The organism is Shuttleworthella satelles DSM 14600 (genome assembly GCF_000160115.1).
GTDB classification, from domain to species: Bacteria; Bacillota; Clostridia; order Lachnospirales; family Lachnospiraceae; genus Shuttleworthia; species Shuttleworthia satelles.
Genome location: NZ_GG665867.1, coordinates 530,739 through 588,148, shown reverse-complemented (window position 1 = coordinate 588,148; position 57,410 = coordinate 530,739). Strand labels below are relative to the sequence as shown.

The following is a 57,410-nucleotide window of genomic DNA, read 5'->3' as shown; positions in this document are numbered from 1 at the left end:
TTCCAGCCTTGTCATTCGTCCTTCCGGCACCGAGCCCAAGATCAAGAACTACTTCACCACCAGGGGCAAAGATCTGGCTGAGGCTCAGGCCAAGAAGGATCTTCTTGCCTCCGCCATCCGCCCCCTGATGAAATAGGATTGGCTTCCCGCAAGTCCTGTCAATAAAACTAAATTAAAACCCCCGCGAAGCTTAATCATCAATCAGGCTTCGCGGGGGTTTTTCTTAATTCATGACCAACGCATGATCACAGAGCTCTCGCACGGTGCGTATTCCATCACGTATTGCAATTGAATATTCGCCGGGCATACCTTCCACCGTCCATAACAACGGAGTATTCTCAATTCGCGTATTCAATCATCGCCCGGCGACTGGCCTTAATCCTTGTAATCAAAGTCGGGAACCGCATGCCAGCGGTCACGGAAGAAATGGGCCGCCAGTTTGGGCTTGCGGTCTCTGGTGAAGAGCCCCTTCTTATTGCCCTGGATACGAAGTATGCTCTGAGAAGTCGCAAAATCCGCGAAATTCCAGACCTGCTCTCCAGTGACACAGGGGTAGTCATCCATAACAGCCAGGTTCATCTTGTAGTAGTCCAGCTGATATTCCTCCGTGTACATGACAGGCGTTGTATCATGCATGCCCATCACCGTATCAGCGCCAAACTCCGTGAAGACAAGCGGCTTTCCCAGCTTCTCCCACTGATCCATCTCCGCTCTCATCTGCTGTGCCGACCATTCCAGATCAGGCGCCCCGAAATACCAGCCATAGTAGCGGTTGAGACAGATGACATCGGACAATTGAGCCGAGACATCCGTATCAGGGCCTCCGGCCATCTGCACAGATACCAGGGTGACAGGCCGCTTCTGAGGATCCAGTTCCCGTGCCAGATCAAAGAGAGGCTTGAAGTATTCATACGCACCCTGACCGGATGAATCCGGTTCATTGGCAATCGACCATAGGACAACGCAGGCGTGGTTTTTGTCACGGGCAATCAAATCGCGAATGACCTCCCTGTGATGCTCCTGGGTCTTCACTCCATGCTCCGGGTCGAAGGTTCCCACCTTCTTGCCTCCGAAATTGGCTCCGCCGCCAAAGAGGTAATTGATTCCGACTGCCGTAGTCTCATCGATGACGACAATTCCCTCCCGGTCGCACTGACGCATCATCTCCTCGGAATAGGGATAGTGGGAGGTGCGGAAGGAATTGGCCCCCTGCCATTTCATGATCGAGATATCCCTGGTATTCATTGCCAGGTTGATCCCGCGGCCGTGGGGGAAGGTATCCTCATGCTTGCCGTAACCCTTGAAGTAAAATTTGCGGCCATTGATCAGAAAACGGTTGCCAACCACCTTGACCGTGCGGATTCCATAAGGAAGTTCATAGATATCTTCTCCATAGCTGACCCGGATCCTGTAGAGATAGGCGTTCAGAGGCCTCCACAGCCTGGCCTGCTCAATGGTAAGCTGACCGGACAGGCCATTTGCCTCGGCGACCTTGTTTCCCTCTTCGTCATAGACCTCCACATGCGCATCACGGGCCAGGGCCGGATCCTCCTGACCGCCAACGGCAACCGTATAATTCAGAAGCGCTTTTTTCCCATCCGCAATCGGCCTTGTTCCATCTTCCCCGTCGATCTGACTGGTCACAGTCAGATCTGCAATATACTGTCCGGGCGTCGTGTAGATGCGAACGGTTCGGTTAAGACCCGCGTAATTGAAGAAGTCAAAGTTGGGTCCCGGATGCTTGGGCTCTGGAGAAGCTCCCAGATTGCCGCCCAGCATATTGCCTATCATCCCGACCGGCAGGGTTGTATTGTCAATAAAATTATTGATTGCCACGGTCAGAAGGTTATCCTCTCCCTCCCTCAGATCATCCGTAATTTCCACTTCAAAGGGAAGAAATCCTCCCTGATGCTCTGCGATCAACCGCCCGTTCAAATAGACATTGGCATGATGGGTCGCCGCGTCAAAACGCAGCATGACTCTCTGCTTTGCCATGAAGGCCGGAAGTGAGATCCTGCGCTGATAGAAGACCCAGCCATGGTAATCGCGGAAGTCGCTTCCATCCTTGAGATCATTAAAGGATGCAGGTACCGGCATCGTCATGGGGTCTTTCAGCGGTTTTTCATACCATTTCTCAGCAAATCCCCTCTCCTCGGGGTCTAACTGAAAGTCCCAGATTCCGGCCAGATCTTCAACCAGACGGGATGGAGTCATGATAGGATACAACATAGTTACCTCTTTTCTTTCCTGATTTTCTCAATTTTCGTTCATATCATTCTTTGTCTTCTGGATGACGGATTCTTGGCCATCGCCGGGGAAGAACCCGCGCTAGACCAGAATACAGCCTTCTTCGTCCGTCTGCTTGGGCAGGGCCTCCATCCAGTCCACCAGGCCAAAAGCCAGCGGCAGTCCGGTCCAGCATAGGGAGAGATAGACCAGGCCCCGCACCGGATGGCGTGCATAAAACTGATGGACGCCAAAGACAGATAAGAGACAGAGCCAGAGATAGGTCCTGCGCCGTACCGGATTCCTGCTGACATGCCTGTCTTTGAAGGTATAATAACGGGCTGTCCAGCGCTCAATCAGTCCTTGCTTGTCCTGGATGCCATGCTCTTTCTTCAGAGCTGCCAGCTCCTGCTCTAAGCATACCAGTTCTCCGACCTCAGCCTGGGTCAATCTTCTCTTAGCCACTGCCTTCTCCTCTCTGTCCGCCTCTATTTCAGCCTTCGTGTCCGAGAATGACACCAAGGCTATCGGCCCTTACAGACATCTGAACCAGCAAATGCGATTCTGCCTTTCTCCCTGATATCGGTCATGAGTCCACCTGAACCGTTTTCTTCTCCTCCTTGATCTGGGCGATCTGCCTGCGTACCTCCTCCATTTTCTCCGCCGTCAGTGGATAGAACTTCATGGCAATCAGGTTGCAGATCAGTCCGAAGACAATCAATCCGTACATGAGGAATACGCCGACCACCTTCAGTTTCAGACTGTAGGGTGTATCTACATCCGGCATCACATCCTTAAATCCAATCGACGCCAGGCAGATGGAAGCAATAAAGGGCGCAAAAGACGATACCAGCTTGTCCACAAAGGAAAAGAGCGTTCCCATCAATCCGGGTACATATTTCCCAGTCCGATAGGTCTCGAAATCCGCGCAGTCTGCCGTCATGGGAATGACAATCGATCCTGCCACATTCTGAAAGCCGCCGGTGAAAATGGTCAGAACCAGAAGTGCAACCGTGAAGAAACTGAATCCGACAAATCCCTTATTTCCAGGCAGATTCAGAGTTCTGGGATCCCCCAGCATCCAGAGAGCAATCAGGGCGATATTCCCGAAGAGCGCCAGCCAGCTGGAGGTGACCATTGCCCTGCGCTGCCCAAACTTCGTCGCGATATAGCCCAGACCGAGGAAGATAAAGATAATGTTTCCGATCGCCGTGTAGAGAGTAAATGTCCCTGACAGAGCGTAATTGCCGGCCACCACACCAAACATAATGGTCGTCACGGCAGCAGTCTTGGCTGTCGCCCCCAGTTTGTCCGTGGATGCAGCCAGAACCAGCATCTGGATGGCCCGGTTGTGCCGGATCGTCTCAAAATAGTCACGAAAAGTGACCCGAATGGCCTGACCCGTCCCATAGTACTTCTCCTGATCTTTGGGCCAGATGGAGATGACCGCGATTACCGTAAAGACAGCGGAAACAGATGCCACAATCATCCAAAGCTCCTTATAGAGCATAATATCCTTGGTGAAGCCCCCGTACTTCTTGGCCAGACCTGCTATGAACATCTGTCCCCCCGAGAAGAGAATCAGGTTATAAATCGCATCAAAAACCGAGAACAGAGGTCTTTGCTTTGGATCATTGGTCAGGCAGGTCTGCGCGGCTTTGGTGACAACACACTGGCAGGTATAGCCCAGATAGTAGATGCAGTTGACTGCGATAAACCAGCCTACCCGCAGGGCTCCTGCGGGAATCACAGGCGTCACAAAGATCATCAGAAAGGCGCAGAAGGCCAGGACGATATTGCCAATCACCATAAAGGGACGATTTTTCCCCAGCCTGCCGTTGGTTTTATCCAGCAGATAGCCCACAAAAGGATCCGTGACCCCGTCCCAGATACGCATAATCATGGAAAAAGATCCGGCCAGAACAACTCCCAGGCCAACCCATCCGTTAATGTAATAGGCAATAAATGACATGAGCAGCAACCAGATATTGGTCGCCGTATTATTGAGGGCAAAACCACCGATCCTCCAAATCGGCACACGGTGGATTCCTCCCTCGCGATCATACTTGCTGTTTCCCATACTTTTCTCTCCTTTTCCATATGCGGTTCTAAATGCGACGCAGATCTGCAGGATTTCTTCCCCCTCAGCAGACCCGACTTCCTTTCCTATTATTGAAAATATCGGTTCCAATAATCTATAACTAAATTTTTCTTTTTGCTATTTTTTGTAAATATCCTTATATTTAAATCAGGCTGTTGGAGGGTTTAAGTCTTGAAGATGCTTGAAGCATTTGAAATCTTTAGTGAAAAGCTAAGTTGAAGTCCTATCTATAGCTTTATCCTTAGACTGGATTCTCCAGACTTCATCTTGAGTCTTGTTCTGAGACCTTATCCTGGGAATTCATCCTGAACCTGTCTTGAGACCTGTCTCTGGCTTTATCTCAATTCCCGGATTTCCCTGATCGGAGGTAGAAGCAGCGATGTTTGAAACAAATCTTCTCAATCTCTTCTTTGACTTTTTAGACCGGCTGGAAATTCGCCGCCGCATTCTGCATGCCCCTTACCAATGGGATGACAGCTACGACTTCTCCTTCCGCCAGAATCTGGGCCTGGCCATGAAGGACTTCGACCGCTTCTTCTCCTGTCCTGACCAGCTCTGCATCATCACGGATGAGCTCAACTGCCACTATCTGGTTCTCCCTCTCCCCCGAAGCCGCCATCTACTGGCAGGGCCATATCTGACCCAGTCCCCGGACTTTCTTCATATGCAGCAGCTGGCCACCCGACTTGGAATCAAGGATGACAGGAAGATGGACCTCTCCTCCTTCTATATCCATTTTCCCAGGGTTCTGGAGCGAGGGGAGTTCGAGTCCTTCCTGCACGCCTTTTCAAAGTCCTATCTTGGTCGGGATGATTTTGCGCAAATTCGCCTTCCGCTGAGTCTTCCCCGGCCAACCGATCTCCTCTCCGTTCAGGGACGCAAGACAGAACAGGCTGCTTTCTCCCTGCTGGAAGACCGGTATGCCAAAGAGGCGGAAGGCCTGCGCTATATTACAGAAGGCAATGCTTCAGCTGCCGAAGCGGCATTTACCGACCACGTCTTTGACAGTCTGGAGAATCGCGCCCCCTCCAGCTTGCGCAGCAACAAGAACTATCTGATCGTATGCAACACGCTCTTTCGCAAGGCTACAGAAGCCGCCGGCGTTCACCCCTACTATCTGAATGAGATCTCCCGCAAATTTGCTATCCGTATTGAGAACATGCAGGAGCTCCCTCAAAACTATTCCTTTCGACGAGACATGATTCACCAGTACTGCAACCTGGTACAGAGCCATCGGAGCGGCGACCAGTCTGAGCTGATCAGCCGGGTCAACAATTATATCGACGCAAACCTGGACGGAGATCTGTCTCTGCAGTTCATCGCCAACTACTACTCTGTGAACAAGTCCTATCTGTCAACCCGTTTCAAAAAGGAGATGGGGCAGACCTTAAGCTCTTATATCCTTGACCGCAGGCTCGATCGGGCTATCTACCTGCTCAACATCGATGCCGGCAGTATTCAGGAGATCGCTGTCGCATGCGGCATCCCGGACCTGTCCTACTTCACCAAGCTCTTCCACCGTGAGAAGAAAATGACTCCAAGCCAGTACCGAAAGATCATCCGGTCATCCTGAATTCCCTGTGTTCTGAGGCTCTGCCTGTGTTCCACTACCTGAGACCGCGTCAATGTCCTTCCAGCCTTCCTTTCCCGCTGGCAAAGTGCTATGATATGTGCTAATTATTTGCAAAAACATCTGACAATCCCCTTGTGTTTTATCACATGGGATTTGATATCCTGTCATTCAAAAGAATTGGAAAAGAGGTTATGAACATGAACAATCAACGCTCCAATTTTTCCGGCAAACTGGGCTTTGTCCTGGCCGCCGCCGGTTCCGCCGTCGGCCTTGGAAACATCTGGCGCTTCCCCTATCTGGCGGCCAAGTATGGCGGCGGCATTTTCCTGCTGATTTACCTGATCCTGGTGGCCACCTTCGGATATGCCATGATTGTCTCCGAGTCCGCCATCGGACGCATGACCCAGAAATCCCCCGTCGGCGCCTTCAATATCCTGGGCAAGGGCAAGGGGCATGGCTTCTTCTGCTTCGGCGGCTGGCTCAACGCCATCATCCCGATCATCATTGTTCCCTACTACTCCGTGATCGGCGGCTGGGTCTTCAAATACCTCTGGGAATATCTGACCGGCGGCGTACACCGCGTCGCAGACGACAGCTTCTTTAGCGATTTCATCTCTAACTCTGCCTCGGCTGAATTCTGGTTCATCCTCTTTACTCTGGTGACCATCGGAATTATCTTTGCCGGCGTAGAAAACGGCATTGAGCGCGTCTCCCGTATTATGATGCCCCTACTGGTGCTTCTGGCGGTGATCGTCTCCATCTACTCTGTTACCAGGCCCGGAGCTATGGAGGGCGTCAAATATTTCCTGATCCCTGATTTCGCCCACTTCTCTTGGATGACGATCGTAACTGCCATGGGGCAGATGTTCTACTCCCTCTCCATCGCCATGGGAATCCTGATCACCTTCGGCTCTTATATGAAGAAGGAGGTCTCCATTGAGGGTTCCACCTCTAATGTTGAGATCTTCGATACGGCGATCGCGATTCTGGCAGGCCTGATGATCATCCCTGCTGTTTTCGCCTTCTCCGGCGCGGACGCAGCCGCAAATCTCAAGGCCGGTCCCTCCCTCATGTTCATCATGATTCCCAAGGTCTTTGATTCCATGGGACTGGGCCAGTTCGGCGGCATCGTCTTCTTCCTCCTGGTTCTTCTGGCCGCAATCACTTCATCCATTGCCCTGGCAGAGTCCGCCGCTTCTACCTTCCAGGATGAGCTGGGCTGGGGGCGCCGCAAGGCGACTATTGTTGTCGCTGTCATCATGCTGGCCCTCGGCAGCCTCTCCTCTCTTGGCTTCGGTGTCCTGGGCAACATCAAGATCATCGGCATGGACTTCCTTGACTTCTTCGACTTCCTGTCCAACTCCGTCATGATGCCCATCGCCGCCTTCGCCATCTGCATCCTGGTTGTCTATAAGGTTGGCGTTGACCGGATTGCGGAGGAGGTTACAGTCTCCGGCAAGTTCCGAAGACGTAAACTCTACAATTTCGTCATCAGATATGCCGCTCCCCTCTTTATCATTATCATCCTGATCTCATCGATCCTGAACGCCTTCGGCATCGTCAAGATGTAAGCGTAGCTACGAGCAGGGTAGACACAACAATAAAAAAGCACCGCCGACCAAGCTTGCTTGGGGAGGCGGTGTTTTTTTATTGTTGTAAGTTATCCGGCGACAGCCGGATAACGAAAGATTGCGAAGCAATCTTGAGTCTACCCGTGGATAAAAGCTGTCTCCCGACCGAGCTTGCTCGGGAAGACGGTATTTTTTATTTAAAACTCCTTGTCCTTCATAATTTTAACACTTACTCTCATGGATATCAGAAACAGAATCCAGGCTACAACCATCGCAAGAGCGGCCAGCCCGCCTATACTCATCCTGGAGAGACTGTACTTCACATTTGCCACAAGCATGGGAACCGCTTTTGCAGCCACAATCCATATCGCGGAAAGGGCCCCAAATGCCCCGATCAGAGCAATCCTTCCCATCTCACCGCCAAATTTCAGCTGAAATGGTATGGAAGCCGCCTGTATGACAATCACGGCAGAAAGAATGATCAAGGCAGCCGGCATAACATCAGAAATGTTCACTGTCCCCTTCCATATGCTGACACAAATGCCAAAGACAATTGCAAGAAGCCAGGCACCACCGCAAATTAAGAATGTGAGCAAATATTTTTCAGTGACATAATTTGCGCGGCTGACAGGTAATGTGAACAGAAAGGCGTTCCCATTGTCCAGCGCGTCATAGCTTATCGTGCTCAGTACAAACAGGGACGAAATAAAGGACATAAAACCAATCGCAAATGTCGTGTTTCCGTAGAAAACTACATTGACGACAGAAATCGTAATCATGATGATAAAAAAGAGCTTTTTCTCTTTCATCATCTTAAAATCTTTTATCAAGAGTCCCATCATAATTTCTCCCCTCTTATCATCATCAAAATCACTTCATCTATTGTTCCCTGATCAATCGCCACTTCCGGATAGTTTTCAATATAATACTGCTTCTGTCTGGTCAGACAGCTGTATCCATAGGCTTCCTTTTTAAAACGCAGAATATATTGTTTATCTATTTGGGAAAATTGTTCCTCTGTCACCTTCAGCAGGGCATAATCACTCAGCAAAACATCCGTATCTTCATGCAAAATCACTTTCCCCTCGTGAATCATATAAATATCGTCACACAGGGTCTCCAGGTCGCTTGAAATGTGCGAGCTGATGAGAATAGACCGCTCCTCATTCTCTTCCATAAATTTCCGCAGCATTTCCAATAATTCATCTCTGGCGATGACATCAAGCCCCAAGGTCGGCTCATCCAAAATCAACAATCTCGCATCGTGGGAAATTGCTATCAGCACCTTCAGCTTAGCCTTCATCCCCGTTGAAAAGTCATTGATTTTTTTATCCGTCGGCAATTGGAATCTACGCGCCTGGTCCATGAAGGAGGAATCGTCAAAGCTCTTGTACAGGCTTTTCATAATCGGGATCAGGTCCTTTATCGTTAAATATCCGCCGAATCCGGAATCTGAGAGGACAACACCCAGACTTTCTTTATCCTCAGCTGTAAACTCCCGCAGATCCTTTCCGAGAATATTGATCTTCCCGCCATCCGCAGAGATCAATCCCAAAACAGCCTTAAATGTAGTGCTTTTCCCCGCTCCATTTTGCCCGATCAAACCGGTGATATAACCTCTTTTGACTTCCAAGGAACAATCCAGAGAAAAGTTCCCATATTGCTTTTTGAGATGTTCTATTTTCAGCATCGCCATCACTCCTTTAAGATCAATTCAAAAAGATCTCTGATATCCTCATCACAAATCCCACAGGATCTTCCCTTTTGCACTGCACGCTCTAAATCTCTTTCCAGTTCTTTTTTCTGCTCCTCCAGCAAAAGCTCTGTATTAATTGCCGCAACATAGGTTCCCTTCCCGTGAATTGTTATGGTAAATCCTTCCCTTTCCAGGTTGTCATATGCTTTTTTTACGGTCAGAGCGCTGATTTTTAATTCCCTAGAAAGCGCCCTTACTGACGGAAGATTGTCATTCTCCTTTAATTCTCCATTTCGTATCAGTACCTTGATCTGATCTTTAATCTGCTCGTAAAACGGCACCATCGATGATGCATTTATGATGATCTTCATTGTCCTCCTTTCTTGTTCGCAAACAGTATATAACAGTATAAAACTGTTTGCAAGAAAAATCAGATGACAGCTACCTCCGGGTGCGCTAAAAAACGCCTGCAACGCAGCAGAGCTTGCTGCAATACAGACGCGTCGTTATCTTCTTTCATGTCAATGGAGCGCACCGCGAATGACAACGGAATCACATGTCCTTTTTCCCCACGGCAGAAAAGAAGAGCTGCCGCATCTCTTCCCTCCTGTCCGCACGGCACTTGAAATCACGGCTGATTTCACCATCGGAGAGAACAAGCATGCGGCTGCATGTCCTGCATAAAAATTCATAGTCGTGCGTGACAACAAATATGATTTTTCCCTGTTTGGAAAGGCTGCGGATAATTTCAGCGACCCTTGTCATGCTTTCATAATCCAGCCCGCTGGTAGGCTCGTCAAAGACGATCAGTTCTTTTTGGCAGACCTGCCCCACGGCGACGGCCACCCTCTGCTTTTGTCCGCCGGAAAGCGTGCCGGGATGTTGTTCGGCAAAGGGTGTCAGTTCCAACGCGTCCATCGTTTCCGCGACTAAGTCCGCGTCCGGGTTCTTTATTCCGAAGGAGCATTCCGCTTCTACGCTCTCCGCAAAGAGCTCATAATTCACATCCTGCATGACCATATAGGAAATTTTCTGCCGCTTCTTTGGGGAGATACCCCTGCCATCCCATAAATAATCCCCTTTGATCCCTTTGTGCAAACCGCAAAAGGCCCGTGAAAATGTTGTTTTGCCCGCGCCGTTTTTCCCGACAAGAGCAATCACCTCGCCTTGTGAAATCTTTACATTGATATTTTCTATCACAGGCGTTTTCCTGTAGAAGAGGGAAACACCCTTCATCTCCAGCCTCGTTTCCCCCTCTTTCCCCGCGATCACGTCGGGAGTCTCCTTTTGCAGATCCGTCGCTCGAAGGCCCATGGCCCGGCGTTCTTCATCCGTCAAGGTCAAAAACTCACCGGCGGAGTAAATCTTTTTTATCTGTCCCTCATCAAATACAATGATCCGGTCAGCGATACCCATCAGATAATACAGCCGGTGTTCGACGATCAAAATGGTCTTTCCCTGGGACTTAAGCATTTTGAGATGAGCCCTTAAAGCGTCTATCGTCTCCATGTCCAGATTAGAGGACGGTTCATCCAGCAGATAGACGCGAGGGTTCATAGCGTATACGGACGCAAAAGCAATCTTCTGCTTTTCTCCTCCAGAAAGAGAAAAAATATTTCTTCCGCGAAGGTTTTCAATTTCCAGGTCCTTTGCGGAGGCAGCCACCCTGTCCTCAATCTGCTCTCCTGGCAATGCCTGGTTTTCCACGCCGAAAGCGATCTCACTGTCTGTATCCACATTGAAAAACTGCGTCCTGGGGTTCTGGAATACCGAACCGACAAGAGACGCCGTTTCATACATTGGCATTTCCGGAACACTTCGCCCGTCGAGCAGAACTTCCCCCGTCAGCTTGCCGGGATAAAAATTGGGGACAAGCCCATTGACAAGACGCGTCATCGTGGTCTTGCCGCATCCGCTTTTCCCACAGAGAAGGACGCATTCCCCCTCAGCTACTGTCAAATTAATGTCACGCAGATCATCCCTTCCATGGATCCCCTCCTGCTCCCTGCGCGAGTCATACGAAAAGGATACATGCTTAAACTCAATCATACCCTACACGATCCTTCCCCAACAAAAGCCCAAAATAAGCACGCAGGCCGCAAGGACTACGGCAATCCAATCCCTTCCCCGGAACCGAATCTGAAGAAGGCTGGTACGCGGCTTTGGATTCTCTATCCCACGCGTGACTGCGGCGGCAGAAAGCTCATCGGCCGCATTGGAAGCCGTCATCAGCAAGGGGACATAAAGACATTCCACCGTCATAGCCGGATTTCTCAGAAAACCCAAAAAGGAAGGAGTCACATCCCTGAGCCGCATGGCGTCTTTGATATAAGCCCAGTCTTCACGGACTGAGGGAATATATCGAAGCATGACTGCCAAAGGAATAACCACATGATTGGGAATATGCGCCTTATTCATCGCGGTCAAAAATTCATTTACCCTCGTCGTGGAAAGAATCACACTCGCCAAAAAAGCGCAGGGGTAGACAGCGTAAAACAGGCCGAGCCATGATGTAAACACGGTATAAAACGCCCCCTTTTCAAGCGACATGACAAAGAGGGTCAGCATATAGAAGGCGCCATAAAAAGCCGCGCAAAAAAGCGACCTGCGAACTTTTCCGCTTGCGCATCCGAACAGGGCAATCGCAAGAACAAGCAGGCTCTCATACAAAAGGGAGGAGGCAATGGTTGCTGAAATCACGCACAGAATCAGTATGATGATTTTTGCGCGGGGATCAAATTGCAGACCGAAGCTCTTTTGGACACTTGCATCCCGGCTCATGCGGTTATTCCCGCCTTTTCAAATTGCTTCCTCAATAACCTGCTGCCGACAAAACCGCTGAAGAGGGCGACAAGAACCGTGCCTGCCAGCATGGTCACCAAAACCCACTGGTTGACTGATGCCGCCATGGTATCCAGATACTCCCGCGGCGTCCCTTTCTCTAGCATTCGGCTCACCCATGCCTGCGGATTGATAAAATAGGCGAGATAGGACCCGGTTTCCCCGAGGCAGAAAACAATATAAGAGACAATGTTGATTTTTATATTCTTATAGCGTCTACTCCATGCCACCAGCTCCGCCAGCACACTGCCAACCAGATACCCGATGGTCATGGCAATATGCATGCCAGTCACATAGCAGAAGATCGCCATCAAAAGTCCGGCAGTAAAGATCGGTCCGGTTTTCGGCACCTTCGCGATCAGTAAAAGATATACCGGTCCGGCAAGAAGTGATGCGCCCACCGGAAAATAGAAGGTCAGAGTCGGCACCATCGCGAATGGCCCTCCGCTCAATGTGATACAGATAAAAATGATCGCGGAAAAAACGCCAACCGTAATAAGATCTTTGACTGTAAGTTTCTGTTTCCTGCTGTTTGTTTCGCTTGCCATAACAAATATCCTTCCTTATACGCGTACCGATTGAAATTTAGAAATCCAAGATACGCCGATAGAGACGCTGTGATAATATATTGTTAGAAGCCACTAACTATAGGTATCGTATAAAGACAGGGAAAGCGAAACAATATCGTTAAGCGTTCTTCGTCCGATATGTATGATTTTATGTCTGATATGTATGATTTTGGAGTAATGACATGGAAATCAGCGAATTTTACAGGGAATGGCTTACCCGCAGCGGATTTGTTGAAAGTAAGCCTTCTCCTGACTTTGGCCCTTCCGGAAAATTGTATCTCGCTCCAGAGGACGCAGCCTGTGGATATTACTGGGTCTATGGAGAAAAAAATTTATTTGATATTAAAATTCATGATTTCTATTTCTTCGAAGACAGCTTCATATCTCTTGACACGCCGGAATGTTTGAGCATTACCTACTATGATTCTGTGTCGGGGGAGGAGTTGACTCCCTACCGCCGATTAACTGCGGGATGTGTCAAAACCTTTCACGGAGGACACGAGACCTATAAAGCTATGATTCACAGGAATATTCCGATCCGTTCCGTTGGGATAGAGGTTTTTCCCGCATATTATGAAACATATCTGAGGGAAAGCTATCCTGATGACTACCTCCCTCCGCATGAGGCTTTCAGCCGCATCGGGCAGACGCTCGACTTCCCGGAGATGTCTCAGCTTTTGCGACAGGTATGGGCTTATAAGGGAGAGGGCATATCGGCAAAGTTGTTCTATGAAGCCAAGGTCGCGGAAGCCGTTTCTCTTGTCTATGAGCGCGGAAAAAAATGCAAAAAAGATCCTCATGCCAGAATATCCGGTCAGGACATGGATGCCTTGAGCAGCGTCACTGCCTATATCAACGATCATTTTAATACAGAGCTCCCCCTTGCTACGCTTGCGCGAATCGCCTGTATGGGCACAACAAAGCTGAAGACCTCTTTTAAGCGCATCTATCACTGCACCATTTCCGAGTACATCCAACAGCGTCGTATGAGCCACGCGGAAATGCTCCTGACATCTACAGAGCTTGCCATTGATCAGGTTGCTTCGGCTGTCGGCTACTCCAACGCGGGAAGATTTGCGGCAAGCTTTAAAAACAATACCGGGCTGTTTCCGGCGGAATATCGCAAAATGTCGCGCAGGACAGGCGGATGATCCCATTTCAATCTTACATTTGCGGTATAATATCCCTGTCAAGCGATGGAATACCTGCTCCGCATGTATTCCATTGTCATAAACAAGGAGGCAATTCATGCAGGAAACAAGACCCTTGCGCAGCGTGGCCTACTCCCAGGTGGAGAACATGCACGTGCTGCGCCATGAAAATATCAATGGCACCGGCAGGCTCTATGGGGGGCAACTGCTCTCCTGGATTGATGAGACCTCCGCCACAGTGGCCCAGCGCCATTCCGGCAGAATCATCACCACAGCCTCCATTGACCATCTGGAGTTCAAGCGGGGAGCCTATCTCAATGACCTGGTCGTCCTGGTAGCACGCCTGACCTATGTGGGCAACGCCTCCATGGAAGTAGAGGTCGACTCCTATGTCGAGGACCATCAGGGCTTTCGCCACATGATTAACCGTGCCTTTCTCACCTATGTCTCTATTGACGAGAATGGAAAACCTGTTCCCATCCCCTATGGACTTGAAATTAAGACAGAGGCCGAACGGGCCCGCTATCAGGCCGCTCTGGCCCGCAAAGAGCACCGAATTCTCCGCAGGAGTCAGGGCTTCTGATCCGTCCGCAACGATAGATGGAAGGCTGCAAACATTGGCCTCAAAAAGAGCATCCGCAGGAATTTGCAAATGCTTTGCAATTATATCTTGACAGAAAGCTTATCTTTCAGCGTGAAATACCTGTGGGATAACTCTTGCCTTTCAGCTCGCAGCTTTTCCCGTCGTGTATATCGCTCTAAAAATCCTGCCGTGTGCAGCGAAATTACATAGAGAAGAATCCAAAGCTCTTAAACTTAAGTTCACCATCTCCGTTAAAGTGAAGATAAAGAGCTGACTTCCCCGGCTGAACCGCAATCGGGATCAGATAATTCTGCCAGTCCGGATTCCTGACCTCAAGATCAATCTCCCCCAAAACCTTCTTCCCGCTTTCATCCGCTGTAACCAGAATGTCCCCCGCGTACTTACCTGACAGTTCCAGATAAAGCAGATCCTGGTCTGTAAATTCAAAGGAAGGGTAACCAAGGACGCTACCCTTCCTGACATGCGCAAGCCAATTCTGTGCCGGCTCCTCTTCCAGGATCGCCGCCGGATATGTTCCGTCTCCGGTAAGGGTCTCCTTCTTTGCCACACGCTCCCTGAGCGCCCCATAAATATTGTAAAATTCTCCCATCATTTTCTCCTTGTTATGTCACGAAAAGACTTACCCGTCAACCTGACTCGGATCCATCCCGTGAAGTCACCATTCCGATTATAACCGACAGATAGCCGGATACGTTAATTATGCCATATCCTATTTCCTTGTACACGTCTCTTACGGCAGCTTTCAAAGAACACGTAAACCGTCCTTCTGATCAGCAACCAACATTCCCATTCCAAATCCACGGATCAAAGTCGCATGTCACCGGGAGTGCCACACAAAAAGAGACCATGCCCTGGCACAGCCTCTCATCGCAAACCTATAAATTTACCAACAGGGTGAATTACCTTCACAATCGATTCTTACAGTGCCGAAATCATACTTGCGGCATTTACATCAAGCTGCAAAGAGCTCGCTTACTCCTTCTCGATAACCAGGGCCATGATAAAGCGACTGTCGCCGGTGGAGAGCAAATGCTTGCCGCCCTTATCGAACTTAAACTGATCGCCGGCCTTCAGCACATAGTCCCTGCCCTCGTAGCTAAGATTGGCCTGCCCTTCCAGGGCGAAAATCATAGCATCGCCCGGCGCCGGATGCTCAGGCAGTACAGAATTCTTATCAAATGCCAGAATCGCGAATCTCATGTGATCGCTCTCGACGATTTTTAAGAAATTAACCTCTCCCTCTTTAAATGAAACCAACTTTGCCAACTGAAGGACCTGACCTGCGTCAACACCATGCATCATATAGATCTCCTTTCCGGGCGAATTGACGTCCAAAAACAGAATCTGTGTTCCGCGCAGATTCTGTTGTAAATCAAATCTGTAAAGGATCTTTTCTCTCCCTTACAGATACAATCATAGTTCATCAGAAAATCAATTCTGTTGGAATTCAAACATTTTTGGATATTTTTCATTTCTCTCTTGCCTTCTTTTGTTTACGGTGTTAACATTATGGCGCCGGTAAAGTTAACGATGTAAACTTGTTAGTGAAAGAAGGAATCATGAATGATACAAAAACGATGTCCCCTCTTGTGGACCTGCAAGGTGTGAGCAAGGCCTTCGGAGAACACCATGTTCTCAAAGGCATCGACCTTCAGGTACATGCGGGCCAGGTACTGGGCTTGCTCGGAAAAAACGGAGCAGGTAAGTCCACGCTCATCAACATCATGTGCGGCATGCTCCCGGCGGATGCAGGCCGTGTACTTATTGGCTCCCGCAGCCTTTCCGGCGGTACAGACCATCATTCAATCCTTCTTTCATGAGAAGACCTGGGGAATGTGGCCAAGACTAAAGATGTCCGCGGCATCAAAAGGAGCTCTTCTGGGCGGTAAGGCCTTCGTCGCCCATCTCGCGTTTCTCGCCGGCCTATTGGGCTCTTGACGCCGTACATGCGGTAAGCCTGGACGGCGCCTCGATCGCGGACATCCTTCCGCAGGTCGGCATGCTTGCCGTCTTTCTTATCGTCATCATTGGTGCTATCATACTAAACTATATGGTAAGAAGCGTTATGTCAGCACAAAAGTAGGAGCTACTATGTCAAAAGGCGAAAGGGCGGGTACTCGTATGCATATGCTCACACGAGACGATATCATCTCTGCCTCTCTGAAACTGGTGGATGAAGAGGGTCTGAATGCCCTGTCCTTTCGCGCCCTTGGCAAGCGTCTGGGCGTGTCCCAGACGGCATTTTACCGCCATATCCCCGACAAAGCTGCCCTTCTGGACGGTGTCTCAGAGAGGATCTGGCGCCAGACTCTCGAGAGGCTTCTCGCTACGACCGCTCCAGGCGCCGAGACCAGAAGCTCCGCCGAAAGCTGGCACTCTGTCATGCTTTCCTATGCGCGTACGCTCCGCCGCACACTCCTTGCCCATCCCAACGCCGTGGAACTCGTCCTGACACACCCCATCGCCACTGCAAGATCGTTCTCGCTGATTGCACAGGTACTCGTTGCGTTTGATGCCGCGGGCTTTCAGCATCCAGACCATATGCTAGCGCTCTTCACCTCGGTAACTGTGTACACAACAGGCTTTGCGGCCGCTGAGGCGGCTCCTCCTGCCGGTGGTGAGGTCACTAGCCCCTTGGCGGGTTTCAATGAGGCCCTATCCTCGATGTCTCCTGCAGACAGACAGGCCCTTGAGGGTCTGGTCGGTCAGGTGATGACCGGCAGCTGGGATTTTTCCTCACAGTTCGAGGTCGGTTTGCAGGCTCTCTTGCGCGGCTGGGACACTGAAAACAGAGATATGTCCTGACCTTTTCCCTATCCGCAATATTATGAAGATGCTCTCTGACCCAGATTCTGTCATGAATAGGAGCTTGAGACACTTTTTATCAACCCATTTCGTTCTATAGCTCTGTTTTGTCCACCTTCAAAGTTCCCTAGAAAAAGATTGAATCCCCTCAATCCCTTGTAAATAAAGGGATCAAGGGGGTTTCTATCAACACATTTTGTCCTGTAACTCCCGAAAGAAGATGAATCCCCGCAGCCTTTCATTCAAAAGGGCCGCGGGGATTTTCACCAACACTTTTTGTCCTATATCTCTATATCTCTAGTAGTGCAGCATCTGGATCAGGAAAATCCAGGCCAGACTGTAGTAAGTCACAACGGCCACCAGGTCATTGACTGTAGTGATCAGGGGGCCGGATGCGGCCGCCGGATCAATATGAGCCTTCTTGAAGACGATGGGGATAATGGTCCCCACCAGGCTGGAAATGGCCATCGCGATCAAGAGCGCCGCACCGACGCAGCCGGAGATGGCGAAAGCATAGAGCCAGGGCTCTGCCTTGGCAAAGTGCAGATAGAGACCGATTGCCGGGATCGAGAAGGAGGCCAGAAGAATTCCATTGCCCGAGCCGACGCGGAACTCCTTCCAGATCAGGCGCATCTTCTGACCCAGGGTCAGATTCTCGTCCATAAGCACACGGATGGTTACCGCCAGAGACTGGGTCCCGACATTGCCGGCCATGTCCAGAATCAGCGACTGAAAGAGCATGGCCACAGTGACTTCCGCCACAACCTTCTCAAACATGCCTACAACTGTAGATACAAACAGTCCCAGGAAGAGCAGGATAATCAGCCAGGGCATGCGCTTCTTAATAGAGGTTGGCACTGTCTCTGACAGATCCTCCTCCGCTGTCAGACCGGCCAGCTTGGCGTAGTCCTCTCCTAATTCCTCATCGATCACCTTGACCAGATCCTGCGAGGTGATGACCCCAAGGACGCGATTCTCTTCATCCAGGGCCGGGATGGAGTCCTCGGAGTAGTCCTTAATCCACTCAATACAGTTGTCAATGGACTCCTTGGCGTAGACATAGGGGTAAGAGGTAATAATCAAATCTTCCAGGCGGTCTGTCTGCCGGGCGATAATCAGATCCTTCAGGTTGATCGCCCCGTAGAAGACCTCGTTCTCATCCACGACATAAATGGTTGAAATATTGTCATTTTCCGCCGCCTGCTCGATCAGACTCTTCATGGCCCCGCGCACATCCAGATTCCGCTTGATCTCGATGAAATTGGTGGTCATGCGGCTTCCGATCTGCTCCTCGCTGAAGGACGCGACCATGGCCATTTCCCGGCGCAGATCCTTATCCATAAGGCCGACCAGAATCTCCCGCCTCTCCTGAGAGAGTAGGCGCAAGAGGTCTACCGCCTTGTCGGTATCCATATTGGAGATCATGGATATCTGCTTGCGGATATCCATCTCCATCAGATATTTGGCGGCCCGGTCCTCATCCACATACTCGAAGATATCCGACAGATCCTCAATATCCAGGATCCGATAGAGACGCTTACGCTCGGTCTCATTCATCACATCGAGGGAATCCGCGATATCCGAGCTGTGGTAGTCCATGATCCGCTCTTCCATCACCTTGGGAGAAATATTTCCTCGAATGATGGAGGCGATTTCTTCTTCGTAATTGGGCTTCTCGATATCCTCATCCTCATTGGACTCAGCCCCGTTCTCCATGCGGTTCTGAGGCTCCATATCCTCCGGAAAGACCTTCTCTTCTCCGGCAGAAGCCTCTTCCGCCGGCTGCGTTTGAATCAGCTCCTCCTGTGTGGGATCCAACTGCTTCTTCTCCATTCCAGGCTCCTTTCTCGGGCAAGAGCGGCCGGAATACGCGAGAAGAAAACTCCCTTCAATGCTCCAGAGGAGAGTGTGTCTGCTTTCGCATTCGGCGCCAGTCTCGTATGCTGCCCGCTGCTATGTCTGCATTGCAACTTCGGACATAACCGTCATCGCTCATGAGCTCACTCTCCTTTCCATACGACAAAATGCTGCTTCCTGGAATATGCATCCTCATTGATCATCCTATGACCGCTTCCCAGGCATTGCACCATCATGAAAATCCAATCTATACGTCTAACCGAGTATAACACTGTCAGTCCCAAAGAACATCGTCTATCCGACAATTTATTCGAATTTCTCCGGTATGGGAACTGCAAGCATCACTTGTTTCTCTTCCGGCTCATAGAGACATAGAGATCGTAGAGGGCGGACCCCGTCTTGCCCTCCGGCGGGTGATCCTCATCCCCCACTTCCAGCTCATAACACTCATAGGCGTTAATGATTCTGGTCCCGACCTCGTGCACGTGGAAGCGGTCTCCCCCATAGCTCAGATGGACATGGCCGTGGAGCATATACTTGGGCTTCCACCTGCGGATCAGATCATTGAAGCACGCAAAGCCCCAGTGGGGCAGGTCTTCCATGTCTCCATAGCCCTTGGCCGGGGCATGGGTCACCAGCATGTCAATCCCCCCGCGCAGGGCGATTGCGTTGTTGACCCGACGGATTCTCCTGCTCATCTCCTCTTCTGTGTACTGGAAAATGCCCTGGTTATAGCGGACCGAGCCGCCCAGTCCCAGAATCCGCAGGCCGTGAAAATCATAGACCCTGTCTTCAATGCAGGTACAGCCCTGGGGCGATTTTCTCCTGTAATCCTGATCGTGGTTGCCGTGTACATAGAGCAGGGGCTTGTTGGTCATGCTCACCAGAAAATCCAGATAGGAGGCCTTTAAATCTCCGCAGGAGATAATCAGATCTACATCGGCAAATCGGCTCTTGTCGAAGTAATCCCAGAAGGCTCTCTTCTCCTCATCGGCAATGGCCATAATCTTCATCGCGCGTCCTCTTTCTCCGTCACGGTATCGATGCCGCTGACGGCCACCAGTTCTCTAGCCTCATCCGTCAGCTCCTCCAGACTGGGAATGGAGCCTATGACATTGTCATTGAGCCAGTCCATACTGATGATCTCCCGGCTGGAGAAGCGAGGCGCCTTGGGTCCCTTGATCATCCCCTCCTGAGAGTGAATCTCCCCGTCAAAGGGATTGATATAACCCGACATAATGGCATCGACCAGACGTTCCGCGGTCTTACGGGAGTAGAAGGGAATGTGCTTGGAGAAAATCAACTCCACCGCTCCCGTCGCCATCCCCCAGTAGAAGTTGAGCGAGCGATTCTCCTGCCGATCCTTCAGAGATGCCGTCCCCCTGACAATCGGACGAAGCAGACGCTCATAGAATTTACCCCAGTTATTAAGCGGGGCGCAGAGATTATGCACCATTCCGTTCTCATCCCTGCAATAGAGACCATATTCGCGGGAAGCCTGCCTGGGGCGGATCATTTCCAGACCGGAAATCACCCGGATATCCTCTCTCTCAAGCAGCTCTTCCCAGCTGGAATTCCTGGATCCGGACCAGTCCAGGTATATCTTCACCCTGGGGTCGACCATAGCCGCCCCGATCGCGAAGGCATTGATGTCCGCCACCGCGCCGAAGATGGGGAAGTTGGCCCGATAGCCGATCTTGTGATTGTCGCTGGTCATTGCCGCCAGCGCCCCCATGATAAATTTGGCGTCATAGGACCGGGTGTAATAAGTCATTACCTCACTCGAAACCAAATTGACAGAACAATTTAAGAAGCGAACCTCCGGATAAAAGATCGCCGCCCGCTGGGTGATCGGCATCATAGCTAAAGAGGTCGTAAAGACCATCTGGCAGCCCGCCTCCATTGCCTGGTCAATGGCATTCGAGATCTTCTGTTCATCTCCGCAGTCGTCAAAGGCCATGGTCTTCACCGCCCCTTCGAATTCAGACTCTAAGGCGAGTCTTCCCAGCTCGTGCGCGTAAGACCAGGAGGACTCTTCCTTGCTCTTCTCGTAGAGGAAGGCCACAGATAAGGGGCGTTTTTGCGTATAGGCATCCCCCCTCTGCAGGAAGGAAAAAATTTTTCTGCTTCCCCGCTCCGTCTCTTCTGCGTCCGCAGTCTCAACCAAAGCGACATCTCCCTGCCCGCCGGCCAGAGTAATCTCACTCCAGATCCGATCCACCTGGCTATCCAAATATGCCTTGCTCTCGTTCGCCAGGGTCTCTATCGGATAGATCGCCAGATAGATCAGCATGGCGTCCGCCGCCGTCATATCCAACTGGTCGCCGCCGTGTTCCGTGAAAATGCGCTCAAACATGCCGTAGGCGCTCTTTAAGTCCTTAATGGCCTCTTCTGACCAGCCATGCTCCAAATCCTGTCCGCATGCCTCTGCCAGCTTGGCATAGTCCCCCTCGTGCGAGAACTCAATGGAATAGAGCGGACACACCTCATAGAAGTCCACAAACTCCTGATAACGGCGTAACTCTGCAGCTTCTTCTTCATCTCTGGGCCGTCCGAAGGGCATGATGCGGATCACATTGGCCAGAATATCCTTCACACCGGCATAGGCGCTGACAGAAACTCTCTTATTGCCCTCCTGCACATAGAAACGCCACATATACTCATAGGCCAGGATCGGCTCGCGGATCCCCTCTTCCATCTGGGAGTCATAAAGGGTGGACCATTTCTCCGCGAACTCCGTCGACGCGCCCAGAAGGGGCATGAAGTTAGAGGCAAAGGAATTCTGCCTTCCCTTGGTCATTGTACCGACAATCTTCTTAATGGGGATTTCAACCAGTCCCAGATTGCGAACCCCTCCCTGCAGAGCTCCCGGCACAAGATCCTCCAGAGACGTCAGATAAGGATACTGGCCGGAAGCCATAGCCTCTCTGACACGGCGTTTCCCCGCCTGTCTGGCATTATCATAATCATCAAGCATACGCACACCTCCTCATCTCCTCCTGCGGCTTGTCCCTGGTACGGACTTCCTGATCCTCCTCACAGACGCGATGCAAAATCAACTGATATCTGCTGTGCGGAGTGGTACCTGCTTCAGCCCCGGTCACTCCTGATTTCTGACAGACCGGCTCTGCCTTTTGCTCGAATTTACTCCTATAGAATCGACTCTGTCAACTTGAGAACCGCCTTCGCCAGCTCCTCGACTCTGCTTTTGGCAGCCGCCTCTTCTCTCTTTCTCGTGTAGAAATAGAACTTGAGCTTGGGCTCTGTACCGGAGGGCCGCATGGCAAACCAGGACCCGTCCTCCATGACATACTTGAGCACATTCGCGGGCGGAATATCCTCATATCCATCCCGGTAGTCGATCGTCTGCGCCAGGGGCAGGCCCCCGAAGCTCTCGAAGGCATTTGCCCGAAAATACGCCATGATCCGGGCGATTCTTGCCGATCCCTCCTCTCCCTTTAAGACCAGGGAGACGGGGTGGTCCACGAAATAGCCATAGGTCTGATAGAGCTCCTCCAAGACCTGTCCCAGGCTCTTGCCGCATCCGGCATAATAAGCCGCCATCTCAGCGACCAGCATGGCTGCCGCCACCCCGTCCTTGTCCCGGACAAAGGAGCCGGGCGCGCAGCCGATGCTCTCCTCATAGCCAAAGAAATAGGAGATCCCCCTCTTCTCAAGCTCAGGAATGCGGCCGCAGATATTCTTAAAGCCGGTCAGTGCCTCGTAGACTTCAATCCCATGCGCCCGGCAGATGGCCGCCCCGAAGTCAGAGGTAACAATGGACTTGATCATGGCATAAGAGCCTCTTGACCCGTTTCCCGCATCTGACGGATTCTCCCGCTCTGCAAGCATCTCGTCTATGTCCCTGCCACTGGCTCTCGTATCTGATGAGATCTCTCCTGAGCCTTCCTGCGCCTTGGGGCAGCGGTCCTCCTCAGACCGCAGGCCTTGGGCCAGATAATGGATCAGAAGGGCTCCGGTCTGATTGCCGTTTAAGAAGCGGTAACCTCCCTGTCCGTCCTGAATTTCAATTGCCATTCGGTCCGCATCCGGATCCGTGGCAATGAGAACAGCCGCCCCTTTTCTCTTCCCCAGTTCCTCCGCGTAGGAAAAAGCCTTTGGGTCCTCCGGATTGGGATAGACTACAGTAGTGAACTCCGGATCCGGATCTGCCTGCTCTTTTACCATATAAAATCCGGTAAAACCACGCTCTTTAGCCAGGGTCTCCACGGGAATTCGGCCGGCCCCGTTGAGCGGGGTATAGACCATGAGCAGATCCAGCTTCAGCTTCTCCTTCCCATGACAATAGAGCGAGGTTACATAGGAGAGGTAATCCCGATCCATCTCCTCTCCCAGCATGACAATTTCTTTTCTCTTGACCACCGGATCATCCGGCCTGGTAAAGTTCTCAAAGAAGTCATGCCTTTCAATGGACGCCTGCATGCCCTCGGAGACCTGTCCCGAGATCTGCGCCCCGTCCAGCCAGTAGGCCTTATAGCCATTATATTCCCTGGGATTATGGCTGGCGGTCAGGTTGATCCCTGCCACACAGCCCAGCCTGCGAATGGCGAAGGACAGCTCTGGCGTTGGACGAAGAGAGGGGAAATTGTAGGCCCGGATTCCGTTGGCGGCAAAGATCTCCGCAGCCAGATTGGCAAATTCCTTTGAGTGATAGCGGCAGTCATAGGCGATGGCAACGCCCCGATCGCAGACCTTGTCTTCGGGATGCTGTCTGTCATAGGACAGAATATAATCCGCGATTCCCCGGGTCGCCCTCCCCACCGTGAGGACATTCATGCGATTCGTTCCTGCTCCGCAGATCCCCCGAAGTCCCGCTGTCCCGAAGCTGATCGTCTGATAGAAGCGGTCCCTGATCTGATCCTCTTTCCCCCGGATCTGCTCCAGTTCCCGGCGAAGCGGGTCTTTGGCCGGCAGCTGATTCAGCCAGCGCTCATATTCTTCACGTGCGTTCATATTGATTTCCTCCCCTGCCGGACGAATCCTCCTCTGCTTGCTCCCCCGCTCCCAGCCGCCCAAGCGAAGGCGATCCGCATGTTCAAAAGCGGTCTGCGCAAATGGATATCCCGTTCAGCTCTAATGACTGCGCCAGGTCTGCAGCTGATCTCTCAGCCAGTTCTCCCAGGCCTCCATGCCCTCCCCGGTCTTTGCCGAGACAGGAAAGGCGCGGATCTTCGGATTCAGCTTCCTGACCCGGTCCATGCAGGCCCTGAGGTCAAAGTCAAAATAGGACAGGGTATCTGTCTTGGTAATCACAAGAGCATGGGCCCTGGAGAACATGAGCGGATACTTCAGGGGCTTGTCGTCTCCCTCCGGCACAGAAAGAATCATGACATCCAGGCCTGCCCCCGTGTCAAATTCCGCCGGGCAGATCAGGTTCCCGACATTTTCCAGGAAGATCAGTTCCTCCCCTTTGGCGCCTTCCTGCAATTTCCCGCCAGACTCCGCGGCCAGAGCCTCCAGGCTTCTTCTTGTCATGCCCGCGTCCATATGACACATGCCATCCGTATGCGCCTGAATGCTCCTTGCTCCCAGAGCCTCTATGCGCAGGGCATCCACGTCCGAGGCGATATCCGCCTCCAGGACGGCGATGCTGACATCTGTCATATCCTGAATGGTCCGGGTCAAAAGAGAGGTCTTGCCGGATCCCGGAGATGACATGAGATTGATCAAAAGCTGGCCGGTCGTCCGCATCTGCCCGCGCAGAAGGTCGGCATCCCGGTCGTTGGACGCGGTCACTGACTTGTGCAATTCAATGGTTCTCATCTGCGTCCTCCCTGATCGGCCTTTGTTCTGTCTCCTCCCCAAAAGAAGCAGCTTTGGCAAACGTATTGTCCTCCCCGGCCCGGGCAGAAGCGGCATTCCCTCTGCTTCGGCCGCGGAAGGCTTCTACCTGCCCAATCAGCCAGTCAAGCCAGGCCCCCATTCCCTCCCCCGTCTTCGCGGAGAGAGGATAGACGGCGATCTGCGGATTCAGATCAAGAACCCGCTTGCGGCAGCGCGCGAAGTCAAAGTCAAAGACCGGACTGACATCTGTCTTGTTGATCAGCAGACAATCGCTGACCGAGAACATGAGAGGATACTTCAGAGGCTTGTCGTCCCCCTCCGGCACCGACAGAATCATGACCCTGGCCCCAGCTCCGACGTCAAATTCCGCCGGACAGACCAGGTTGCCGACATTCTCCAGGAAGATCAGATCCAGATCTTCGATGCCAAGCCCGCTCAGTCCCCGCCTGGTCATATCCGCGTCCATGTGACAGGAGCCCCCGGTGTGAAGCTGGATAACCCTGGCCCCGGCCTCTGACACGGTTCTCGCGTCGACATCCGAGTCCACATCCGCTTCCATGACGCCGATCCGATAGTCATTCCTCAGAGCCTCTATTGTCTTCACCAGGAGGCTGGTCTTGCCGGCCCCCGGAGAGGCCATCAGATTTACCAGAAAGACCCCTCTCTGTTTCAGTTCTTCTCTCACCCGAGCCGCGACAGCGTTATTATCAGCGATCACCCCCTCTTTGGTCTCCAGAATTTCAAATGCCCGACTGATCATTTCCATTCGCTGTTTCCTCTTTCACCGCCCCGGCCGTTGGCCATTTCCTCTATCACTTTCCCGGCCTTCAACTATTTCCCCTGTTCTCTCAGCTGCTGTCCCTTATTCTACCCTAAGTCCCTCTCTCAGAAAACTTCCTGCGGGAGGAAATCAAGGTATCTGCGGCGGGATCCGGAGCCGCGACCCACTCTCACAGAAGACTCCTCCCAGAGGAAACCAAGGCATCCATGGCGGGATCCGGAGCCGCATTCCCCTCTCCCGGAAAGCTCCTCCCTGGAGGAAATCAAGGCGTCCACAGCAAGCGCCAGAACCGCGACCCACTCTCACAGAAGCCTTCTCCCGAGAGGAAATTAAGCCATCCACAGCAAGCGCCAGAATCGTCAAAAAACCGCCCACTCGGGACGGCTGCCATATTTTCTATGATTTTTCTTTGACCGACTATTCTTCTCTGGCCGACAGGAAAAAATCTCCGGCCCTGATCACAAGCTCCGCCTGGTCCAGTGTATGACAGTTCATGTGATAGCTCTCTTCCATGGGGATCCATCGGCTCTGAAAATTGCGCAGACCCTCCGGCCCGTTTCTCTTCTCAATCCTCGCAAGCTGCAGGAGGGGATCAATATCGTAGAAGATCTTCAGATCCGCGTAGTCCCCGTAGTAAGGGTGAAAGCTGTAGGCCCCCTCCACGAGTCGGATCCTCCCGGCCCTGACAGAAACCGCAGGCCCGTAGTCCATGATCTTACAATCGAAGCGGGTATAAGAGAAAGCGTCCTCCTCCGACAGCCTGGGAAGAACTTCGGCGGCGAAACGCTCAAAGTGAACATTTCCTCCGGGCGCGCCCAGACGCTCTTTTGTTCGAAGCTCCTGGGGCAGAAAGAAATCGTCCATATGGACAGGGTCAAGCCCCATCTCCGCTCCCAGAGCGGCTGCAAGCGTTGATTTGCCGGCCGCGGATCTCCCGTCGATCGCGACAATATAGCTTTTGTCCGCCTTTTTTCTCGCCTCTTCTTGAATCAGCGCAGTCAACTGCGCCAGATCTCTTATCACCCCTCATTCCCCACGGCCAGACCGGCCCTGGTCAGCGCGATGACAATGCTTGGAATGATCAGCAATTGGAGGACAATGGCCGGAAAGCTGCTGATGAAATAAGAGGTCACCCACATCTTCAGACTGTATCCCTGGCCCGCGGAAAAGAGGAGGCCGTGCACCAGTCCCGCAACGACGCGTCCGACCAGCATCGCCACAACCAGGCTGATGTAGAGATTCCGGTAGTTGCGCTTATTTCTGAAGGGTCCATTGATCATACGGCCGGTCACAAAGCCATAAACCGCCAACTCTACCATCATGCCGGGCAGAACCGGAGTCGGCGGCATACTGGTGACGACGGACGAGAGCAGGGGGCCGATGATCCCGGTGATGAGACCCGCCGGCCAGCCAAAGGTCAGCCCCGCAATCAGAACCGGAATGTGCATGGGACTGAACATGACGCCACCGTTTGGAATGATTCGCACCAGCATGGGCAGAATCAGACAGAATGCAATGCTGACTGCCGTCATGACCAGATTTCTTGTAGACAACAAAGACTTGTTCATCGATAGACTCCTTCATTCGAAAAGGGGCTGTGAACCCTCTCACAGTCCCTCCATGCTTCCGATTCTGTCGGTAGACGTCAAAATGCCTCCAATTATGCCTCTGCAATGACCTCAATCTCACAGAGCACGCCCAAGGGCAGATCCTTGACCGCAACGCAGCTTCTGGCGGGTTTAGAGGTAAAATAGCGGCTGTAAACCTCATTAAAAGCGGCGAAATCGGCAATATCAGCCAGGAAACAGGTGGTCTTAATCACCTTATCGTAGCTGCTGCCGGCCGCCGCGAGCACCTGCCCCACATTCCTGCACACCTGCTCGGCCTGCTCGCTGATTCCTCCCTCGATCACCTTTCCCTGCTCGGGAACAATGGGGATCTGTCCGGAAGCAAAGACAAATCCATTGGATACGTAGGCCTGTGAATAGGGGCCGACTGCCGCGGGTGCCTTGTCTGTCGCTACAAGTTTCATTCTGCTACCTCCCTCGTGATTTTGTTCATTTGAAACCAATGTTTATTTTAGCACAATTTCTCAGCAGTAAGACGCACGCCGTTCAAGCATTCCACTGTGATAAACAACAGGATACCGGCTGGCGCCGCGCATCATTTTCCCAACGGAGATGGAGGGATTTGAACCCCCGCGCCGGCAGAACCGACCTACCGGATTTCGAATCCGGACCCTTCAGCCACTTGGGTACATCTCCATATCATATAGCATCGGCCTTCCAAGGAGCCCGATGCGGGTGCTGCCATCCGGCTTCCCCCGGATGATCTCACACCCATAGATCATACCAGTCCCTGAGGCCTCCGGTCAATTCCCCTTCCACCTGTCACAAAAGTCCCACAGGCCCCGGTCAGGCCTCCGTGATCCGGTAATCCATTTGAGCCAGATCCGCTCTCAGACAGATCTTGGCCCCATCCCTCTCATGACTGAGGGTCAGGATATGGCCTTCAGAGCGCACTTTAAAATGATTTCCCTCTTCAAAGGCGGGATGCTCATTTCGCAGCCTCAGCAGACGCAGCTGCTCTTTGACCAGGGGAAGCTCCATGCGATGTCTGGCTTCCCGGGCTGTCAGGTTGCTGCGGTTAATCTCCTTGTGTCCTCCCTCTCCGGCCCGCTTCATGGCCTCATAGTCGTTGGCTCCGCCCAGGAGGTCCAAGTACCAGACCTGGGGCTTGCCCGGCATAAAGATCTGAAGTGCGCGCGCCATGAGCATTTTTCTGTCATCCTCGCCCAGGGCGGAATAATAGCTTGTATTGACCTGATAATAGATGTTCCTAGCCCCGTGCAGGTTCTTGACATAGCCTCCCCTCTTTACCATGAGGTCGATCAGATCCTGTATGCGCCTCTCCGGGAGGAGTCCCTTTAAGTCCAGCATGGGAATCCCATCGTGGCAGCCCAGCATATTGACCAGGGAAATTCCCCTCTCTGTCACTTCTTCGGCCCAGGCAGCCAGGCGGCCTCCGTCGCCGGACTCGATCGCGTCGATGACCAGGCCGGGCAGGAAGAAATCATAGACCATGTAGCCCCGCTCACCGATCTTTCGGTAGATCCCCTCCTCATAGGAGGCGTGGATCTCCGGCAGAAGCCTGAGGTCCCTCCTCTTAGCCAGGCCATGAACCCGCTCGAGCAGGTCCCAGGTTTCCGGCTCATTTAAGAAGTTCTTCTTGCCCACAGCCTTTGGGGCGTAGGCGAAGGCGTCCAGGCGGAGAATCGACGCTCCATAGGAGGCGATCTTATCCAGGACCTCCTCATAGAAGTCCCAGACCTTGGGCGAGCGGATGTTCAGATCCATCTGTCCCTGATAGCGTTTCTTGCCATTCTCCTCCCAGACCTTCTGATAGAAGGTGTTCCAGTAGGGGTGCATGCTCTGGTCGGGGAACTGAACCATGAGAATGGGCAGGCCGGGCTTGCGGAAGAACATATCCCTGATGTACTTGTCCTCGGGCTGGATATAGCCCTCCTTTGTCATAGAACCGCAGCCCTTCCAGAACTCGTTCCAGTCGATGAAGAAATCCCTGTACTCGGACTCCCTCCCCCTGGCCAGAAGATCCTGGAATTGGGGAGACATGGCAGAGGCGTGATTTAAGATGAAATCCAGCTTGAGATCCAGGCCCATATCCCGCATTCTGCGAAGGTCCGACCGGCTGGCCAGATCCTCGTTGATGTCGTAGTCCACAACACAAAAGCCCCGGTCCAGGTCCGAGTGATAGAGGCTTGGAAGCAGGTAAAAGGACTTAAAGGCCCCCTTCCACTCCTCTTCCAAAAGACTTACCGTCTCTTCCAGACAGGAGCCGATACTGTCAGGATAAGCGTTGAGCATAGGGCCGTTCTGATTCATGCAATCTCTCCTTCCGCCTGCGCCTCCCGCGTCCGCAGTCGAACGCGAACTCAGCAACTCTTACAGCAAGTCCCTCATCAGGCTCTGAAATTCCTCATGGGTCAAAAACTCTCCCTGCCTCGATACGATCAGCTTGGCCCTATGGGCCTGGGCCGCCAGCTTCTTCTGCTCCAGCCCCAGCACCATGGAGACAAAGGGGGAGTCCACATGCCCGTCTCTTGCCCTGGCCCTGCGAAATTCCAGCGTCTCCTGGGGCGTGCTGTTGAGCAGAACCGGGAAATCAACGCCCCGGATATCATCCGAGTTGGCATGGGTCCACTCCAAAATCAGGACATCAATGTCAGAAAAATCCACCTTTTCGTAAGAGACTTCTCCCGGCTTTCGCCCCATCCGCTTCATGGGAATCAGCCTGTCTCCCCTATGGAAGGCCTTCAGAATCACGTTGACCGTGTCAAAATCCTGCTCATCATCACTGCCCAGATAACGGTCTAAGGCCTCTTTGCCGCCCTCGGCATAGACCCGTTCTCTCTTGGCGTCATTGAAAGCGGGAATCCGGTGGGGATAATTATCCCCGGACATGGTATAGGCCCCGATTCCGTCCTCGTTCAGACGGGCTCTGACGATGGCCGCCACTGTGGACTTGCCCACACCGGAGCCCCCGCAGAAGGCAATCACCGTCTTCGCCTGTCCGACCTCTCTTCGGCCGGCAATATAGTCTTTGACCACAGTATAGATCCTGTCGGCAATGGGGATAATGCCCTCTGTCACAGAGATCTTCTCTCCCGGCAAATCCCCGCCCCGTATCTTCTGGTAATCCATCGCCGCCTTCCTCTCTTAGAAAAACCTCCTCACAGGCAGGTATGCAGCCTCTCTTTTGCCGCTCGCTGCACTTTTCTCAAAAGGTACAGGCAATGCGTTTTAAGAGATGTGCCGATAAAACATCCCTCCCCGCTGCTCCTCTCAGAGGCCAAGGAGCCTGGAATAGGCCGTAAGAACCCCCTGGGTCTGGCCGGATAAAACCTTCCTTGCCAGGGTCTTGCCCAGCTGTACCCCCTCCTGATCGAAGGAGTTTAAGTTCCAGACAAAGCCCTGGAACATGATCTTATTCTCGAAATGAGCCAGAAGAGCGCCCAGGGCCTCCGGGGTCAGCTCTTCACCCACAATGATGGAAGAGGGACGTCCTCCCTTGAAGTTCTTATTTCGATTCTCGTCCTCCTTGCCGCAGGCAAAGGCCACAATCTGGGCTGCCACATTGGCGTCCAGCTTCTGCTGGCTGCTGGAGCCCTCAATCGTGACGTCATTGGCCCTCTGACTCCTCTTAAAGCCGACGAACTGCAGGGGGATAATATCGGTTCCCTGGTGCAGAAGCTGATAGAAGGAATGCTGGCCGTTGGTGCCGGGCTCTCCGAAGATCACGGGGCCTGTCGGATAATCCACCGGCTGGCCATCGCGGTTGACCGACTTGCCATTGGACTCCATGTCCAGCTGCTGTAGGTGGGCCGGGAACCGGGACAGGGCCTGTGAATAGGGGAGAACCGCCGTGCTCGGATAGCCGAGGATATTGCGCTCATAGACACCGATCAAAGCGTCCAGCATATCCGGATTCTTCATGGGATCCGTCTCTTTGGCCAAAAGATCCTCCGCGTGCGCCCCCTGAAGGAAGCGATCGAAGATTTCCGGTCCGAAGGCCAGAGAAAGAACCGCTCCGCCGACGCCGGAAGTGGAGGAGTAGCGGCCTCCGATGAAGTCATCCATATAAAAGGCCGTCAAAAAATCATCGCTGTGCGCCAGAGGGCTGGTCTCTGAGGTGACCGCGATCATGTGTCTGGCAGGCTCCAGGCCCTCCTTCCTGAGCGCGTCCATGACAAATGCCTGGTTGGTCAAAGTCTCTAAGGTCGTCCCAGACTTGGACACCAGGATAAAGATCGCGTGAGCCACATCGATCCCGGAGAGAACCGCCGTCGCGTCGTCCGGGTCCACATTGGAGATAAAGTGGGCGTCCATCTGAAAACTCTGATTCGTCTTAGCCCAGCCCTCCAAGGCCAGGTACATGGCGCGGGGTCCCAGGTCAGAGCCCCCGATCCCGATCTGCACGACGCTGGTGAACTTCTCACCCTTCTCATTGCTGATCTGACCCCGGTGCACCTGGTTGGCGAAGTCCGCGATCCTCTCCTGCTCCTTGCGGTAGAAGTCTCTCTTGTTGACTCCGTCGACAACCACATCATCGCCCAGCTGCCCGCGGGTCAGCTGATGCAGAACCAGACGCTGCTCCCCCGTATTCATCATGGCTCCATTGTAGAGGGCCCGATACTTGTCGGCCAGCTGAGCCTCCTCAGCCAGCTTGACCAAAGCGAGGAGGATCTTCTGATCCACTGCCTTTGCCGCGTAGTTATAGTCAAGCCCTGCTGCCATCGGCACATGACAGGTCTCCACCCTCGTTGCTCCCGCGGCAGAGTCCAGGGTCTCCTTTAAATCCATCGGCTTCGTCTCCGCGAAAAGCCGCAGACTCTCTAACTGATCAAAATTCTTCCACTCCATGAATTCTCCTCCTGACGCACCTATGGCGGCTAAATCTTCCGGTTCCGATCATACACCTTCTCCCCGGTCGGAACAATGACTCGGGACGATGACATCGTAGCGAATCGCCTTTCCCCGGATCCGGTAAGAGGGCCTTTGTCCTCCCAGGTCCGGCCCCTTTAAGGGCCGTTTGATCACAATCTTTTTCGGTCTGGCTGAAAGAGCCGCCTGCAGCAGCTCCTGCTCGTCGGTAGCCGGGCGCTCCAGATAGTGGAGAAGCTGAAACTTCTTCTTGACCAGAGCAGACTTCTTCCGCTCCGGGAACATGGGATCCAGATAGATCAGATCCCAATAGCCCGGCTGAGCCGCGCGCATCCATGGAATCGAGTTTCCCTCGAGCAGACGCATACCCGACACCATCTGACGCAGATAGATTTCCTCTCCCTCCCTGGCTCTTGTGATGCTGTCCTCCAGGAGCAGATGAATGATGGGATCTTGCTCGGCAAGTTCGACTGTAAATCCGGCCGCGGCGAGAATCAGGGCATCCTCCCCCATTCCGGCTGTGGCGTCTAAGGCGCGCAGACCGTTGGGCCGCGGCCTTTCTTTGTCTTTTCCCGGACTCTCCGAAAGAGGCTCCGCGGTCTGCTCTTTCTTTCGGAAACGCGCCGCCTTGATCAGCATTTCGCGCTCCCAGCAGCCCGGACGAAGACGGCCCAAAAAACGCTCGAAATCCCCCTGGTTGCGCATCCCATCCGCCAGCAGAGCGACTCCCTCTTCTGAGAATTCCACAATCAACTCATCGGGACGGGCAGGGCGCTGAGCTGTCAATGTCACCAGGGGAGCGCCCCAAATTCCGGCATAGAATTCGGCCCGCTCTCGCGCGGCGAAATATGCTTCCTCTTTCTCCCGGCTGTCCTCTTCCTCTGCCCTCCCGCCGCAAAGAAAATCCCGGCGGACGGCAACCGTCAACTTCTTGTGTCCACACAGACCGGACATCACATAATCCTCAGTCTGGACAGGATCTGATCCACCCGGAGGATGGCCTCCTCCACCTGCTCTCTCGCCCGGCTGATCTTACTCTGTACCATCCAGTCGACAATGAAACCGTCAAAGAAATAGTCGGCAAAGCTCAGAAAATCACCCATGTTGATCCCGATCTCCTGAAACTCATCCACATCGGCCAGTTCCCGGCTGAAGCTGCGCAGCTCCGCCTTCGCGTCCTCAATCAGGCGCTGGGCATCGCCCATCTTGCCGTGCTTGATCATCGTCGTGAAGAAGCCGCCTCCGAACAGGTCGACAAGGCCCCAGTTTCCAGCGCTTCTCAGCTGGTCTCTCGCCAGCTCCAGCTTGTATTTGGCCCTCTGGCCCGCCTCGATCGCCTCCTGGATTTCTCTCTGTCTGTCGTAGGCCATTTCCCTTCCTCTCTGTCCGCAGGCAATGACGAAATATCTCTCTGACGAGGTCTTTTCGCGGACATTTGCTTGCCATGCATCAAAGCCGGCAGCTTATCACTGAGCTTAGTACTGATAGAAACCCTCTCCAGCATTGACCCCGGTCTTTCCGGCGTCGATCTTCTCCTTGAGGATGGCTGCGATTTTGCCCTGGGTACTGGTCGGATCCTTGGCGGCGGGATGCATGATTACAATATTATAGGCCGTTGTCAGGCCCACGATATCGAGGATCTGGAAGGGGCCATAGGGGGCTCCTGTCCCCAGCTTCCAGGTCTTGTCGATGGTCTCGAAATCCCCGACCCCGTTGGCCAGCAGACCCTCCGCTGCGGTCAAAAAGGGAACCAGCATGGAATTCAGGATGTATCCGGGCTGCTCCTTTAGAACCTTGAGGGGGATCATGTTGATCTGTTCGGCGAATTCTACCACCTGATCATAGTAGACCTGCTTGGTGCCGGCGTGCCCCATCACCTCTGCCGTATTGCTCCGGTAGATATTATTGGCGAAATGCAGGGCTAAAAACTTGTCCGGGCGGCCGGTAAACTGTGCGAAGGAACTGGGCAGAAGGGTAGAGGAATTGGTTGCAATCACCGTTCTCTCCGGCAGGTACTTGGCCAGCTCTGTGTAGAAGGCTTCCTTCTCCTCAATATTCTCGGCAATCGCCTCAATCACCAGGTCTGCGTCCTTAGCCGCCTCCTCGTAAGAGGTTGTCAGCTCGATGCTCCTGTAAGCCTTCTCAACCCGCCCCTTCAGCTCCTCAATCTCCGCCTCGGACAGATTCTGCTTCTTGGACAAACCGCGGGCATAGGCCGCGGGATTGTGCTTCATCTCCTCGAGAATTCCCAAATAGATCTTGTACAGGCGGTCTAGCTTGGGCTGACAGCGGCCGATGGAGGCCTGGCTGCGCAGCCAGATCTTCACATGAAAGCCGGTGTAGGCCGCCTGAAAGGCGATCTGGCTCCCCAGGACGCCGCCGCCCGCAACAGTAATGTTATGAAAGCTCATAGATTCTCCTCCTTAAATAAAAATATTCAATCCGATCCCTAATGAATCAATTCGATCCACTCCACGAAGCATGGACACATATTCCGCGAATTCCCCCTGTCATGGATCTTCCCTCACAGGAAGTATAACAAAGAATACCACCCGGGAGCCAGACTCTCAGGTGGTATTTCCAACAAACTCTTGAATTGCAGCCGCTTTAATTGTTAATGTGTCCGTGGTGGGCAGGGAAACTGTGCTCTGTCATGGGCAGGAAGGTGTAACCGTTCTGCAGAGCCCAGGAAATAAAGCCGTCCATGGAATTAACCGTAAAATCCTTAATATCGTGGCAGAGGATGACGGATACGCGGTTGTTCGATACGCCTCTGACGCAGTTGTCATAGACCGCCTGTGAGGTCCGGACCTCTCCTCCGTCACCGGAACTGACATTCCAATCGGCATAGGTGTAGCCCTTCTCCTTCGCCTGCTCCACCAGCTGGGTCATAATCCCCGCTGTGTACTTCTTGGATATGGCATTGGAAGAACCGCCGGGGAAACGGAAGAGATTCACCGACTTGCCCGTCTTCTCTTCAATCAGCTTCTTCATCTGATCATAGTCCGTCCAGTAGTTATCGGTGCTGGCGTAGACCTGGCTGTAGATATGCGTATAGGAGTGGATCGCAACGGTATGCCCTTCATTCGCCTCCCTGGTAAGCAGATCCTGATAGTGGGGAAACTGATTGGTTGTAAAGAAAGTCACCTTGACATTATACTTCTTCAGGATATCCAAGAGCTGACCCGTATACTTACCTGGGCCGTCATCGAAGGTCAGATAGATAATCTTGCCCTCGGTCGGCGTGTCCGTCCCCTCGCTGGCGACATCGCTCGGGGCATCCTTGCTGACGGTCACCTGTCTCGTACAAGTCGTCGTATTGTTGTGGGCGTCTGTCACCGAATAGGTCAGTGTGTAGCTGCCCTCCTTGTCCGTATCGACCGTCCCCTCGACTTGGACCTTGTCCGTAATATCCCCGTCGACATTATCCACGGCGGAATACTTATCTTCGTACTTGCCCTTTAAGGCAACACTTATCTTATCTCCGCCAACCAGGGTAATGACCGGGGGCACCTTGTCGTCATAGTTGATCTGTCTGGTCTTGGTCGCCGTATTTCCGGCATTATCCGTCACCGTATAGGTGACCACTCCGGCCTCTTCCTTCCTCTGCACCTTATCGGTGACATCCCCGTCGACAGCATCCACAGCAGAGTATCCCTCTTCCTCATAGGCCTTGCCCGGAAGGGTATAAGAATCCGGCTTGGTTACCAGGGTGATCTCCGGGGCGGACAGGTCCTTAACAGAAATAACCCTGTCCTCGTTCATGTGCCAGAGGAAGCGGTGCGCCATATAGTGAACGGTATAATCCCCCAGCTTTCCGGTATCAACGGTCCCGGTCACCTCAAGCTTCGCCGGTATTTTTACAAATCTCAGAATGCTCCCGGTCAAATAGGCCCGGGCGTCTTTTGCGTCCCATGCGGACTGATAGTCAACCGCACTGGCCCCGTCCTGCGGGTTTTTCGCTTCAATCTTCCAGCGATTGATTCCAAACAAAAAAACAAGCACAAGAAGCAATATTCCCGCCAGCTTCCAGATCAACGGGGTATGTCTCCAGCGTCTGCGAATCTGCTGTAACATCAATTTATCTCCTCAATATCCCTTCCCCGGCAAGCAGCCGGGATAAAATTCAAACATCCCTGCAGGGCAAATCGACCGAGCGCCCGATATGCCAAAGAGAAGTTTTACAGTATGGCTGTGATCGCCGTTATCAATCCGAAGATAACGCCGCGGCAAAAGGCTGGATAGGAGTTCCCTTGATTCCATTCAGATTATGGATAATCTGTGGGATGTAAGACACATACATAATAATCGACAAGGCTGTTCCGACCCAGCCGAAGATCTCCAGCTTCTTCTCTGACATATGACTACCTCTTTTTTTATTAAAATAACACCCATGCGCTGTATTCGTGAACAGCCTGTGAATCGTACAATATCACCCTTCATACATAATGTCAAAGGCAGATTCTCTGACCATCAATCCTCCTCTTTCCCTTTCGCTTTCTCTCAACCGCCCTCGAATAATTGAACTCTATTATATTTTACCTTACGCAATTAGCCCAAACGTCGATACCGACTCCGATTTTAACAAAATCGAATCCGTTGATAGAATCGAATGTGTAGCAATGCAATGAAGTGATTTTACAGAAAAGGAACAAGAAGAGATCCGGTCTGGACTTTCTCTCAGGCCGCTTTGGCGTCTTCCGCCATAGTGTATCTCCATTTGGCAACCGCCGTTGCGATGACGATCACGTAGCCGATCATCGACCATACATCCGGGAGCTCCGCGAAGAAGAGGAGGCCCCAGAGGGAAGCGAAGAGCACCTGAGAATAATCAAAGACAGAAATTTCCTTGGCCGGCGCCAGCTGATAGGCCTTGGTAATCGCGAACTGAGCCAGGGCCGCACAGGTCCCCGCCCCCAGCAGACAGGCCCATTGTGCTGCCGACATTGGATGAAAATCAAAGACCATGAAAGGCAAACTGAGTAAACTGGTAAATGTGGAGAAGAAGGCCACAATCAGAGGTCCTCTCTCCCCCTGCATCCCCAATTTGCGAACAAAGGTATAGGCAAAGCCCGCCCCCATTCCGCCAAAAAGACCGGCCAGGGCCGGCAGTGAGGCCAGCCCCGCCGTGGGGCGAACCACAAAGCTGGCCCCGATGAAGGCCAGAATGACAAAGAGAACCTCCTTCTTTCTGGGGATCTCGGACAGGATAAAAATGGATGCGATGATAGCCCAGAAGGGCGACAACTTATTGAGCAGGTTGGCATCCGCTAAAGCCATGTGATCGATGGCCCAGAAGTTGGCAATCATCCCCAGGCCTCCGCAGAGAGAGCGAAAAAAGAGAGAGGGCAGACTGCCCTTTTTGATCTTCAGCTTCTCTTCCGTTCCCATCAGCGTCATGATTGCTATGACCGCGGCAATGGCATTGCGAAAGAAACTCTTCTGCATGGTGGGCAGGTCCCCGGACATACGGACAAAGAGAGCCATCAGAGAGAAGAAAAAGGAATCAATGATAACCAGAAGAATCCCCGCCAAGTGGGGATTCTTCTTTATGAATCGAGTGACAAATAAAGGCATATCCCTGTCCTTTCTGAAGATATACGGACGAAATCCTCCAATTGCATTTTTCTGTCACATGAAGTATCGCGCTCTTCTGCCGACAATCCACAGGTATGATCTTATACTGATCATACCTGCGGATTTATGCATGACAACGGTGCCCTCCTGGAATACGTATTCGCCTGCCGTTCCTATTTGCCGGCGATTTCCCCCGTCTGTTCCTGTCTCTCCCTCTCTCGAACCAGACGCACAAGAACAGGGGACAAAAGCAGGAGGGCAATCAGGTTGGGGATTGCCATCAGACCGTTGAAGGTCTCGGCGATATCCCAGAGCATACCAAGATCCATTGTGGCGCCGACGATGGCGACCAGAGAGTAAAGAACCAGAAAGGGCTTGACCAACCTGTGACCGAAGAGGAACTCCACGCAGCGGGAGCCGTAGAGCCCCCAGCCAATCGTGGTAGAAAAGGCGAAGCAGACCAGAGCAATCATGGTAAAGCCCGAAACCCAGCTTCCGTAGGTCGTCGTGAAACCCAAAATCGTCAGTTCCGCTCCGGCCGCCTGCCCGTAGGCCACGGGGACCCCCGAGCAGAGGATAATCAGGGCCGTCAGAGTACAGATGACAATGGTATCCATAAAGACCTCAAAAATACCAAAGAGTCCCTGGCCGACCGCGTCATCCGTATCCGCTGTGGAGTGGGCGATGGATCCCGTCCCAAGGCCGGCCTCATTGGAGAAAACCCCCCTGGATACCCCTTTTTTAAGAGATAAAAAGGCAGATCCGATCAGTCCTCCCGTCACCCCCTGCGGGGTAAATGCCCCGGCAAAGATCATGCGCATGACGGCGGGGACATTTCTCCAATTGAGAAGAACAACTCCCAGGCCCAAAATAATATAGAGCAGGGCCATAAAGGGAACCAGCTTCTCCGTCACGGAACCGATCCTTTTGATTCCGCCCAACAGGACCAGAGCGACCAGACCCGCAATGACAAGTCCAAGCGCCAGATCCAGCTTGGGGTGACTGCCTGAGGCCAGAAGGCCGAAGCTGTCTAAGAAGCTGTCTACGGAGGTGACAATGGTATTGACCTGGGTGGCATTGCCCGTTCCAAAGACCGTCAGCACACCGAACGCCGCATAGGCAAAGGCCAGCCAGAGCCAGCCCTTTCCAAGCCCGTTCTTAATGTAGTACATGGGACCGCCCACATGCTCTCCTCTGGGATTGGTCTCCCGAAAATGAACGGCCAAAGTCACCTCGGCGAACTTTGTACACATGCCCAGGAAGGCGGAACACCACATCCAGAAGACAGCCCCCGGCCCTCCAAGGGCAAGAGCTCCGGCCACCCCGGCGATATTACCGGTTCCGACCGTTCCCGCCAGGGCTGTGCAGACCGCCTGGAAGGGAGACATCGTCCCCTCCCTGGCCTCGGTCCTGTCAAAAAGTTTGCCCAGGGTATTGCGCATGGCCGCAGGAAACTTGCGGACCTGAATCAGGCGTGTCCGAATAGTCAGAAAAATCCCGACACCAATAATGGCGGCCATGGCCGGCACTCCCCAGATGAAATTACTTACAGCTTGATTGACCTGCTGAATGACTCCTAACATAGAATGCCCCTGTTTCCCACACAAAAATCGTCTCTTACTTTAGCAAAAGGAGCCGTCAAAAAACAAGTGCCGGACAGCCGAAGACATTCGTCTTCGTTACAGAGTAAATTCTAACGCATGGATCTTCTCTTTGACGGCTTCCCCGCAGTGGCGTTTATGTTATAGTAAAATTAGCAGAAAAGAACGAATCACGAGCCTCACGGGAGCGATCCTGTGGGACTTTTGCTTTGAAAGGAAAACTCCCCGCCACAGTGACGGAGAGCGTTTTGTCAGTCGAGTTTCATATTGGCGAGCTGCCGTAGCTGATCGCGTTTGTTGTAGATGACGTTCATGATGTAGACCCGTTTGGTTTCCTCATCAATCCGGTAGTAGACATAGAAGTTCTTTGCCATGATTTCCCGGATTCCGCGTGAATGCCAGGGTTCGTCATCGACAGGTTTTATCCGGCCGGGCATTTCCGACAGCTTGCTTATCTCTTCACGGATCGCGCGGATATAGGAAAGCGCCGTATCCGGAACGAGCAGGACATCGGCAATATAATCGCGCAGTTCCACAAGATCTGTCGTGGCGTCCGGTGTCATGATGATTTCATAAGAATTCATTTATCTGAGGTTCCCTTCGAGTTCATCTAAAACCTCAGTGAACGGGCGGCCTTCGCCGCGGAGCGACTGCTCATAACTGCGTGCAAGTTTTGCGTTCAGTTCGGCATCGGACATGGCATCAAGCGTTTTCGGTTCCTTCGGAATCGTAAGTGAGAAGGGAACGCCATGTCTGTATATGATCTGCCGATAAAGAGAATTGATTACGACAGATACGGGGATACCGAGTTTCTGGAGAATATCTTCCGCCTCGTTCTTGACATCAAATTCGACACGAGCGCTTACAGTTGCATCTTTCATGGTAACATCACCTTTCAAAATTATTGTACTGCGCAGTATTGTAGATTGCAATACAAATTGAAAGAGGATCGCGTAAGTTTACTGTAGGGATTAAGTGGGCAGAGGTGCCCGTGACGTGAAGTAAGGTTTGCTTCTTTCATCGTCACGTACTCCTGTCCAAGGAGAGTAGTCAAGATATCACAATCAAAGCCCCCAGATGTGAACCTTAAACCATGCTTCTTTTGCTGCCGCGCTGCTGATGCTTGCCTGCATTGCGTCAAAGTATTTTCCATATGCCTGTCTTTGCTGGTTCTCCCACGGAAGCAGCGCATTCGATAAACCTTGTCCTGGCCGCTCCCCAGTTCTGAAGTATGTATTTCTTTCCCTGGGGTACTCTGACTTTCTCTCCTTCTGTCAGGCAAAAGACATTTGTCTCTGCATCATTCTATTGACTCCCGAATTCTCGTCAGCGCAGGAAAAGGCTTAAGATAAAGATCTCAATAATCGAGGCAATCCCCAGAACCAGAGTCCCCGCTGTCTGGGTCTTGTAACCGCGATCCGGGGACATCTCACCGAAGTTCGTGACAACCCAGAAGTAGGAGTCATTCGCATGAGACACTGTCATGGCTCCGGCACCGATGGCCATAACCACCAGGGTGATCTGCATGGGAGAGGTGAAGCCAAGGACGCCCAAAAGGGGCTGTACAATCCCCGCTGTAGTGGTAAGAGCAACCGTAGAAGAGCCCTGCGCTGTCTTGAAGATCGCCGCCAGGAGGAAGGGGAAGAGAATTCCCATGGCGGAGAATACACCTGCATGAGCGGAGATATACTTGACCATATCGGAGGAGGCGATCACCTTGCCTAAGACGCCGCCTGCCGCAGTCACAAAGAGAATGGGGCCGACCGTCTTTAAGGTCTCATTGACCAGATCATAGAAGTGTTCCACCTTCTTGGTCGTGATCAGCTGGAAGAAGGCGAAGAGAGTACCGACTGCCAGGGCAATGATTGGTGTCCCAAGGAATTTGACCAGATTCGCGCCGGAACCGGACCACTTGGCCATGGCCGCGATTGAGGACAGGGCCATGAGGACGATCGGCACGATGATCGGCGCTAAGGCATTGAGGCCTCCGGGCAGTTTGCCATACTCAGCCACCAGTTCCTCATAGGTCTTGGTCATCAGATTGCGGTCCGCCTCGTCATCCGCCTTGACTTTCCGGCCGACCATAACCGCATAGATGTAACCGGCGATCAGGGGCAGAATGGAGCAGACGGCGCCCATACCCATCACCAGGAGCAGATTATCACCGACTCCCAGGGTATTGGCTGCCGCAATCGGGCCCGGTGTGGGCGGGATAAAAACGTGAGCGATATAAAGTCCGGCAGACAGGCCGAAGCTCATAGACACGGACGAAGCCATGGTGCGCTGTACCAGAGCCTTGCGGATGGGATTTAAGATGACGAAACCGGAGTCACAGAAGACCGGAATAGAAACCACCCAGCCCATCAGTTCCATGGCCAGAACCGGATGGTTCTTTCCGACCAGTTTAATGACCATGTCCGCAAGCTTCAAAGCGGCTCCGGTCTTCTCCAGGATCGTTCCGATTAAAGCCCCCAGGATAATGACGATTCCGATCGAGGTAAATGTCCCTGCGAAGCCCTGTCCGATGACCGTCGCCAGACCTGCCGTCGTCTTTCCGTCCGCCCCCTTGACATCAACGAGCGGAATTCCCGCAAGAATCCCCAGTGCTAGTGAGACCAGCATAATGGCGATGAATGGATGTAACTTGAACTTTGAGATCAGAAGAATCATCAGCACAATAGCGATAATAAATGCAATAATCAGCGGAAAACCTGTCATAAATAACACCCCCTTTTTGATGTACGACTACTTCCACTTCAATGGAATTATCCTATCACTTTGCAGATTATTCTTACAGATTGCAAAATTACGAAAAATAGGGCGAATATTTGTGCACTTTTACAAGTTATCAACTGTTGTTTTCTATTCTCTCACGATAACCATTTTCTCTCGACAACTTTCGATAGGTCAACTCCAGAAAAGCTACATTGAGCACCGCGAAAAACGTCAGATAAACCGGCATGATCCATATGCCGATTCCGTGTTGAAGCAGGCCGAAAACCATGGGCATTGCCGTACTGCCCACATAGGCAGACGCCATCTGAAGACCGATGACCGCCGCGCTGTACTTCCTTCCGAAATTCACGGGTGCCATGTGCTGAATGGCCGGATAGATAGGCCCCATTCCGATTCCAACGACCAAAAAACCGATCGCACCGATGAGATAGCCCTTAAGAGGGAGCAGAACCAGCAGTATCCCCAGCATTTCCACAATAATTCCGATCCGAATCCGTTTCCGGTCGCCGAGACGACTTGAGATGAAGGCTGCAATCAGCCTTCCCAGCATAAGTCCGCCGAAGATCAAGGCTCCGAAAGAGGCGATCTTCTCATCGCTGAGACCGGTTTTCGTGCCTGCGAAATAACTGGGAACCCAGAGGAAGCAGGTGGCCTCCCCGGAACAATAGGCAAAGAAAGCGATCAGAGTATAGATGACCCCTGGCCGACGGATCGTTGGCCCAATGCCGGCACTCTCTTTTTCCTCCTCCTCTTCATCCGATCTCCCCCGCTTCCAAAGGGGCAGGGAGAGAATGCAGACAGCCAAAATACCTGTCTGCAGAAAAGCCGTCCAGCGATAGCCTTCATTCCAGCGGGCCAGGCGCAGAGCCAAAGACATGATGCAGGGACTGATGACCGCGCCAACCCCATAGAAACAGTGCAGAAAATTCATAACCGCACCGGAGTAATTGTTGGCCACATAATGGTTGACCGAAGAGTCAATGGCCCCTGCCCCCAGACCATAGGGAATGGCAAAGGCAAAGAGCAGCCAGTAGCTGCCGCTGACCGAAAATCCCAGCAGGCCCAGAATCGTCAGCCCGATGGAGACAATCACAATCCACTGGGTCTTCACCGCCCGGATCAGCCTGGGGCTGAGCAGTGCCGAGATAATGGTCATAAAGGAAATGGTCATGGACACAAAGCCCGCATAGGACGAGGGCACGCCGAAGTCCAGCTGCATTCTGGGCCAGCCGGAACCCAGAAGGGAGTCCGGCAATCCTAGACTGATAAAGATCAGATAAATGACAGCAAGTAAGAAAGAGCCCATGTCATCTCCCAGCACATATAATCACAGTTAATACAGTTAATCTTGAAGATGATCTCCGTTGCATGATAGATGAAGCGGCAAATACTTTTCAAGAATAAAATCAAAAAATAAGCTTGGAATCTCCTAGCAAAAGGCGATTCCAAGCTTATTACTCAAACTTCCCATAATCATGCGCCCGAACGCCAAGCTTCACTTGTATCCTCCTCGCTTTCTTTAAATGCTATCCCCTATCACTCATCCGTCGACCCCCAGACTTGGAGATTTTAAGACCATCCGTCTCTTCTACTGAACGATCTCGCCATTTTCATCCCAGAGGTCATGCCAGTCCCTGGCCCCCGGCCACAGGAAGACCTGACCCTTGACCAGACGATTGTTGGACTCCAGTAACTGAATCCTGTCCATCTCCTCTTCTGTCAGAGGGTCACCGTCAATGGTGCTGGCAAGATTGCTGATGTATTCCGCCTCATGCACAGAGAAGGGAATGGGAATCGCCCCCCTCTGCACCGCCCATTTCAGGCAGATCAGGGCCGGATGGCACTTGTGAGCCGCCGCGATCTCCTGCATGATCGGCGTCTTCATATCAGCGACATCACCGGGCTCCATATCCCGCTCCGGCCTCTGGGGAGAACCGAGCGGCATGAAGCCGACCGGCTGGATTCCATGTCCCCGCAAATAGCAAAAGAGCTCTTCCTGCTGAAAGCATGGATGCTCCTCAAACTCACACATGGCCGGTTTGATCCGGCAGAGCGGCAGGACCGCCTTGAGTTTGGGAATCGTCATACTGGACATTCCGATCCCGCGGGTCAGCCCCATATCCACCAGGCGCTCCATCTGCCGCCAGGTCTTCATGAAGCGCTCAACTGAAAAGGGCTTGGAATCGGGATTGCGACTGTCAACGTCACAGTAAGGCGCATGATAGTTAGGGAAGGGCCAGTGGAGGAAATACATATCCACATAATCCAGCTTCAAGTCCTTTAAGCTCTTTGCCAGGGCGATCAGGATATCGCCATCTCCATGCATGTCATTCCAGGCCTTGGTCATAATGAAGAGATCCTCTCTCTTACAGATGCCGTCGCTGAAAGCCTTCTGAAAGACATCTCCGATCATGGCTTCATTGCCGTAGCAGGCGGCGCAGTCAAACATGCGGTAACCCGCCTTGATTGCCCCGTACACTGCCTCTGCCACCTGATCTGCCGTAAAGCGGTCAGACCCAAAGGTTCCCATCCCGATGCACGGCGCCTCTCTGCCGTCATTCAGTATAATTTTGGGAACACTGTCCGGATGAATTGTCTGCATACTAAATCCTCCTGTCTCTTTCATCTGTGATTCTGTTAACTGTATCCTGTTCTTACAGGCCGAACAGCCTGATAAAATCTCCTCAAAAAGATCTCTCCCGGCCCGAAACAGCCTGATAGAAACCTCTCTCAAAGATCGTCCCGGCCTGAAGCAGCCTGATAGAAGCCTCTCTCAAAAATCGCTCCGGCTCGAAACAGCCTGATAGAAACCTCTCCTAAGAGCTCGACCTGTCCCGGAAATATCTCTATTCCGGACACAACTCAGGCCTCCTCAATCTCAACCAGCGGATAGATATCTTCCATATCCTCTTTCACAAAGAAGCCGGTCTCCTCGCGAAGGGCCGCGGCAGCAGAAATGGCGCTGGCCCTTCTTAACATCTCCTTCAGGGAGAGCCCCTGGCTGAGGCCGAGGGCAAAACCGGCGGTCATAGAGTCCCCACAGCCCACGGTATTGACTGCGTTGATTTTGGGAACTCTGGCCCTGTAAGTGCCCTCATCGCCGACCGCCAGGGCCCCGTCACCGCCAAGGGACACAACGACGATCTCCACCCCCTTTGCGTGCAGGAGCTCTGCCGCACGCAGGATATCTTCCAGGTGATCGCAGCTCTTGCCGGTGAGCATGCGGATCTCATCCAGATTGGGCTTGATCATGGTCGGCCCCGCCTCAATCCCCCTTTCCAGGAGCTCTCCGCTGGTGTCCAAAATCACCTTCTTTTTGGCTTCTATACAGATCTCAATCAGGTCCTGATAGGCCGAGCCATCCAGCCCCCTGGGTACACTGCCGGACAAGGTCACCACATCCGCTTTTTGCGCCAGCCCGGTGAACTTGTCCCGAAAGGCCTTAAAATCGTCTTCTCCCACAGTAAATCCGGGCTCCAGGTATTCCGTCTGGATATGGTTGACACTATCCCAGATATTGATGCAGGAACGGCTCTCCTCCTCCATATGATAAAAGGCCGGCGTAATCCCCATGGGGCGCAGAGCCTCCTCGATGTAACGGCCCGCATAGCCTCCGACGAAGCCGGTGGCCAGAACCTCAGCGCCCGCAATGGCAGCGGGCTTGGACACATTTAAGCCCTTGCCTCCGGGACAGCTTTTGCATTCTATCACGCGGTTGACCTCGCCCATTTTCGCGTTCTCGACCACGTACCGCCTGTCAATGGCGGCATTTAATGTCACTGTCAGTATCATTCTTACGCCTCGCTGTCGATGAGAATCTTCCCCTTCACCGCTCCCGGCCTCTTGTAGAGCTCAAAGGCCTCATCGATCTGACTCAGGGGAATAACGCGAAAGACAAAAGAGTCGTCCAGCTTTAAATCTCCGCTGGCAAAATAGTGAGCCACCAGTTCCCACTCATGTCCCGGGAAAGGAGCGCTGTAGGACATCCAGGACCCGGTCAGGCGAAATTCCTTGCGGTTGAGGTTCTCCCACTCCCGCACAGAGAAACTGAGCTCTCTGGTAGGCGTTCCGATAAAGCACAGCTCGGCCTTGTTTGCCGCCAGCTCAAATGCCATCTTCATTGTGACGGTATTGCCTGCCGTCTCAAACACGTAGTCGAAGCCCTTTCCGCCCGTTATGGCCTTCGCCTCCTCCATGAAGCCCTCCCGCGAGCTGTTGATTCCCGCGGAGGCGCCCAGGCGCATTCCAAGCTCTAATCTCTCATCTACAATATCGAAGACGACGATCTGCCTTGCCCCAAAGATTTTAGCCCACTGCAGAGTCATCATGCCGACTGTCCCTCCCCCCAGGACAGCAACGGTTCTCCCGCCGACATAATTCGTCCTCTCCAGGCCGTGCAGAGCCACCGTGGCCGGCTCGAAAAAGGCCCCCTGGCGGAAGGAAACCGAGTCATCGAATTTCACGGCATTTATCTCCGGTACGCAGACATACTCCGCGAAGCTCCCGAAGGAATGCGAACCAACGAAATCATAGTTCTTGCAGAGCGAATAGTTCCCCCTCTGGCAGTCCTCGCACTTCATGCAGGGAATCAGAGGGATCCCGGCCACGCGGTCACCCGGCTTCAAGCTCGTCACGTCCTCTCCGACCTCCTCCACAGTTCCCGAGAACTCATGTCCCAGGACAATGGGATAAAAATGCGCCGCCCGGCCATTGACCCTGGGAATATCAGACCCGCAGATCCCGGTATATTTCACCTTGATCAAAACCTGATCTCTCCGGGGAACCGGTTTTTCAATATCCTCATAGCGAATGTCGCACATGGCGCGCAGCAGGCCGGCCTTCATCGTCTTTGCTGTCAACTGTCTCCTCCCTCTCTCATCATATCCTTGAGCTGGTCATATAACTTCCGATAGCTCCTGTAATTGGCCTCATAGACGGGCCTCTTATCCGAATCCGGCAGGTGTCTTCTTCGGACCTCAACGGTCTGATCCACCGCCCGGTCAAAATCCTCATACAGTCCGACGCCGACTCCGGCCAAAAGAGCTGCTCCCAGCGTCGTCGCCGTATCAGACGCCGGTACATCGACGGGCTTGCCGGTGACATCCGATTTGATCTGGGTCCAGAGGAGAGAGTTGGCGCTTCCTCCCATGGCGCGAAGGACATCCACCTTGACTCCCAGGGACTCGGCGACATCGAGATTGTGCTTTAGGGAAAAGGCAACCCCCTCCATAGCCGCGCGAATCAGATGCCCCCTGGTCTTGGAAAAATCCAGTCCATAGAAGACGCCCTTGGCCTTTGGATTCCAGATCGGAGAGCGCTCTCCCGCCATATAGGGGAGGAAGATCAGCCCCTCGCTTCCGGCCGCTACGGCATCCGCCTCCTCATTCAAAAGATCCAGGGACTTTCTCCCCTGCTTTTCGGCAAGGACTCTCTCATAGGCGCCAAATTCCTTCTCCAGCCAGCGCATCACACCGCCACCGCCTGTGGTCCCGCCCTGTAAGAGCCAGCGATCCGGCACGACATGACAGCCTAAAATCAGCCTCGCGTCTCCCCGCGGCTGGTCCATGCAGATGCTCATCCCTCCGGCCTGACCTCCCTGCTCCTGGGTCTGTCCCGGATGCAGGACACCCGTTCCCAGGGCTCCGCAGGCGGCATCCAGACCACCGGCCACAACCGGGATTCCCTGGCAGAGTCCGCACTCTTTGGCCGCCTGAGCCGTCACCTTTCCCACAATGGCATGGCAGGGATAGATGTCCGGAAAAATATCTGTGGAAATGCCCATATCCCCGGCCATATCGGCATCCCATCTTCCCCTTGCCATATCAAAGCAATGCAGGCCATAGCCCTGCGACAGGTCCTGCGAGAGATGACCGGTCAGACGATACGCAATATAGCTGTTGGACTGTAGAATCCAGCGGATTTTCCCGTACAATTCAGGTGTCTTCTTCTGATACCAGAGGATCTTTGGCGTGGTGTAGGAGGGCTGCAGGGGATTTCCGCACAAATCGAAGATCCTGTCTGCTCCGATTTTGGCATTCACCTCCCGGCAGATCTCAGACGCTCTTGTATCCATCCAGATGGGCGTCCTGCAAAGAACCCCTCCCTCATGATCCAGAGCGACGGCAGACCAGCTCTGACCGGCAATTCCAATCCCTGCGATCTTTCGCGGATGAATGTGGCCCTTTTCTAAGACCCCGGGAAGTGTCCGGCAGACCGCGTTCCACCAGTCCTGCGGATCCTGTTCCGCCCAGCCGGGGTGTGGATAGTAGACCCTGTAATCGCCCGTCCCGGAGGCCATCAAGCGCCCCTTTTGATCAAAGACGGCGACCTTGCAGGCGCTGGTCCCGATATCAATTCCCAACAAGTATGTCCCCATAAAGTCCCCTCACAAATGTTCTGTCCGACAATATACCTCAGACTGCCAGGATTTTCCCGGATGCGTATCATTCTGCCCGGTATAAATACAGTTCTCTCAGATGTCCGGGGTTTCCTCCCCATCACAAACTTCCTGACGACATGCAGACAATCCCTCCTCAAGTGCCCAGGATTATCCTGTCCGCTAATTTGCCCGGATTCCCTGCGTGCAAGCAATTCTTCCTCAAGTGCCCGGGATTACCCTCTCCGCAATTTCCTGTTAGAAAGCCCAGTCCTCACCTCTTCTGCCCTGACTCCGACGGACTTCCCCTCAACGTAATCGGTCGGCAGCACCACGGTTTGCGTCGGCCTCCCGGCATCGCCCGACAAGCGTTTCAAGAGCAGGTCCACCGCCTCCCTGGCAATCTCCCTGGTGGGCTGGGTGATAATGCTAAGACGGGGGGCAATCGCCTTGGCAAACTCCAGATTGTCAAAGCCGATTACAGACATCTCCTGGGGAATCCGAAGCCCGGACTCGTTGATTTCTATCATGGCTCCGACCGTCATCTCGTAGTTGGCGACAAGAACCGCCGTGATCTCAGGTTCTTCCTCCCGGAGCTTGTGCATGGCCCTGGCCCCGCCCTGAATCGTGTAATCACCGCAGACGACCATAGAATCTGAGACTTCCAATCCGGCGTCTGCCATAGCCGCCTGAAAGCCCCGCCTTCTGGCGGCGGCAGTATAGATATCCTGCGGGCCGGTAATCAGTCCTATTTTTGTGTGTCCGGCAGCCCGGAATCGATCCACCGCCTTTTTGGCCGCGTCTTCGTTATCGACAAGCACACAGTCCGCGTCCAGCCCCCTGATCTTTCGATCAAGGACAACCACAGGACGCTTGCGGCGCAGGAAGGCCTTTAAAATTTCTCCGTTCTCCCCTGTCGGCATGACCATCAGGCCGTCCGCCCGCCTGCGCAGCAGAAAGGCAATGGCTTCCCTCTCTCGCGCGGGATCCGTGCGACAGTCGCAGAGGATGGTCGCATAGCCCTTCTGCCGCAGAATATCTTCCGCCTCGGAGATAATCTCAGCGCAGAAGACATTGTTGAGCTCCGGAATCAAAATCCCGATCGTCCTGGTCCGGTTGGTTTTCAGGCCCCGGGCTGTCTCGTTGACTTCAAAGTGCAGCTTTTCAATCGCCGCCTCGATTTTAATCCGGTTCTTCTCCCGGACATTTCTCCCATTCAAATAGGAGGATATGGTCGCCAGACCAAGCCCTGTCTCCCGGGCAATATCCTTGATGGTCGCTCCCATAGATGCTCCTTGTCCTTCAGACAAATGCCTTTCCCACACATCCGCACATTTTCATGCGGGCAATCACCTGTTCTTTGACCGCCTCCATGGCAGCCAGTCCCAGCTTCTTGGGATCATAGGTCTTCGGAGCCTCGGCAAGCAGCTTCTTCACCGCGCCGGTATAGGCGACGCGAAGCTCAGTGGCGAAATTCACCTTGCACATCCCCTTGGACACGCACTCTCTGACGTCCGACTCACTGAGACCGGAAGCCCCGTGGAGCACCAGAGGAGCCTTGACCTTGGCAGCGATCTCCGCCACCCTGTCCTTATCCAGCACAGGCTCTCCCACATAAAAACCATGCGCTGTCCCGATGGCTACTGCCAGAGATGAAACGCCGGTCAACTCCTCAAATTGCCTGGCCTGATCCGGATCCGTATTCTGATCGGCATGCGCTTTTAAGTCATCCTCCTTGCCGCCGACCCTGCCGAGCTCAGCCTCCACCGGAATTCCGACTGCACAAGCCACATCGACCACGCGCCGGGTCAGAGCGGCATTCTCCGCAAAAGGAAGCTTGGAACCGTCAATCATGACCGATGTATATCCTGCCTTAATGGCCTGTATCGCTAGCTCAAAGCTGTCTCCATGGTCCAGATGGAGACAGACCGGGATCTCTGTCTTGTCCGCTTCCGCCCTCACCATGGCGACAAAGGTCTCCAGCGAACCGTAGCGGACCGTCGAGGGAGTCGTCTGCAGCATGGCCGGCGCCTGCGCTTCCTCCGCGGCGGCGATGACCGCCTTGACCATCTCCATATTCTCTACATTGAAGGCTCCCACTGCGTAACGCCCTCTTTGGGCATCCGCAAGCATCTTGTCTGAAGTGACAAATGACATTTTCTCCTCCTTACGATCGATTACACCCGATAGCTTCTTATTTCCTTTTTCCCTGACATTACAAATCATCACAAAATCCGAAACGTTTCGGATTTATCTGCTCTAAGAATACTTGACAGGGGATCACTTTACAAGTCCCTCTGGCAAGGATTGCGCGTTTTTGACAAATATTTCACAGTAATAAGGAAACACTCGCCCCATATGTATTTCATATCTTGGGCAAGTCGGCATGCGCCCTCATATATTTCATATCTTGAGCAAACGAGCATGCGCCCCGCATGTGACTTATGCCATGAATAGAAAGGTTTACATCCCAAAAGTCTTTTATTTAGTGTCTGCTCAACCGAGTATGAAAGTGAATAATACAATGATATAGAGCCGCTTATGGGCACCTTCATGGCATAATGGAGATGCAGGGAAAAACCTGACAGCACCTCAAAAACCTTGCATTTCAAAGGAAGTTCCCATGTATAAAAAAGAGCGACACCACCAATTCGGACGTACGGATTTTAACCAGCCCATAGGGCTGAAGATGAACCCGGAAAACCGTTGGATCAAAAAAGCCGAACGAATCCCCTGGGATGAGATCGAAGACCGCTATGCGAGTCTGTTCCCGAGCCATACCGGTATGCCGGCAAAGCCCTTGAGGGTTGCCCTTGGATCTCTCCTCATCCAGAAACAGTACAGTTACTCGGATCGGGAACTGGTGGAACAGATCACGGAAAACCCATATTATCAATACTTCATCGGTCTTCACGGGTATCAGCAGAAGGCACCGTATGCGCCATCCCTGTTGGTAGAATTCCGGAAACGTCTCACAGACGAGATCCTCGGGGAGATCAATGAGATGATAATCCGCCATAACCATCCGGATGATCCGGGGCCCGGGAGCCGCGATGCAGCACCGAATGATGGCGAGCCTTCCGAAAACTCCGGAACCCTGATCCTGGATGCGGCCTGTGCACCGCAGAACATCGCCTTCCCGCAGGATATCAACCTGTTGAATGAAGCAAGGGAGGACCTTGAGACAATCATCGATACCGTGTGTTATGAGTATAATGAGCCGAAACCAAGAATCTATCGTCGGAATGCCCGGAAGGACTACCTCGCGCTGGCAAAACAGCGCAGACGTTCCTCCAAAGCAATTCGAAAGGCGATAAAAAAGCAGCTGCAGTATGTCCGCCGGGATCTTGGATTTATCGACACCTTCCTGGAAGAGGGAAAGGAATTGTCCGCCAGAGACGCAGAGAGGCTTGCGGTGCTTCGCAGAGTCTATGAACAGCAGCGCTACATGTATGAGAACAATGTCCACACAGTAGCCGATAGGATTGTGAACATCAGCCAGCCCTACATCCGACCGATTGTCAGAGGCAAGGCCAAAACTCCGACGGAATTCGGAACCAAACTGGATCTGAGTATCGATGACCATGGGATAGCCAGGATCGAGAAGCAGTCCTTTGACGCTTACAATGAAGGAGATGTCCTGATCGGAGCGATAGAGCAGTACAAGGAACGTACTGGTCATTATCCGGATCGGGCGCTCGTCGATAAGATTTATCGGAACCGGAAGAACCTTAGCTACTGCAGGCTTCATGGAATCAAACTGTCCGGTCCTGCGCTTGGCAGACCGAAGAAAGATCCTTCCATCGACAGGAAGCAGGAATATCGAGATGCTGTAGATCGAATCGAAGTCGAAAGGAGCTTCAGCCTTGCCAAGCGTTGCTTTGGCCTGGGCCTTATCCGTACGAAACTGGATACCACGACCAGAAGTTCCATCGTCCTGTCCATCATCGCGATGAATGTGGACAGGCTAACAGTCTTTTCTTTTGCCGAATTTCTGGTATCGGTTTTTCGAGGTGCAACACTGGACATCTTATGGTGTCCAGGCTTTAATATCAGCTCAGAACCAGCTGGCATTTGAAGCCGGGGTTGCTGAGCAGACACTATTTACTTTTTCCAAATGAAGCATAGTGCGATTACCTCCATAAATTTTACTTTATTGAGTTGAATTTCTAAGCCAATTATCCAAGAAATTTAATTGCTCATCTGTATGAAACCAATGTTCTCCATTCTCCATGATTGTAAGATTGGCACAAATTTGTTCGGCAAACTTAGTTATGGTTTCTTTTGAAGTTAAAATATCTTTTTCACCATATAAAACAGATGTAGGGATATTCCACTTGACAGGGTGATTTCTTGCATAAGATAAATATTCCCAAGACAATATTTCTCCAAACTCTGTTTCAATCTCTTTCTCACTCCTTAATTCATCCTCCGTAATATTCGCCCGCTTCATCATATCCACTATCAGTTTTTCCATATCTGCAACTGGAGAAATTAAAAATGCTTGTGAGATATTTTTTTCAGCGAGGGCATTCATAGAAAGATATGCTCCTATACTGTTTGCAATTAAAATAACAGAATCATATGATTTACAATACCCATCATATAATCTTGGAAATTCTATCTTTGCTTCCCAAGGAGTTTGTGATTTATAGTCCAAACCGATAACATCACTTTCTCTAAAAACAGACCGATAATGTTTTGCTTCCTCTGTATTACCACCCTTGCCATGCACATAGATAACTAAGGTTTTCATCTAAACCACCTCTATAATTTTTTTATCTTTCTGACAGATATTTTCGCATTTCACCAGAGGTCAATTTTCTTACCTGTGTATTCGGATACTCTTTATATTCTTCAACTGAAAAAACAGGTTTCATTGTTTCGCAAACTTTTCCTTTATTCTTTGTCAGATACATTTGTAAATCTTTATTATCCACAAAAATTTTATAGGAAATTCTGCCCTTTTCACTTTTAATTTCATAAATACCGCATGGCTTTTTGACCGTATAGTCAGCAGTTCTTAAATACACAGCTTTGCAATTTCAAATGACCTAAAAGAAAAATTTCAACGCTGTAATCCACGACTTGAATCATGTTCAATGCAAATACATCTGCCGCAAGTACCGCAGATGTATTGTGTATGGTTTTCTAAACAATCAGGCGGATTTAAAAGCGGCGTTATTCTGTTTTGGTCAACATAACATTCCTTACACACTTCAATTTCACAACCTCTCAAAATTTTAATTTTATCTATAATGACTATACCATTTTTTGTCCTGTTTTCATCAACAGGAAACGATTAACTAATGTATTCTGCTTTACAAATCAATTTCTTCAAAATCCTTTACAGCTTTTTGGTACGAAGCCCAAGTACATAACATAAACATGATGACACCGATTACAAATATGCCAGCCTGCGGTATGCTTAAATTTGAAGGCTCATTCAAGCTTTTTAAAGCAGGGATATGATGTAAAATCTCCCCTATGGTTATTATGATATTGTCAACCATTATTGACAATATCACTCCTTGATTTCTTCCGAAAGCGTACCATCTTCTTTTTTCTTTTCTTCACTTTCTATGCTTTTATCATGCCATCTGCTTCCAAAATATAATTGGTAAAACCTCGTGTGCCGATTTTGTATCCCTCTGCTTTGATACGGGGATTGATGAGCTTTACTTTTTCCTCAAAAGCAAAGTTTTTCTCGCCTGCTTCTGCCGGGAGTGTTACCACAATATCATCTGCTCTCTGTACATCGGAATAGAGGTTATAGCTTCTTGATAAAACGGTAAGCTGTCCGTTGATTCTTCTTTGTATAACCTTATCCTCACCGGCAAATTCCAAGTTTCCAAAAGTCTTTTCCATGTTGGGAATAACATATTTTAGTTCCATATTTTTCGTCCTTTCTGTGATATATTGATTTTTATATTTTCAGTGTGCCTGTCGTGGGAGAGCGACATTTCTTTTCATGCGGTTTTCTTGCCATCATTATCACGACCTTTCAAATTGAGTAAAAAAATAGACACCTCATATTTGAAGTGCCTACCTCTTTTGAATATTCAATTTGTATTGGAAGTGCCTTTTTAATCTCCACCTTTCAAGGAAAGTCGTCGTACCAAAGCTCATTCATACGTAGTGTCTGCTCAGCAACCTCGGCCAATCTGCATTCCGATGGCAGATTGGCCGGGTTCGTAGGACCCAGACTTCTGGTATTTTATTTCCGGGACTAAGGATCCGATCTTTATTCCCGGATCAGCTAATCCAGATGAAAGAGGGGCTTTAAATCCACCGCCACCGGACTCTTGTCCGGGTTGGTCTCCATGATGTCCGCCATGAAGTCCCACCACTTGCGGTTAATCGCGGTGTCCGCCCCCTGGTTCCAGACTTCTTCATCCTCTATCTCGATATAGGCGAAGAGAGTCAAGGTCTCGCGGTCCAGGAAAATGGAGTAGTTTTTGCCTCCGTGCGCGTGAATCATTTCAACCATCTCGGGCCATAGTTCCCTATGGCGGCGCTCATACTCCGCCTCCTGGCCCGGATAGAGTTTCATCTTAAATCCCTTGACCATTAATATACACTCTTCCACTCGTTGATATTGCTGGGATCAAATTTGAAGGGAGCGCCCAGGATGATCTCGGTGCCGCCGTCAGAAGCCTTAACAACCTTATAGTCGCCCAGATCACACTTGAAGGTATCCCCCTCATTTCCCTTGATGCTTCCCGTCACAAGAGCTGCTGACGTATAGGCTCCCAGAGCGCCCAGGTCAATGGGGTTCCAGAGGAACATATAGGGGCAGGAATGCGCGTCGTCATTTCCGATGTAGGCTGCCATCTCAGAGGGAAGGCCCAGTCCGGTCAATTTGACAGAGGACTTCTTGTCCTGCAGGACCTTGGCCGCGGCAGAGATACCTACTGTCGTGGGGGAGCAGATGACCTTGAGCTTGGGATACTTCTGCAGGAGGGCCTGGGTCTGATCCGTAGACTTCTGCGCCTCGTCATCCCCGTAAGCCACTTCTACCAGTTCAAGCTTAGAGTACTTGCTGTCCTTCTCCATGTAGGACTTCATGGAGCTGATCCAGGCATTCTGGTTGGTTGCCTGGGAAGACGCGGAGAGGATGGCGAACTGTCCCTCTCCTCCGGTGATATCATAGACCGCCTGAATCAGGGCGGATCCGATCTCGTCGGTACCTGCCTGATTGACATGAACCGCGCGGCTGGAAGCGGCGACAGCAGAGTCTACGGAGCAGACCTTGATGCCTGCGTCCTTTGCCTCCTGAAGGGCTGCTGCCAGGGCATTCTCATCGTTGGCTGCCACACAGATGGAATCCACCTTCTGTGAGATCAGAGACTGGATGACTGTGATCTGCGCATCCGCAGTGGCTGATTCCGGATACTGAACGACAGCCTTGCCGCCCAGCTTCTGAACGGCGTTCTGGAAGCCCTCGGCCTCCTTCTCATTGAAGGGATTGCCCGCGCTCTTGGGAACAAGGGCGAAGGTCTTGCCGGACGCGCTCTCCGTCTTGGCATCTCCGCCCGACTTGTCGGACTCTTCCTTCTTGGAGTTCCCTCCGCATGCCGCGAAGAGCCCCACAGCCATGGTCATACATAAAAGCAAACTCAACACTTTCTTCTTCATGGTTTTCCTCCTTCTGTCTACCCCATGATTTCTATATCTATGAGTCCCTGAGGACACTCATATTCTTTTTTCTATGCCTGCTTTCTTCTGGCCTTGAATCCGCCGGAGATATTGGGAATCAGGACGGAGACAATCAGGAGAATGCCGATGATGATCAAGATGATCTGTGAATTTAAGTTCTTCTGTCCCAGGCCGACCCTAAGACAGAGGATGGTAAAGGCCGCGATGAAGGCTCCCAGGATCTTTCCCTTTCCTCCTGTCGTGGACACCCCGCCGAATACAGCCATGGCAATGGCGTCCATCTCAAAGCCCTTGCCGGTCGTCGTATTGGCCCCATAGGTCGCCGCTGTCAAAAAGAGAGCGGCAAGACCGGAAAAGAGACCCATCAAAGCGTATGCGATAAAGATCGTCCGCTTCACCTTAATCCCGGAATAGAAAGACGTTCTCGCGTTGCTGCCGATGGCATAGAGCTTGCGTCCGTAATTCATCCTGGACGCGACGATGATGAAGACGATGCCTGTGAGCACGACCAGAAAGAAACTGATCGGGAAGGGTCCGACTTTGGTTGACAGGACCTTAAATCCCCGAAAATCCTTGATCGAGACTGATCCTCCCTCGCCCAGCATCAGCTCCGCTATCCCCCGGTATATGATCTGTGTTCCCAGCGTAATAATCATGGTCGGCAGCTCGCGGAATTCCACGGCCAGAAGGCCATTGATGGCCCCGCAGGCAAGACCCACAAGGAGGGTCAGAAGAAAGACGCCGACGAAGGGGATCTTGAGGTTGGACGCCATGCCGGCCGTCGTCGCGCAGAGGCAGACAATCGATCCAACCGAGATATCGATCTCTCCCAGAAGCAGAATGAAGGCCATGGGAAAGAGGAGAAAAATCTCCGCCAGATATTTGGGGCTCTCCCGCAGCAGATTGGTCGCGTTGTATACGGGAGAAATGCCGATACAGATGATATTGACGAGCACAAGCAGAACCACGAGCATGGACTCCCAGTTCAGCAGTCTGCTTGTCAGCGGCTTGTTCTCGGTTGCCGCAATCGTTCTTCCAGATTTTCCTGCCATAATATCCCCCTTAGATCTCTCTCTTCTCCAGCGTCGACCGAACCATAATCCTCTGCGTGATGACATTGGCAATGATTACCGCGACGATCAGAACCCCCTTGATGGTGTTCTGGGCCAAAGCCCCGATTCCGATCAGAGGCAGGGCCTTAGAAATAACCGCCAGAATCAGCGCTCCCAAAAGGGCGCCGATGACGCTGCCTCTGCCGCCGCTCATGCTGACACCGCCGATGACACAGGCCGCGATGACGTCCATCTCCTTGCCGTACTGCATATTGGGCTGGGCTGACGCGTAGACCGATGTGGACAGGGCTCCGGACAGTCCTGCTAGCGTACCCATCAGGGTATAGACGGCGATCTTGACTCCATGG

At 52.3% G+C, this 57,410-nt stretch carries 55 protein-coding genes, 1 tRNA gene and 1 pseudogene (2 of these 57 cut by a window edge); 8 read left to right on the top strand and 49 right to left on the bottom strand.

Translation table 11 applies throughout. The features are described from left to right. Positions 1–136, top strand: the end of a protein-coding gene (locus GCWU000342_RS09410) for a phospho-sugar mutase (RefSeq protein ID WP_006907201.1). It extends 1,547 nt beyond the left edge of the window; 136 of the gene's 1,683 nt are visible here — the last part of the coding sequence; the start codon falls outside the window, past its left edge; its stop codon occupies positions 134–136. A 239-nt stretch (positions 137–375) separates the two neighbouring features. On the opposite strand, the gene uidA is transcribed toward GCWU000342_RS09410, so the two are convergent. The 3 genes from uidA to GCWU000342_RS09395 form a co-directional block, all read right to left on the bottom strand. Beyond that, positions 376–2,229, bottom strand: coding sequence for a beta-glucuronidase (gene uidA / locus GCWU000342_RS09405; protein WP_006907200.1), 1,854 nt, complete (start codon positions 2,227–2,229; stop codon positions 376–378). A gap of 99 nt (positions 2,230–2,328) precedes the next feature. Next, positions 2,329–2,691 carry a TM2 domain-containing protein gene (locus GCWU000342_RS09400; RefSeq protein WP_049921722.1) on the bottom strand — a complete coding sequence of 121 codons (363 nt, stop codon included), beginning with the start codon at positions 2,689–2,691 and terminating at the stop codon, positions 2,329–2,331. A 121-nt stretch (positions 2,692–2,812) separates the two neighbouring features. Further along, positions 2,813–4,306 (bottom strand): MFS transporter, encoded by a 1,494-nt coding sequence (locus GCWU000342_RS09395; RefSeq protein ID WP_045001014.1) that lies wholly within the window; start codon positions 4,304–4,306, stop codon positions 2,813–2,815. A 400-nt stretch (positions 4,307–4,706) separates the two neighbouring features. Between GCWU000342_RS09395 and GCWU000342_RS10050 the strand changes: the two genes are divergently transcribed. Together GCWU000342_RS10050 and GCWU000342_RS09385 are read left to right on the top strand one after the other, a co-directional pair. Continuing rightward, on the top strand, positions 4,707–5,900 hold the full coding sequence (locus GCWU000342_RS10050) for a helix-turn-helix transcriptional regulator (protein WP_049921720.1): 1,194 nt from the start codon (positions 4,707–4,709) through the stop codon (positions 5,898–5,900). A gap of 191 nt (positions 5,901–6,091) precedes the next feature. Continuing rightward, positions 6,092–7,471 (top strand): sodium-dependent transporter, encoded by a 1,380-nt coding sequence (locus GCWU000342_RS09385; RefSeq protein WP_045001012.1) that lies wholly within the window; start codon positions 6,092–6,094, stop codon positions 7,469–7,471. Positions 7,472–7,668: 197 nt separating this feature from the next. On the opposite strand, the gene GCWU000342_RS09380 is transcribed toward GCWU000342_RS09385, so the two are convergent. From GCWU000342_RS09380 to GCWU000342_RS09355, 6 genes are all read right to left on the bottom strand, one after another. Then, a complete protein-coding gene (locus GCWU000342_RS09380) occupies positions 7,669–8,313 on the bottom strand; it encodes an ABC-2 transporter permease (RefSeq protein WP_006907193.1) in 645 nt (214 codons plus the stop codon). Further along, positions 8,310–9,161 (bottom strand): ABC transporter ATP-binding protein, encoded by an 852-nt coding sequence (locus GCWU000342_RS09375; protein WP_045001010.1) that lies wholly within the window; start codon positions 9,159–9,161, stop codon positions 8,310–8,312. The genes GCWU000342_RS09380 and GCWU000342_RS09375 overlap by 4 nt, the downstream gene beginning before the upstream one ends. Positions 9,162–9,166: 5 nt before the next feature. Further along, positions 9,167–9,538 carry a GntR family transcriptional regulator gene (locus GCWU000342_RS09370; protein ID WP_006907191.1) on the bottom strand — a complete coding sequence of 124 codons (372 nt, stop codon included), beginning with the start codon at positions 9,536–9,538 and terminating at the stop codon, positions 9,167–9,169. Positions 9,539–9,719: 181 nt separating this feature from the next. After that, positions 9,720–11,216 (bottom strand): ABC transporter ATP-binding protein, encoded by a 1,497-nt coding sequence (locus tag GCWU000342_RS09365; RefSeq protein ID WP_006907190.1) that lies wholly within the window; start codon positions 11,214–11,216, stop codon positions 9,720–9,722. A 3-nt stretch (positions 11,217–11,219) separates the two neighbouring features. Further along, positions 11,220–11,948: an energy-coupling factor transporter transmembrane component T gene (locus tag GCWU000342_RS09360; protein ID WP_006907189.1), complete on the bottom strand. Its 729-nt coding sequence runs from the start codon at positions 11,946–11,948 to the stop codon at positions 11,220–11,222. Continuing rightward, positions 11,945–12,556, bottom strand: a complete 612-nt coding sequence (locus tag GCWU000342_RS09355; RefSeq protein WP_006907188.1) for an MptD family putative ECF transporter S component — start codon at positions 12,554–12,556, stop codon at positions 11,945–11,947. Before GCWU000342_RS09355 ends, GCWU000342_RS09360 begins: the two co-directional genes overlap by 4 nt. 203 nt (positions 12,557–12,759) lie before the next feature. Here GCWU000342_RS09355 and GCWU000342_RS09350 point away from each other — a divergent pair, with 203 nt between their 5' ends. Both GCWU000342_RS09350 and GCWU000342_RS09345 read left to right on the top strand, forming a co-directional pair. Further along, on the top strand, positions 12,760–13,728 hold the full coding sequence (locus GCWU000342_RS09350; protein WP_006907187.1) for a helix-turn-helix domain-containing protein: 969 nt from the start codon (positions 12,760–12,762) through the stop codon (positions 13,726–13,728). A 97-nt stretch (positions 13,729–13,825) separates the two neighbouring features. Then, positions 13,826–14,311, top strand: coding sequence for an acyl-CoA thioesterase (locus GCWU000342_RS09345; RefSeq protein ID WP_006907186.1), 486 nt, complete (start codon positions 13,826–13,828; stop codon positions 14,309–14,311). Between the two features lie 202 nt (positions 14,312–14,513). Here the strand turns inward: GCWU000342_RS09345 and GCWU000342_RS09340 are convergent, their stop codons facing one another. Both GCWU000342_RS09340 and GCWU000342_RS09335 read right to left on the bottom strand, forming a co-directional pair. Continuing rightward, complete coding sequence (locus GCWU000342_RS09340) at positions 14,514–14,921, bottom strand: hypothetical protein (protein ID WP_045001008.1); 408 nt, start codon at positions 14,919–14,921, stop codon at positions 14,514–14,516. Between the two features lie 383 nt (positions 14,922–15,304). After that, a complete protein-coding gene (locus tag GCWU000342_RS09335) occupies positions 15,305–15,634 on the bottom strand; it encodes a cupin domain-containing protein (protein WP_006907184.1) in 330 nt (109 codons plus the stop codon). A gap of 257 nt (positions 15,635–15,891) precedes the next feature. Here GCWU000342_RS09335 and GCWU000342_RS10310 point away from each other — a divergent pair, with 257 nt between their 5' ends. Both GCWU000342_RS10310 and GCWU000342_RS09325 read left to right on the top strand, forming a co-directional pair. Next, on the top strand, positions 15,892–16,152 hold the full coding sequence (locus GCWU000342_RS10310) for an ATP-binding cassette domain-containing protein (RefSeq protein WP_207635029.1): 261 nt from the start codon (positions 15,892–15,894) through the stop codon (positions 16,150–16,152). A gap of 271 nt (positions 16,153–16,423) precedes the next feature. After that, positions 16,424–17,137: a TetR/AcrR family transcriptional regulator gene (locus GCWU000342_RS09325; RefSeq protein WP_006907181.1), complete on the top strand. Its 714-nt coding sequence runs from the start codon at positions 16,424–16,426 to the stop codon at positions 17,135–17,137. A gap of 297 nt (positions 17,138–17,434) precedes the next feature. Here the strand turns inward: GCWU000342_RS09325 and mgtE are convergent, their stop codons facing one another. From mgtE to GCWU000342_RS09175, 30 genes are all read right to left on the bottom strand, one after another. Next, entirely contained in the window at positions 17,435–18,970 is a 1,536-nt protein-coding gene (gene mgtE, locus GCWU000342_RS09320; RefSeq protein WP_006907180.1) for a magnesium transporter, read from the bottom strand. Between the two features lie 365 nt (positions 18,971–19,335). Continuing rightward, positions 19,336–20,007 carry a metallophosphoesterase family protein gene (locus tag GCWU000342_RS09315; RefSeq protein ID WP_006907179.1) on the bottom strand — a complete coding sequence of 224 codons (672 nt, stop codon included), beginning with the start codon at positions 20,005–20,007 and terminating at the stop codon, positions 19,336–19,338. After that, positions 20,004–21,971: a BMP family ABC transporter substrate-binding protein gene (locus tag GCWU000342_RS09310; RefSeq protein WP_006907178.1), complete on the bottom strand. Its 1,968-nt coding sequence runs from the start codon at positions 21,969–21,971 to the stop codon at positions 20,004–20,006. Before GCWU000342_RS09310 ends, GCWU000342_RS09315 begins: the two co-directional genes overlap by 4 nt. A gap of 173 nt (positions 21,972–22,144) precedes the next feature. Continuing rightward, complete coding sequence (locus GCWU000342_RS09305) at positions 22,145–23,968, bottom strand: phospho-sugar mutase (RefSeq protein WP_045001006.1); 1,824 nt, start codon at positions 23,966–23,968, stop codon at positions 22,145–22,147. Between the two features lie 120 nt (positions 23,969–24,088). Continuing rightward, on the bottom strand, positions 24,089–24,778 hold the full coding sequence (gene hypB / locus GCWU000342_RS09300; protein ID WP_006907175.1) for a hydrogenase nickel incorporation protein HypB: 690 nt from the start codon (positions 24,776–24,778) through the stop codon (positions 24,089–24,091). Further along, on the bottom strand, positions 24,765–25,565 hold the full coding sequence (gene hypB, locus GCWU000342_RS09295) for a hydrogenase nickel incorporation protein HypB (RefSeq protein WP_006907174.1): 801 nt from the start codon (positions 25,563–25,565) through the stop codon (positions 24,765–24,767). Before hypB (GCWU000342_RS09295) ends, hypB (GCWU000342_RS09300) begins: the two co-directional genes overlap by 14 nt. Positions 25,566–25,997: 432 nt before the next feature. Next, entirely contained in the window at positions 25,998–26,603 is a 606-nt protein-coding gene (locus tag GCWU000342_RS09290) for a uridine kinase family protein (RefSeq protein WP_006907172.1), read from the bottom strand. Continuing rightward, a complete protein-coding gene (locus tag GCWU000342_RS09285) occupies positions 26,600–27,148 on the bottom strand; it encodes an ECF transporter S component (protein WP_006907171.1) in 549 nt (182 codons plus the stop codon). Before GCWU000342_RS09285 ends, GCWU000342_RS09290 begins: the two co-directional genes overlap by 4 nt. A gap of 92 nt (positions 27,149–27,240) precedes the next feature. Continuing rightward, entirely contained in the window at positions 27,241–27,612 is a 372-nt protein-coding gene (locus tag GCWU000342_RS09280; RefSeq protein ID WP_006907170.1) for a RidA family protein, read from the bottom strand. 143 nt (positions 27,613–27,755) lie between these two features. Beyond that, positions 27,756–27,844, bottom strand: a tRNA-Ser gene (locus tag GCWU000342_RS09275). A 150-nt stretch (positions 27,845–27,994) separates the two neighbouring features. Continuing rightward, positions 27,995–29,482, bottom strand: coding sequence for an alpha-amylase family glycosyl hydrolase (locus GCWU000342_RS09270; protein WP_006907169.1), 1,488 nt, complete (start codon positions 29,480–29,482; stop codon positions 27,995–27,997). Between the two features lie 60 nt (positions 29,483–29,542). After that, entirely contained in the window at positions 29,543–30,301 is a 759-nt protein-coding gene (locus GCWU000342_RS09265) for an adenylyl-sulfate kinase (RefSeq protein ID WP_006907168.1), read from the bottom strand. Between the two features lie 141 nt (positions 30,302–30,442). Further along, entirely contained in the window at positions 30,443–32,020 is a 1,578-nt protein-coding gene (locus tag GCWU000342_RS09260; RefSeq protein WP_006907167.1) for a glucose-6-phosphate isomerase, read from the bottom strand. A gap of 48 nt (positions 32,021–32,068) precedes the next feature. Further along, the gene (locus tag GCWU000342_RS09255; RefSeq protein ID WP_006907166.1) at positions 32,069–32,995 is read right to left on the bottom strand and encodes a class I SAM-dependent methyltransferase; all 927 of its coding nucleotides are present in this window, start codon (positions 32,993–32,995) and stop codon (positions 32,069–32,071) included. Then, positions 32,995–33,411 carry a hypothetical protein gene (locus GCWU000342_RS09250; RefSeq protein ID WP_006907165.1) on the bottom strand — a complete coding sequence of 139 codons (417 nt, stop codon included), beginning with the start codon at positions 33,409–33,411 and terminating at the stop codon, positions 32,995–32,997. Before GCWU000342_RS09250 ends, GCWU000342_RS09255 begins: the two co-directional genes overlap by 1 nt. Before the next feature lie 105 nt (positions 33,412–33,516). Continuing rightward, complete coding sequence (locus GCWU000342_RS09245; RefSeq protein WP_006907164.1) at positions 33,517–34,452, bottom strand: 3-hydroxyacyl-CoA dehydrogenase; 936 nt, start codon at positions 34,450–34,452, stop codon at positions 33,517–33,519. Positions 34,453–34,648: 196 nt separating this feature from the next. Continuing rightward, entirely contained in the window at positions 34,649–36,118 is a 1,470-nt protein-coding gene (locus GCWU000342_RS09240; RefSeq protein ID WP_006907163.1) for a polysaccharide deacetylase family protein, read from the bottom strand. 130 nt (positions 36,119–36,248) lie between these two features. Next, positions 36,249–36,401, bottom strand: coding sequence for a hypothetical protein (locus GCWU000342_RS10670; RefSeq protein WP_006907162.1), 153 nt, complete (start codon positions 36,399–36,401; stop codon positions 36,249–36,251). 320 nt (positions 36,402–36,721) lie between these two features. Next, on the bottom strand, positions 36,722–37,618 hold the full coding sequence (locus GCWU000342_RS09230) for a DMT family transporter (RefSeq protein ID WP_006907160.1): 897 nt from the start codon (positions 37,616–37,618) through the stop codon (positions 36,722–36,724). A 173-nt stretch (positions 37,619–37,791) separates the two neighbouring features. Then, the gene (locus GCWU000342_RS09225) at positions 37,792–39,201 is read right to left on the bottom strand and encodes an alanine/glycine:cation symporter family protein (RefSeq protein ID WP_006907159.1); all 1,410 of its coding nucleotides are present in this window, start codon (positions 39,199–39,201) and stop codon (positions 37,792–37,794) included. Between the two features lie 269 nt (positions 39,202–39,470). Further along, the gene (locus GCWU000342_RS09220) at positions 39,471–39,803 is read right to left on the bottom strand and encodes a type II toxin-antitoxin system RelE/ParE family toxin (RefSeq protein ID WP_006907158.1); all 333 of its coding nucleotides are present in this window, start codon (positions 39,801–39,803) and stop codon (positions 39,471–39,473) included. Beyond that, the gene (locus tag GCWU000342_RS09215) at positions 39,804–40,100 is read right to left on the bottom strand and encodes a type II toxin-antitoxin system RelB/DinJ family antitoxin (RefSeq protein ID WP_006907157.1); all 297 of its coding nucleotides are present in this window, start codon (positions 40,098–40,100) and stop codon (positions 39,804–39,806) included. It lies immediately after the preceding gene. 445 nt (positions 40,101–40,545) lie between these two features. Further along, positions 40,546–41,937, bottom strand: a complete 1,392-nt coding sequence (locus GCWU000342_RS09210) for a GntP family permease (protein ID WP_006907155.1) — start codon at positions 41,935–41,937, stop codon at positions 40,546–40,548. Between the two features lie 130 nt (positions 41,938–42,067). After that, entirely contained in the window at positions 42,068–43,261 is a 1,194-nt protein-coding gene (locus GCWU000342_RS09205; protein WP_006907154.1) for an MFS transporter, read from the bottom strand. Between the two features lie 282 nt (positions 43,262–43,543). Then, on the bottom strand, positions 43,544–44,557 hold the full coding sequence (locus GCWU000342_RS09200) for an aldo/keto reductase family protein (protein WP_045001002.1): 1,014 nt from the start codon (positions 44,555–44,557) through the stop codon (positions 43,544–43,546). Between the two features lie 260 nt (positions 44,558–44,817). After that, positions 44,818–45,747 (bottom strand): 1-phosphofructokinase, encoded by a 930-nt coding sequence (pfkB, locus tag GCWU000342_RS09195; protein WP_006907151.1) that lies wholly within the window; start codon positions 45,745–45,747, stop codon positions 44,818–44,820. A 2-nt stretch (positions 45,748–45,749) separates the two neighbouring features. Further along, entirely contained in the window at positions 45,750–46,799 is a 1,050-nt protein-coding gene (locus GCWU000342_RS09190) for a galactitol-1-phosphate 5-dehydrogenase (RefSeq protein WP_006907150.1), read from the bottom strand. A gap of 11 nt (positions 46,800–46,810) precedes the next feature. Next, positions 46,811–48,331 (bottom strand): xylulokinase, encoded by a 1,521-nt coding sequence (xylB, locus tag GCWU000342_RS09185; RefSeq protein WP_006907149.1) that lies wholly within the window; start codon positions 48,329–48,331, stop codon positions 46,811–46,813. Between the two features lie 236 nt (positions 48,332–48,567). After that, positions 48,568–49,617, bottom strand: coding sequence for a LacI family DNA-binding transcriptional regulator (locus GCWU000342_RS09180; RefSeq protein WP_006907148.1), 1,050 nt, complete (start codon positions 49,615–49,617; stop codon positions 48,568–48,570). A gap of 16 nt (positions 49,618–49,633) precedes the next feature. Next, positions 49,634–50,488: a class II fructose-bisphosphate aldolase gene (locus GCWU000342_RS09175; protein WP_045001000.1), complete on the bottom strand. Its 855-nt coding sequence runs from the start codon at positions 50,486–50,488 to the stop codon at positions 49,634–49,636. Positions 50,489–50,954: 466 nt separating this feature from the next. Between GCWU000342_RS09175 and GCWU000342_RS09170 the strand changes: the two genes are divergently transcribed. Continuing rightward, positions 50,955–52,409 carry an IS5-like element ISShsa1 family transposase gene (locus GCWU000342_RS09170; protein WP_006907146.1) on the top strand — a complete coding sequence of 485 codons (1,455 nt, stop codon included), beginning with the start codon at positions 50,955–50,957 and terminating at the stop codon, positions 52,407–52,409. Positions 52,410–52,484: 75 nt separating this feature from the next. On the opposite strand, the gene GCWU000342_RS09165 is transcribed toward GCWU000342_RS09170, so the two are convergent. From GCWU000342_RS09165 to GCWU000342_RS09135, 8 genes and pseudogenes are all read right to left on the bottom strand, one after another. Then, positions 52,485–53,087: an alpha/beta hydrolase gene (locus tag GCWU000342_RS09165; RefSeq protein WP_006907145.1), complete on the bottom strand. Its 603-nt coding sequence runs from the start codon at positions 53,085–53,087 to the stop codon at positions 52,485–52,487. A 22-nt stretch (positions 53,088–53,109) separates the two neighbouring features. After that, positions 53,110–53,549: pseudogene (locus GCWU000342_RS11020) on the bottom strand (hypothetical protein). Between the two features lie 103 nt (positions 53,550–53,652). Then, on the bottom strand, positions 53,653–53,844 hold the full coding sequence (locus GCWU000342_RS09160) for a hypothetical protein (RefSeq protein WP_006907143.1): 192 nt from the start codon (positions 53,842–53,844) through the stop codon (positions 53,653–53,655). Between the two features lie 67 nt (positions 53,845–53,911). Continuing rightward, entirely contained in the window at positions 53,912–54,226 is a 315-nt protein-coding gene (locus GCWU000342_RS09155; RefSeq protein WP_006907142.1) for a YdcP family protein, read from the bottom strand. 364 nt (positions 54,227–54,590) lie between these two features. Next, positions 54,591–54,902: an L-rhamnose mutarotase gene (rhaM, locus tag GCWU000342_RS09150; RefSeq protein ID WP_006907141.1), complete on the bottom strand. Its 312-nt coding sequence runs from the start codon at positions 54,900–54,902 to the stop codon at positions 54,591–54,593. Next, a complete protein-coding gene (locus tag GCWU000342_RS09145) occupies positions 54,902–55,969 on the bottom strand; it encodes a rhamnose ABC transporter substrate-binding protein (RefSeq protein ID WP_006907140.1) in 1,068 nt (355 codons plus the stop codon). Before GCWU000342_RS09145 ends, rhaM begins: the two co-directional genes overlap by 1 nt. A 71-nt stretch (positions 55,970–56,040) precedes the next feature. Beyond that, positions 56,041–57,042 (bottom strand): ABC transporter permease, encoded by a 1,002-nt coding sequence (locus tag GCWU000342_RS09140; RefSeq protein WP_006907139.1) that lies wholly within the window; start codon positions 57,040–57,042, stop codon positions 56,041–56,043. Positions 57,043–57,052: 10 nt separating this feature from the next. Then, positions 57,053–57,410, bottom strand: the 3' end of a protein-coding gene (locus GCWU000342_RS09135; RefSeq protein WP_006907138.1) for an ABC transporter permease. It continues 632 nt past the right edge of the window; the window shows 358 of its 990 coding nt (coding positions 633–990); the start codon falls outside the window, past its right edge; the stop codon is at positions 57,053–57,055.

Bases quoted from the DNA above. Each gene is read 5' to 3' on its own strand.
- GCWU000342_RS09225 (WP_006907159.1), bottom strand. From the start codon at position 39,201: ATGTTAGGAGTCATTCAGCAGGTCAATCAAGCTGTAAGTAATTTCATC.
- GCWU000342_RS09155 (WP_006907142.1), bottom strand. From the start codon at position 54,226: ATGGAACTAAAATATGTTATTCCCAACATGGAAAAGACTTTTGGAAAC.
- GCWU000342_RS09285 (WP_006907171.1), bottom strand. From the start codon at position 27,148: ATGAACAAGTCTTTGTTGTCTACAAGAAATCTGGTCATGACGGCAGTC.
- hypB (WP_006907175.1), bottom strand. From the start codon at position 24,778: ATGAGAACCATTGAATTGCACAAGTCAGTGACCGCGTCCAACGACCGG.
- GCWU000342_RS09230 (WP_006907160.1), bottom strand. From the start codon at position 37,618: ATGCCTTTATTTGTCACTCGATTCATAAAGAAGAATCCCCACTTGGCG.
- GCWU000342_RS09270 (WP_006907169.1), bottom strand. From the start codon at position 29,482: ATGAATCAGAACGGCCCTATGCTCAACGCTTATCCTGACAGTATCGGC.
- GCWU000342_RS09335 (WP_006907184.1), bottom strand. From the start codon at position 15,634: ATGATGCATGGTGTTGACGCAGGTCAGGTCCTTCAGTTGGCAAAGTTG.
- GCWU000342_RS09260 (WP_006907167.1), bottom strand. From the start codon at position 32,020: ATGGAGTGGAAGAATTTTGATCAGTTAGAGAGTCTGCGGCTTTTCGCG.
- GCWU000342_RS09170 (WP_006907146.1), top strand. From the start codon at position 50,955: ATGTATAAAAAAGAGCGACACCACCAATTCGGACGTACGGATTTTAAC.
- GCWU000342_RS09395 (WP_045001014.1), bottom strand. From the start codon at position 4,306: ATGGGAAACAGCAAGTATGATCGCGAGGGAGGAATCCACCGTGTGCCG.
- GCWU000342_RS09380 (WP_006907193.1), bottom strand. From the start codon at position 8,313: ATGATGGGACTCTTGATAAAAGATTTTAAGATGATGAAAGAGAAAAAG.
- GCWU000342_RS09180 (WP_006907148.1), bottom strand. From the start codon at position 49,617: ATGGGAGCGACCATCAAGGATATTGCCCGGGAGACAGGGCTTGGTCTG.
- hypB (WP_006907174.1), bottom strand. From the start codon at position 25,565: ATGGAAATGATCAGTCGGGCATTTGAAATTCTGGAGACCAAAGAGGGG.
- GCWU000342_RS09355 (WP_006907188.1), bottom strand. From the start codon at position 12,556: ATGGCAAGCGAAACAAACAGCAGGAAACAGAAACTTACAGTCAAAGAT.
- GCWU000342_RS10050 (WP_049921720.1), top strand. From the start codon at position 4,707: ATGTTTGAAACAAATCTTCTCAATCTCTTCTTTGACTTTTTAGACCGG.
- GCWU000342_RS09160 (WP_006907143.1), bottom strand. From the start codon at position 53,844: ATGGTTGACAATATCATAATAACCATAGGGGAGATTTTACATCATATC.
- GCWU000342_RS09190 (WP_006907150.1), bottom strand. From the start codon at position 46,799: ATGAAGGCCGGCCTGCTGCGCGCCATGTGCGACATTCGCTATGAGGAT.
- GCWU000342_RS09245 (WP_006907164.1), bottom strand. From the start codon at position 34,452: ATGAGCTTTCATAACATTACTGTTGCGGGCGGCGGCGTCCTGGGGAGC.
- GCWU000342_RS09215 (WP_006907157.1), bottom strand. From the start codon at position 40,100: ATGAAAGATGCAACTGTAAGCGCTCGTGTCGAATTTGATGTCAAGAAC.
- GCWU000342_RS09175 (WP_045001000.1), bottom strand. From the start codon at position 50,488: ATGTCATTTGTCACTTCAGACAAGATGCTTGCGGATGCCCAAAGAGGG.
- GCWU000342_RS09250 (WP_006907165.1), bottom strand. From the start codon at position 33,411: ATGGCCTACGACAGACAGAGAGAAATCCAGGAGGCGATCGAGGCGGGC.
- rhaM (WP_006907141.1), bottom strand. From the start codon at position 54,902: ATGGTCAAGGGATTTAAGATGAAACTCTATCCGGGCCAGGAGGCGGAG.
- GCWU000342_RS09280 (WP_006907170.1), bottom strand. From the start codon at position 27,612: ATGAAACTTGTAGCGACAGACAAGGCACCCGCGGCAGTCGGCCCCTAT.
- GCWU000342_RS09385 (WP_045001012.1), top strand. From the start codon at position 6,092: ATGAACATGAACAATCAACGCTCCAATTTTTCCGGCAAACTGGGCTTT.
- GCWU000342_RS09370 (WP_006907191.1), bottom strand. From the start codon at position 9,538: ATGAAGATCATCATAAATGCATCATCGATGGTGCCGTTTTACGAGCAG.
- GCWU000342_RS09200 (WP_045001002.1), bottom strand. From the start codon at position 44,557: ATGCAGACAATTCATCCGGACAGTGTTCCCAAAATTATACTGAATGAC.
- GCWU000342_RS09310 (WP_006907178.1), bottom strand. From the start codon at position 21,971: ATGCTTGATGATTATGATAATGCCAGACAGGCGGGGAAACGCCGTGTC.
- GCWU000342_RS09165 (WP_006907145.1), bottom strand. From the start codon at position 53,087: ATGAAAACCTTAGTTATCTATGTGCATGGCAAGGGTGGTAATACAGAG.
- GCWU000342_RS09205 (WP_006907154.1), bottom strand. From the start codon at position 43,261: ATGGGCTCTTTCTTACTTGCTGTCATTTATCTGATCTTTATCAGTCTA.
- GCWU000342_RS09305 (WP_045001006.1), bottom strand. From the start codon at position 23,968: ATGAACGCACGTGAAGAATATGAGCGCTGGCTGAATCAGCTGCCGGCC.
- GCWU000342_RS09220 (WP_006907158.1), bottom strand. From the start codon at position 39,803: ATGAATTCTTATGAAATCATCATGACACCGGACGCCACGACAGATCTT.
- uidA (WP_006907200.1), bottom strand. From the start codon at position 2,229: ATGTTGTATCCTATCATGACTCCATCCCGTCTGGTTGAAGATCTGGCC.
- GCWU000342_RS09255 (WP_006907166.1), bottom strand. From the start codon at position 32,995: ATGTCCGGTCTGTGTGGACACAAGAAGTTGACGGTTGCCGTCCGCCGG.
- GCWU000342_RS09350 (WP_006907187.1), top strand. From the start codon at position 12,760: ATGGAAATCAGCGAATTTTACAGGGAATGGCTTACCCGCAGCGGATTT.
- GCWU000342_RS09240 (WP_006907163.1), bottom strand. From the start codon at position 36,118: ATGTTACAGCAGATTCGCAGACGCTGGAGACATACCCCGTTGATCTGG.
- GCWU000342_RS09140 (WP_006907139.1), bottom strand. From the start codon at position 57,042: ATGGCAGGAAAATCTGGAAGAACGATTGCGGCAACCGAGAACAAGCCG.
- GCWU000342_RS09345 (WP_006907186.1), top strand. From the start codon at position 13,826: ATGCAGGAAACAAGACCCTTGCGCAGCGTGGCCTACTCCCAGGTGGAG.
- GCWU000342_RS09365 (WP_006907190.1), bottom strand. From the start codon at position 11,216: ATGATTGAGTTTAAGCATGTATCCTTTTCGTATGACTCGCGCAGGGAG.
- GCWU000342_RS10310 (WP_207635029.1), top strand. From the start codon at position 15,892: ATGAATGATACAAAAACGATGTCCCCTCTTGTGGACCTGCAAGGTGTG.
- pfkB (WP_006907151.1), bottom strand. From the start codon at position 45,747: ATGATACTGACAGTGACATTAAATGCCGCCATTGACAGGCGGTACGTG.
- mgtE (WP_006907180.1), bottom strand. From the start codon at position 18,970: ATGGAGAAGAAGCAGTTGGATCCCACACAGGAGGAGCTGATTCAAACG.
- GCWU000342_RS09360 (WP_006907189.1), bottom strand. From the start codon at position 11,948: ATGAGCCGGGATGCAAGTGTCCAAAAGAGCTTCGGTCTGCAATTTGAT.
- GCWU000342_RS09210 (WP_006907155.1), bottom strand. From the start codon at position 41,937: ATGACAGGTTTTCCGCTGATTATTGCATTTATTATCGCTATTGTGCTG.
- GCWU000342_RS09315 (WP_006907179.1), bottom strand. From the start codon at position 20,007: ATGAAGATTATGGCCATTGCCGATGAGGAGAAGAGAGCCTTCTGGGAT.
- GCWU000342_RS10670 (WP_006907162.1), bottom strand. From the start codon at position 36,401: ATGTCAGAGAAGAAGCTGGAGATCTTCGGCTGGGTCGGAACAGCCTTG.
- xylB (WP_006907149.1), bottom strand. From the start codon at position 48,331: ATGGGGACATACTTGTTGGGAATTGATATCGGGACCAGCGCCTGCAAG.
- GCWU000342_RS09265 (WP_006907168.1), bottom strand. From the start codon at position 30,301: ATGGATTACCAGAAGATACGGGGCGGGGATTTGCCGGGAGAGAAGATC.
- GCWU000342_RS09145 (WP_006907140.1), bottom strand. From the start codon at position 55,969: ATGAAGAAGAAAGTGTTGAGTTTGCTTTTATGTATGACCATGGCTGTG.
- GCWU000342_RS09375 (WP_045001010.1), bottom strand. From the start codon at position 9,161: ATGCTGAAAATAGAACATCTCAAAAAGCAATATGGGAACTTTTCTCTG.
- GCWU000342_RS09325 (WP_006907181.1), top strand. From the start codon at position 16,424: ATGTCAAAAGGCGAAAGGGCGGGTACTCGTATGCATATGCTCACACGA.
- GCWU000342_RS09340 (WP_045001008.1), bottom strand. From the start codon at position 14,921: ATGGGAGAATTTTACAATATTTATGGGGCGCTCAGGGAGCGTGTGGCA.